General features: G+C 62.7%; 47 protein-coding genes and 1 pseudogene (1 of these 48 cut by a window edge). 21 read left to right on the top strand and 27 right to left on the bottom strand.

Going from position 1 to position 57,232, the window contains the following annotated elements; genetic code table 11:
* Both ACIPO9_RS01010 and ACIPO9_RS01005 read right to left on the bottom strand, forming a co-directional pair.
* Window positions 1-112, bottom strand: partial view of a M20/M25/M40 family metallo-hydrolase gene (locus ACIPO9_RS01010; RefSeq protein WP_400778298.1) — the beginning only. The gene continues 1,136 nt to the left of window position 1, outside the view; the window shows 112 of its 1,248 coding nt (coding positions 1-112); its start codon is at window positions 110-112; the stop codon falls past the left edge of the window.
* Window positions 113-344: 232 nt separating this feature from the next.
* Window positions 345-1,571, bottom strand: coding sequence for a YbfB/YjiJ family MFS transporter (locus ACIPO9_RS01005; RefSeq protein ID WP_400778776.1), 1,227 nt, complete (start codon window positions 1,569-1,571; stop codon window positions 345-347).
* A gap of 192 nt (window positions 1,572-1,763) precedes the next feature.
* Between ACIPO9_RS01005 and ACIPO9_RS01000 the strand changes: the two genes are divergently transcribed.
* Both ACIPO9_RS01000 and ACIPO9_RS00995 read left to right on the top strand, forming a co-directional pair.
* Window positions 1,764-2,342 carry a TetR/AcrR family transcriptional regulator gene (locus tag ACIPO9_RS01000; RefSeq protein WP_400778296.1) on the top strand — a complete coding sequence of 193 codons (579 nt, stop codon included), beginning with the start codon at window positions 1,764-1,766 and terminating at the stop codon, window positions 2,340-2,342.
* Window positions 2,343-2,441: 99 nt separating this feature from the next.
* The gene (locus tag ACIPO9_RS00995) at window positions 2,442-2,675 is read left to right on the top strand and encodes a DUF465 domain-containing protein (protein ID WP_274131872.1); all 234 of its coding nucleotides are present in this window, start codon (window positions 2,442-2,444) and stop codon (window positions 2,673-2,675) included.
* A gap of 330 nt (window positions 2,676-3,005) precedes the next feature.
* Here ACIPO9_RS00995 and csrA read toward each other — a convergent pair whose 3' ends face one another.
* From csrA to ACIPO9_RS00980, 3 genes are all read right to left on the bottom strand, one after another.
* On the bottom strand, window positions 3,006-3,194 hold the full coding sequence (gene csrA / locus ACIPO9_RS00990; protein WP_274131873.1) for a carbon storage regulator CsrA: 189 nt from the start codon (window positions 3,192-3,194) through the stop codon (window positions 3,006-3,008).
* Between the two features lie 513 nt (window positions 3,195-3,707).
* Window positions 3,708-5,060: a GntP family permease gene (locus ACIPO9_RS00985; protein WP_274131874.1), complete on the bottom strand. Its 1,353-nt coding sequence runs from the start codon at window positions 5,058-5,060 to the stop codon at window positions 3,708-3,710.
* Between the two features lie 115 nt (window positions 5,061-5,175).
* The gene (locus ACIPO9_RS00980; protein WP_274131994.1) at window positions 5,176-5,691 is read right to left on the bottom strand and encodes a gluconokinase; all 516 of its coding nucleotides are present in this window, start codon (window positions 5,689-5,691) and stop codon (window positions 5,176-5,178) included.
* Between the two features lie 271 nt (window positions 5,692-5,962).
* Here ACIPO9_RS00980 and ACIPO9_RS00975 point away from each other — a divergent pair, with 271 nt between their 5' ends.
* Window positions 5,963-6,979 carry a LacI family DNA-binding transcriptional regulator gene (locus ACIPO9_RS00975; RefSeq protein ID WP_274131875.1) on the top strand — a complete coding sequence of 339 codons (1,017 nt, stop codon included), beginning with the start codon at window positions 5,963-5,965 and terminating at the stop codon, window positions 6,977-6,979.
* Window positions 6,980-7,168: 189 nt separating this feature from the next.
* On the opposite strand, the gene ACIPO9_RS00970 is transcribed toward ACIPO9_RS00975, so the two are convergent.
* From ACIPO9_RS00970 to glcD, 5 genes are all read right to left on the bottom strand, one after another.
* On the bottom strand, window positions 7,169-9,346 hold the full coding sequence (locus tag ACIPO9_RS00970) for a malate synthase G (protein ID WP_400778293.1): 2,178 nt from the start codon (window positions 9,344-9,346) through the stop codon (window positions 7,169-7,171).
* Window positions 9,347-9,475: 129 nt separating this feature from the next.
* Window positions 9,476-9,883 (bottom strand): heme-binding protein, encoded by a 408-nt coding sequence (locus ACIPO9_RS00965; protein ID WP_400778291.1) that lies wholly within the window; start codon window positions 9,881-9,883, stop codon window positions 9,476-9,478.
* Window positions 9,884-9,935: 52 nt separating this feature from the next.
* Window positions 9,936-11,159 carry a glycolate oxidase subunit GlcF gene (gene glcF / locus ACIPO9_RS00960; protein WP_400778288.1) on the bottom strand — a complete coding sequence of 408 codons (1,224 nt, stop codon included), beginning with the start codon at window positions 11,157-11,159 and terminating at the stop codon, window positions 9,936-9,938.
* A 3-nt stretch (window positions 11,160-11,162) separates the two neighbouring features.
* Window positions 11,163-12,260, bottom strand: coding sequence for a glycolate oxidase subunit GlcE (gene glcE / locus ACIPO9_RS00955; protein WP_400778286.1), 1,098 nt, complete (start codon window positions 12,258-12,260; stop codon window positions 11,163-11,165).
* Entirely contained in the window at window positions 12,260-13,759 is a 1,500-nt protein-coding gene (gene glcD / locus ACIPO9_RS00950) for a glycolate oxidase subunit GlcD (RefSeq protein ID WP_400778284.1), read from the bottom strand. The genes glcE and glcD overlap by 1 nt, the downstream gene beginning before the upstream one ends.
* 376 nt (window positions 13,760-14,135) lie before the next feature.
* On the opposite strand from glcD, the gene glcC reads away from it, so the two are divergent.
* The 3 genes from glcC (at window position 14,136) to hppD (ending at window position 16,859) form a co-directional block, all read left to right on the top strand.
* Window positions 14,136-14,909 (top strand): transcriptional regulator GlcC, encoded by a 774-nt coding sequence (glcC, locus tag ACIPO9_RS00945; protein ID WP_400778281.1) that lies wholly within the window; start codon window positions 14,136-14,138, stop codon window positions 14,907-14,909.
* Between the two features lie 98 nt (window positions 14,910-15,007).
* Window positions 15,008-15,640 carry a maleylacetoacetate isomerase gene (gene maiA, locus ACIPO9_RS00940; protein WP_400778775.1) on the top strand — a complete coding sequence of 211 codons (633 nt, stop codon included), beginning with the start codon at window positions 15,008-15,010 and terminating at the stop codon, window positions 15,638-15,640.
* Between the two features lie 142 nt (window positions 15,641-15,782).
* Entirely contained in the window at window positions 15,783-16,859 is a 1,077-nt protein-coding gene (gene hppD / locus ACIPO9_RS00935; protein ID WP_400603659.1) for a 4-hydroxyphenylpyruvate dioxygenase, read from the top strand.
* A 112-nt stretch (window positions 16,860-16,971) separates the two neighbouring features.
* Here hppD and ACIPO9_RS00930 read toward each other — a convergent pair whose 3' ends face one another.
* Window positions 16,972-17,763: an IclR family transcriptional regulator gene (locus tag ACIPO9_RS00930; RefSeq protein ID WP_400778279.1), complete on the bottom strand. Its 792-nt coding sequence runs from the start codon at window positions 17,761-17,763 to the stop codon at window positions 16,972-16,974.
* A gap of 226 nt (window positions 17,764-17,989) precedes the next feature.
* Here ACIPO9_RS00930 and hmgA point away from each other — a divergent pair, with 226 nt between their 5' ends.
* The gene (hmgA, locus tag ACIPO9_RS00925) at window positions 17,990-19,306 is read left to right on the top strand and encodes a homogentisate 1,2-dioxygenase (RefSeq protein WP_400778276.1); all 1,317 of its coding nucleotides are present in this window, start codon (window positions 17,990-17,992) and stop codon (window positions 19,304-19,306) included.
* A complete protein-coding gene (fahA, locus tag ACIPO9_RS00920) occupies window positions 19,303-20,580 on the top strand; it encodes a fumarylacetoacetase (RefSeq protein ID WP_400778273.1) in 1,278 nt (425 codons plus the stop codon). The genes hmgA and fahA overlap by 4 nt, the downstream gene beginning before the upstream one ends.
* A 150-nt stretch (window positions 20,581-20,730) precedes the next feature.
* On the opposite strand, the gene ACIPO9_RS00915 is transcribed toward fahA, so the two are convergent.
* The 4 genes from ACIPO9_RS00915 to ACIPO9_RS00900 all read right to left on the bottom strand — a co-directional run bounded on the left by ACIPO9_RS00915 (window position 20,731) and on the right by ACIPO9_RS00900 (window position 26,016).
* Window positions 20,731-22,194, bottom strand: a complete 1,464-nt coding sequence (locus ACIPO9_RS00915) for an amidohydrolase family protein (protein ID WP_400778270.1) — start codon at window positions 22,192-22,194, stop codon at window positions 20,731-20,733.
* 1 nt (window position 22,195) lies between these two features.
* Window positions 22,196-23,056, bottom strand: coding sequence for a MurR/RpiR family transcriptional regulator (locus ACIPO9_RS00910; protein ID WP_274131889.1), 861 nt, complete (start codon window positions 23,054-23,056; stop codon window positions 22,196-22,198).
* A complete protein-coding gene (locus ACIPO9_RS00905) occupies window positions 23,057-24,406 on the bottom strand; it encodes a gluconate:H+ symporter (RefSeq protein WP_400778269.1) in 1,350 nt (449 codons plus the stop codon). It abuts the gene before it with no gap.
* A gap of 629 nt (window positions 24,407-25,035) precedes the next feature.
* Window positions 25,036-26,016: a GlxA family transcriptional regulator gene (locus tag ACIPO9_RS00900; protein ID WP_400778266.1), complete on the bottom strand. Its 981-nt coding sequence runs from the start codon at window positions 26,014-26,016 to the stop codon at window positions 25,036-25,038.
* 115 nt (window positions 26,017-26,131) lie between these two features.
* Here ACIPO9_RS00900 and ACIPO9_RS00895 point away from each other — a divergent pair, with 115 nt between their 5' ends.
* Complete coding sequence (locus ACIPO9_RS00895; RefSeq protein WP_400778264.1) at window positions 26,132-26,812, top strand: DJ-1/PfpI family protein; 681 nt, start codon at window positions 26,132-26,134, stop codon at window positions 26,810-26,812.
* Here the strand turns inward: ACIPO9_RS00895 and ACIPO9_RS00890 are convergent.
* On the bottom strand, window positions 26,809-27,438 hold the full coding sequence (locus ACIPO9_RS00890; RefSeq protein ID WP_400778261.1) for a TetR/AcrR family transcriptional regulator: 630 nt from the start codon (window positions 27,436-27,438) through the stop codon (window positions 26,809-26,811). The two genes, ACIPO9_RS00895 and ACIPO9_RS00890, sit on opposite strands and share 4 nt — an antisense overlap.
* Window positions 27,439-27,658: 220 nt before the next feature.
* Here ACIPO9_RS00890 and ACIPO9_RS00885 point away from each other — a divergent pair, with 220 nt between their 5' ends.
* Window positions 27,659-28,756, top strand: coding sequence for an MBL fold metallo-hydrolase (locus tag ACIPO9_RS00885; RefSeq protein WP_400778258.1), 1,098 nt, complete (start codon window positions 27,659-27,661; stop codon window positions 28,754-28,756).
* On the opposite strand, the gene ACIPO9_RS00880 is transcribed toward ACIPO9_RS00885, so the two are convergent.
* Window positions 28,753-30,300, bottom strand: coding sequence for an FAD-dependent oxidoreductase (locus ACIPO9_RS00880; protein WP_400778256.1), 1,548 nt, complete (start codon window positions 30,298-30,300; stop codon window positions 28,753-28,755). The genes ACIPO9_RS00885 and ACIPO9_RS00880 overlap by 4 nt on opposite strands.
* A gap of 60 nt (window positions 30,301-30,360) precedes the next feature.
* Window positions 30,361-30,849: a GFA family protein gene (locus ACIPO9_RS00875; protein ID WP_274131896.1), complete on the bottom strand. Its 489-nt coding sequence runs from the start codon at window positions 30,847-30,849 to the stop codon at window positions 30,361-30,363.
* 197 nt (window positions 30,850-31,046) lie between these two features.
* Here ACIPO9_RS00875 and ACIPO9_RS00870 point away from each other — a divergent pair.
* From ACIPO9_RS00870 to ACIPO9_RS00860, 3 genes and pseudogenes are all read left to right on the top strand, one after another.
* Window positions 31,047-31,814, top strand: a pseudogene (locus ACIPO9_RS00870) (MCP four helix bundle domain-containing protein); the annotation flags it as partial.
* A complete protein-coding gene (locus tag ACIPO9_RS00865) occupies window positions 31,809-32,672 on the top strand; it encodes a methyl-accepting chemotaxis protein (protein WP_400605140.1) in 864 nt (287 codons plus the stop codon). The pseudogene ACIPO9_RS00870 and the gene ACIPO9_RS00865, both read left to right, overlap by 6 nt.
* 218 nt (window positions 32,673-32,890) lie before the next feature.
* The gene (locus ACIPO9_RS00860) at window positions 32,891-34,135 is read left to right on the top strand and encodes an AGE family epimerase/isomerase (RefSeq protein ID WP_400778253.1); all 1,245 of its coding nucleotides are present in this window, start codon (window positions 32,891-32,893) and stop codon (window positions 34,133-34,135) included.
* A 110-nt stretch (window positions 34,136-34,245) separates the two neighbouring features.
* Here the strand turns inward: ACIPO9_RS00860 and ACIPO9_RS00855 are convergent, their stop codons facing one another.
* Window positions 34,246-35,343, bottom strand: a complete 1,098-nt coding sequence (locus ACIPO9_RS00855; RefSeq protein ID WP_400778251.1) for an AbrB family transcriptional regulator — start codon at window positions 35,341-35,343, stop codon at window positions 34,246-34,248.
* Between the two features lie 102 nt (window positions 35,344-35,445).
* Here ACIPO9_RS00855 and ACIPO9_RS00850 point away from each other — a divergent pair, with 102 nt between their 5' ends.
* The 3 genes from ACIPO9_RS00850 to ACIPO9_RS00840 all read left to right on the top strand — a co-directional run bounded on the left by ACIPO9_RS00850 (window position 35,446) and on the right by ACIPO9_RS00840 (window position 38,415).
* Window positions 35,446-36,348: a LysR family transcriptional regulator gene (locus ACIPO9_RS00850; RefSeq protein WP_274131899.1), complete on the top strand. Its 903-nt coding sequence runs from the start codon at window positions 35,446-35,448 to the stop codon at window positions 36,346-36,348.
* Between the two features lie 53 nt (window positions 36,349-36,401).
* Window positions 36,402-36,617, top strand: a complete 216-nt coding sequence (locus ACIPO9_RS00845) for a hypothetical protein (RefSeq protein ID WP_400778248.1) — start codon at window positions 36,402-36,404, stop codon at window positions 36,615-36,617.
* A 139-nt stretch (window positions 36,618-36,756) separates the two neighbouring features.
* Window positions 36,757-38,415, top strand: a complete 1,659-nt coding sequence (locus ACIPO9_RS00840) for a VRR-NUC domain-containing protein (protein WP_400778245.1) — start codon at window positions 36,757-36,759, stop codon at window positions 38,413-38,415.
* A 308-nt stretch (window positions 38,416-38,723) separates the two neighbouring features.
* Here ACIPO9_RS00840 and ACIPO9_RS00835 read toward each other — a convergent pair whose 3' ends face one another.
* The 3 genes from ACIPO9_RS00835 to mfd are packed head-to-tail and all read right to left on the bottom strand — an operon-like array spanning window position 38,724 to window position 45,453.
* On the bottom strand, window positions 38,724-41,429 hold the full coding sequence (locus ACIPO9_RS00835) for a DEAD/DEAH box helicase (protein WP_400778242.1): 2,706 nt from the start codon (window positions 41,427-41,429) through the stop codon (window positions 38,724-38,726).
* Between the two features lie 13 nt (window positions 41,430-41,442).
* Window positions 41,443-41,979, bottom strand: a complete 537-nt coding sequence (locus ACIPO9_RS00830) for a CsiV family protein (protein WP_274131904.1) — start codon at window positions 41,977-41,979, stop codon at window positions 41,443-41,445.
* A 9-nt stretch (window positions 41,980-41,988) separates the two neighbouring features.
* Window positions 41,989-45,453: a transcription-repair coupling factor gene (mfd, locus tag ACIPO9_RS00825; protein WP_400778239.1), complete on the bottom strand. Its 3,465-nt coding sequence runs from the start codon at window positions 45,451-45,453 to the stop codon at window positions 41,989-41,991.
* Window positions 45,454-45,634: 181 nt separating this feature from the next.
* On the opposite strand from mfd, the gene ACIPO9_RS00820 reads away from it, so the two are divergent.
* Complete coding sequence (locus ACIPO9_RS00820) at window positions 45,635-47,098, top strand: glyceraldehyde-3-phosphate dehydrogenase (protein ID WP_400778237.1); 1,464 nt, start codon at window positions 45,635-45,637, stop codon at window positions 47,096-47,098.
* A gap of 789 nt (window positions 47,099-47,887) precedes the next feature.
* On the opposite strand, the gene ACIPO9_RS00815 is transcribed toward ACIPO9_RS00820, so the two are convergent.
* Both ACIPO9_RS00815 and ACIPO9_RS00810 read right to left on the bottom strand, forming a co-directional pair.
* Window positions 47,888-49,177 carry an MFS transporter gene (locus ACIPO9_RS00815; protein WP_274131908.1) on the bottom strand — a complete coding sequence of 430 codons (1,290 nt, stop codon included), beginning with the start codon at window positions 49,175-49,177 and terminating at the stop codon, window positions 47,888-47,890.
* Between the two features lie 175 nt (window positions 49,178-49,352).
* Window positions 49,353-49,907 (bottom strand): chalcone isomerase family protein, encoded by a 555-nt coding sequence (locus ACIPO9_RS00810; RefSeq protein WP_400605138.1) that lies wholly within the window; start codon window positions 49,905-49,907, stop codon window positions 49,353-49,355.
* A 370-nt stretch (window positions 49,908-50,277) separates the two neighbouring features.
* Between ACIPO9_RS00810 and sthA the strand changes: the two genes are divergently transcribed.
* Entirely contained in the window at window positions 50,278-51,672 is a 1,395-nt protein-coding gene (sthA, locus tag ACIPO9_RS00805; RefSeq protein WP_274131912.1) for a Si-specific NAD(P)(+) transhydrogenase, read from the top strand.
* Window positions 51,673-51,714: 42 nt separating this feature from the next.
* On the opposite strand, the gene ACIPO9_RS00800 is transcribed toward sthA, so the two are convergent.
* Together ACIPO9_RS00800 and ACIPO9_RS00795 are read right to left on the bottom strand one after the other, a co-directional pair.
* Complete coding sequence (locus ACIPO9_RS00800; protein WP_274131914.1) at window positions 51,715-52,437, bottom strand: glycerophosphodiester phosphodiesterase family protein; 723 nt, start codon at window positions 52,435-52,437, stop codon at window positions 51,715-51,717.
* A gap of 36 nt (window positions 52,438-52,473) precedes the next feature.
* Window positions 52,474-53,061 (bottom strand): PilZ domain-containing protein, encoded by a 588-nt coding sequence (locus tag ACIPO9_RS00795; protein WP_274131916.1) that lies wholly within the window; start codon window positions 53,059-53,061, stop codon window positions 52,474-52,476.
* A 127-nt stretch (window positions 53,062-53,188) separates the two neighbouring features.
* Between ACIPO9_RS00795 and ACIPO9_RS00790 the strand changes: the two genes are divergently transcribed.
* Genes ACIPO9_RS00790 through ACIPO9_RS00780 form a run of 3 tightly spaced genes read left to right on the top strand, consistent with a single transcriptional unit; the run spans window position 53,189 to window position 56,424 of the window.
* Window positions 53,189-54,439, top strand: a complete 1,251-nt coding sequence (locus ACIPO9_RS00790; RefSeq protein WP_274131917.1) for a lipoprotein-releasing ABC transporter permease subunit — start codon at window positions 53,189-53,191, stop codon at window positions 54,437-54,439.
* Window positions 54,440-54,446: 7 nt separating this feature from the next.
* Entirely contained in the window at window positions 54,447-55,130 is a 684-nt protein-coding gene (gene lolD / locus ACIPO9_RS00785) for a lipoprotein-releasing ABC transporter ATP-binding protein LolD (protein WP_400603621.1), read from the top strand.
* A 49-nt stretch (window positions 55,131-55,179) separates the two neighbouring features.
* Window positions 55,180-56,424 carry a lipoprotein-releasing ABC transporter permease subunit gene (locus ACIPO9_RS00780; protein WP_274131919.1) on the top strand — a complete coding sequence of 415 codons (1,245 nt, stop codon included), beginning with the start codon at window positions 55,180-55,182 and terminating at the stop codon, window positions 56,422-56,424.
* A 9-nt stretch (window positions 56,425-56,433) separates the two neighbouring features.
* Here the strand turns inward: ACIPO9_RS00780 and ACIPO9_RS00775 are convergent, their stop codons facing one another.
* Window positions 56,434-57,117 carry a sulfite exporter TauE/SafE family protein gene (locus ACIPO9_RS00775; protein ID WP_400778233.1) on the bottom strand — a complete coding sequence of 228 codons (684 nt, stop codon included), beginning with the start codon at window positions 57,115-57,117 and terminating at the stop codon, window positions 56,434-56,436.
* Window positions 57,118-57,232: the final 115 nt, after the last annotated feature.

Here is a 57,232-nt window from a genome sequence, read left to right as displayed (position 1 = left end):
CATCGGCCTGAACCTGTTTGTTCGGCTCGGCGAAGGCCGGGCCGGTGGCGGCAAAGGTGAGGCCAAGGGCAAGGGCGCTGGCAAGCAGCGAGCGGGAAAACGATGACGGCATGGGTCTGTCCTTGATGTTGTTTTTTGAAAACGCCCCCTTACCCTAGCGTCTTGTACAGGTTTGTGCATGTTGGAATGCGACCTGTCCCCAATCGATCCCCCCATGAATACACCACACATCCCGTAGCAGCCGGGCTTGCCCGCGGGAGCGATCTTGAGGCCGCCCCCGCCTGTAGGAGCGCGCTTGCCCGCGATGGCGATCTTACGAACGCCCCCGCCGGCAAACCGTGCTGCTACGTGGACTGTGTTGCACGCACCGCCAAGCGAACCACTGCCTCGACCAGCAGCGCCAACCCCAACGCCCCGGCGCCAATCAGAAACAGCAGCCGATGATCCCCGCCGCTGGCATTGAACAGCATCGAATACCCATACCCGGACAGCGCCTGCATCAGCGCAAACACCGTGGTCGCGCGGCTCCACGCGGCCCCTTGGGCGCCGGCATCCTGGGGCAGGAGTTCATGAACCCGCGCCAGCACCAGCGGCACGATGCCGGGCGGAAAGCTGCCGATGACCAGCGTGAGCGCCGCGATCAGCAGGCTGCTGTGGGAGCTGTACAAAATGCCGACCACCAGCGCCTGCACCACCAGCACAAGGCGAATGCCCCGCACCGGCCCCAGCCGGTCGGCGATGTAGCCGTACAGCATGGGTCCTGCCAGCGCACCGACGCCATAGACGATCCAGTACAGCGCCCCGACGTGAGCACCCAGCCCCAGGTCCCGCGCGACGAAATCCACAAGGAACACCATCAACGGCACCAGCCCGATCGCCATCAGGCCGAACTGCAGGTAGGTCAGGTTCAGAAACAACACATGACGCGGCGGGCGAGGTGTCTGCACTGCCTGAACAGAGGCCGGTCCCGTTGTCGCCGTCGACGCCGCAACCTGTGGCCAGCCAGTCCAACTGATAGCCGTCAGCACCGCGCAGAACGCCGCCAGGCCCAGCCAGGTGATGCGCAAACCCATGTCCAGCAGCAGCGGCACCAGCGTACCGGACGCGGCGATCCCCAGGCCCAGCCCGAAAAAGATCGCGCCACTGGCCAGCCCCTTGCGCGTGCCGGGAATGTGCGGCAGCACGGTGGAGGCGACCAGCACCATGATCGCGCCACCGGCCAGCCCGGAAATGAAGCGCCAGGCGAAGAACCACAGGGGCGACAGCGGCACCGCACAGCCAGCGAACGACAGCGTCACCAGCACCATCATCAGGCGCAGGGTGGTGCGATTGGAAAACCTGCGAGCAACCGGGCGCCCCAGCAACGCGCCGATGAAATAGCCGGCAAGGTTGGCGGCGCTGAGGATGATGATGTCGGAGGTGGCGAACCAGTGGTTCTCGATCAGCGGCGGAATCAGTGGCGTGTAGGCAAAGCGCGCCAGGCCGATGCCGACCAGGGTGGCGCACAGCCCGGCAATGATGGCGTGCCAGGGAATGGCAGGGCGGACGGGCGCATTGTCCGGGGATGACATATCCAGAGAAACGGCTTCGGGCTGCATGTTGCTGACCTCGGAAAGAGATAGGAGTCTATGTTTGACAGTGATGTCATGTTTGTCACTCTAGTCAAAATTGACAGGCTTGACAAGAATGAGGTCAACTCATGGCTCGCAGGTGGATCGAGACGTCGATTCCACGGCTACTGAAAAACGCTGGAGAGCAGGGCAATGGCGGGTGTAAGACAGTTCGACGAAGACATGACACTGGATCTGGCGATGAACGTGTTCTGGCAAAAGGGCCTGAGCGCGACCTCGATGCAGGATCTGGCCGAAGCGACGGGGGTGTTACGCGGCTCGCTGTACAACGCCTATCAGGGCAAGGAGCGACTGTTTCTCAAGGTGTTCGATCGCTATCGCCAGCGCATGACCGCCAGCATGGCCCAGGCGCTGGCCGAGCCGTCGATCCGCGTGGCGCTGGAGAACTTCTTCGAGTTCATCATCAGCTCGATGATCGAGGGCACCCCGACCCGAGGCTGCCTGACCACCAAGACGGCGGTGGACGGTATCAGCGAGGTCGATACCATTCGCGTGGCGTTGCAGGGCATGCTCGATGACATCGAAGCCTTGTTGCACGCCCGGTTCGCCGCCGAGGCGCAGAACGACACGCTGAATCTTCCTGCCGACCAGGCCTCGCGCCTGGTGTCGACCTTCACCCGGGGCGTGGTGGTGATGGAGCGGATCTACCAGGACCCCGAGCGCCTGCGCAGCACCGCAGCCTCGATGGTCCAGGTGTTGGTAAAAGGCTAGACCCGGATCATCAATGCATCGCCCAGGACAGAAACGTAGAACCTTTGCCGTGAGCTACCCTCAATAATTCAACATCTGTTGTCAGAGGAGAGGCGCACCATGCCGGTCAAGCACGATTTGTACGCGGATTTGAGTATCACCAAAGACGAGCTGCTCAAGCGTCGCAGCAAGGATGCCAAGCTCGATCATCTGGTTGGTCAGTACGACGCAATCGACGCCGACATCGTCAAGGCAGAAGCCGGATCGTCGGGCGATGTCTCGGACGACCAGCTCAAGAAGCTCAAGGAAAAGCGCCTGCTGGCCAAGGACAAGATCGTCCAGCAACTGATGTAGGGTGTTTGCGTCATGTGACGCGCTGAACACGAGCGGCGAGCTGTCCACACGAAGCTCGCCGTTTTGTTTTCAGCACATATCGAGAACTGTTCGCATCACGTGCTATAACTAAGCGCAGGCCGCGAACTAGAGCGGTCGCGTGGCTGTGCAGGGTATTAATTAATGTATGAAGTTGTTACTTATACAGATGTTAGTTGGCCAGAGAGTGAACAGTGTCACGCTAATGGATCCAAAAGTTACGCAGAAAAAAACGGCGTCAGGTTGTACGCCGTTTAATGAGCCTGCCACCGGGTAGCGGCAGACTAGTGACTTAGAAGATGAACCGCAGGGTCATTGGGGATCTTGGTTAGGCGCGATCTCGGCTTGAATACGTTTGTAGATTTCTTCACGGTGAACTGAAACGTTCTTCGGGGCGTTGATGCCGAGCCTGACCTGAAGGCCCTGTACGCCCAGAATGGTGACGGTGATTTCGTCACCGATGTTTATGCTTTCGCCGACTTTGCGGGTGAGTATCAACATAATCTTTTCCTTGATGGCCTCTTGAAGCGCCTCTACCAGGAGGCTGGCGTTAGCCTTTTGGGTGGTGTGGTTGCCGAGTGCATCCCAATGTGTCCGTCACTATGACGTCACAGGTATGCAATTAATTCCCCAGGTTCATCTTCTTGTCATTGGAATGGTCGCTCCTGAGGCCAGACGGCATGCGAATTTTGCCTGCTTTTGGCAGTAAATCCCCGTAACAATTGGCTATGGGGCTGATAGCCGAATCCGGGGCGGCGCCTATTGCACACTTCTTTCGCATTTATTGCAAAGCGCTCGTGCAGGCAAGTGATGAAATTTTCATTAGATTGCCTGTGAGCGATCTCCTAAAGGAGTGTAGGAGAGTTCCGAATTGCGTGACGTCAAAGTGATGCGACTTTAAACGAAATGGCTACAGGCTGTCTCTGGGCGTGTATCGGCAGGCAGGGGAGATGTGCGCGCGGCACAAATGAAATGCCCACCGCGAGGGTGGGCATTGTCACGCTGGAGGGTAGGTCAGACGACCAGCGACAGCAGCATGATGAAGATGATGCCGACCACCGAGAGGATGGTTTCCATCACGGTCCAGGTCTTCAGGGTTTCAGTGACGGTCATGTTGAAGTACTGCTTGACCAGCCAGAAACCGGCGTCGTTCACGTGGGACAGGATCAGCGAGCCTGCACCAGTGGCCAGCACCAGCAGTTCGCGGTTCACGCCCGGGATCATGCCGACCACCGGAGCCACGATGCCAGCGCCGGTGATAGTCGCAACGGTCGCGGAGCCGGTGGCCACGCGAATCACTGCCGCCACCAGCCAAGCCAGCAGGATCGGCGAGATCTGCGCCTGCACAGCCATATGACCGATCAGGTTACCGACGCCGCTGTCCACCAGCATCTGCTTGAAGCCACCGCCGGCACCCACGATCAGCACGATCGCGGCAACCGGCGCCAGGCTCTGGTCCAGCAGCTTGATGATCTGTTCCTTGCTGAAACCGCGGGCGGCGCCGAAGGTGTAGAACGCCAGCAACAGGGCGAACAGCAGGGCGGCGATCGGGTGGCCGATGAAGTCCATCCAGATGCGGAAGATGTGGCCGGTCGGCAGCGCGACGTCGGCGAAGGTCTTGAGCAGCATCAGGAACACTGGCAGCAGGATCGTGATCAGGGTGATCGCGAAGCTGGGCAGGTTGTCGTTGGTCGATTCCTTGGCGATCTGGTCCATCAATTCCTTGGACGGGTTGCCCGGAATGTATTTGGCGATCCATTTGCCGTAGATCGGGCCCGCGATGATGGCGGTCGGGAAGGCGACGATCAGGCCGTAGAAAATCGTCTTGCCGATGTCAGCGTTGAAGATGCCGATGGCCAGCAGCGGACCCGGGTGCGGAGGCACCAGACCGTGCACCGCGGACAGGCCGGCCAGCAGCGGGATGCCGATTTTCACGATGGACACGCCGCTGCGACGGGCAACGATGAACACCAGCGGGATCAGCAGCACGAAGCCGATTTCGAAGAACAGCGGGATGCCCACCAGGAACGCCGAAAACATCATGGCCCAGTGCACGCGTTCCTTGCCGAAACGGCGAATCAGCGTCTGGGCGATCTGGTCGGCGCCGCCGGAGTCGGCCATCAGTTTGCCGAGCATTGTGCCAAGGCCCAGGATGATGCCGACGAAGCCCAGTACGCCGCCGAAGCCGTCCTGGAAGGATTTCATGACTTTGTCTACAGGCATGCCGGAGGTCAGCCCGAGAAAACCTGCTGCGATGGTCAGTGCTACAAAAGGGTGGACTTTGAACTTGGTGATCAGCAGCACAAGGCCGATGATGGTCACCAGCGCATCCACTAGCAGATACGTGTCTTGAGTCATACCAAACATGGGGTGTCTCTCCGTTGTATTTTGTTTTTTTGGAGCTACTGCAAAGCGCTATCGTTCACTGCCATGTGTACACAAAAAGACAGCGCTATCTTTGTCGCTCACGCCGGATCTGCGATCAGGAGCCGGTGAGGGCGTTGCCAGATGCGGTTTGCGATTCGTCCCACCAGCTTGCCGCCCTGGCACCGATGGTCTCGATCGTTTGGGTTGCGTCGACGACCAGGGTGCGGTCTTCGCCGTAGGGTGGTTCGAGGGTCGCGAACTGGCTGTCCACCAGGCTCGCCGGCATGAAATGCCCCGGCCGGTGCGAGCAGCGCTCGGTGGCAAGCTCCTTGGTCAACTCAAGAAACACAAAACCCAGGCCCGGCACGGATTCACGCAGGCGCTCACGGTAGATGAGCTTGAGGGCCGAGCAGGTCAGGACCGGTTTTTCACCGTTACGTACCGCCTGCGCGACTTCTTCGCCCAGGCGGGTGAGCCAGCCTGCGCGGTCTTCGTCATTGAGGGGGTGGCCGGCGCTCATCTTGTCGATGTTGGCCTGGGGGTGAAAGGCGTCGCCTTCGATCAGGCGTCCGCCACTGTTCTTGGCAATCTCGGCGCCGACGGCGCTTTTGCCACAGCCGGAAACACCCATTACCACGAGGGCAGAAATAGCAGTTGGAGCAGTCGTCATAAAAACCTCGCCCCAGAGACAGCGCTGTCTTTGCCAGATGGTGTGCAACACCGGCAAGGCTGTTTCCGGGTGTAGTCATTGTTATGGGTATTACGGTCGTTCATGAGTCACTCGACCTCGGCCGTGAACACGGTCGAAGAAGGTTGCGAGACTCCATGGGGTAGCGCTACCTTAGAGCCCATTCGACACAATCGCAACCCCTTCGCCTTTCCTTCCATTCAGTTGGCAACGCATGACTCGCATTGGTTCCCGCTCCACTGGTCGTCCCACCCTAAACGAGGTCGCGAAACTGGCGGCTGTTTCGCCCATCACTGCCTCACGCGCCCTGCGTGGCGTGGCGACCGTCGCGCCGGACCTGGTGGAAAAAGTACGCGCTGCTGCGCAGAGTCTAGGCTATGTCGCCAACCCTGCCGCCCGGGCGCTGGCTTCTTCGCAAAGCCAGTCGGTGGTGGTGCTGGTGCCGTCGCTGTCCAACCAGTTGTTCATCGAAACCCTGGAAGCGATTCAGAACGTGTTGCGCCCGCGCGGGCTCGAAGTGGTGATCGGTAACTACCACTACTCGCCGGTCGAGGAGGAGAACCTGTTGCGCAGCCACCTGGCCAACCGACCACGGGGCATTCTGCTGACCGGATTCGACCGCAGCCCGGCGGCCCAGCAACTGCTGGCAGCCAGTGGCGTGCCCTGTGTGCACATGATGGAACTCGATCCGGCCCGGGCCGAGCCGTGCGTGGGTTTTTCCCAGCAACAGGCCGGTGCGCAGGCGGCGCAGCATTTGTTGAGTCGTGGGCGGCGGCGCCTGGCCTATGTCTCGGCGCAGCTGGACCCGCGAGTGATCCAGCGTGGCAGCGGCTTTCGCGGCGTGCTGGAGAAGGAGGGGTTGTTCGACGAAGCGCTGCAGATGGCCTCGCCATTGCCGTCGTCCATAGGTCTTGGGGGCGAGTTGTTCGCGCGCCTGCTGGCTGAGCATCCGGATGTGGACGGGGTGTTTTTCTGCAACGACGACCTGGCCCAGGGCGCAACCCTGGAAGCATTGCGTCGCGGGATCAGGATTCCCGAGCAGGTGTCGCTGATCGGCTTTAACGATTTGCCGGGCTCGGCGCACATGGTGCCGCGCCTGACCTCGATCCGCACCCCACGCGAGCAGGTCGGCCAACGCGCCGCGCAATTGCTGCTGGGGCTGCTGGACGGCAATGTCCAGCAGGCTCAGGTGGATCTGGGGTTCGAGCTGGTGGTGCGCGAGAGTACCTGAGCGCCCGCAATCACAGGTCCACACAAGACCCGTAGCAGCACGGCTTGCCGGCGGGGGCGATCTCAAGGCCGCTGACGCCTGTAGGAGCGCGCTTGCCCGCGACCGCGGTGTGTATGTGCCGGATGTACAAACTGACACACCGCCATCGTCCGAATGCGGCCCAGACCAAGCGCGCTCCTACAGCGCGCCTCAAGCCTCTTTCTTGAACGCCAACCGGAACTGGTGCAACAAGGGTTCGGTGTACCCGCTCGGTTGCTCCCTTCCTTTGAACACCAGCGCACAAGCGGCCTGGAACGCGGTGGATTTCTCGAAGTTCTCCGCCATCGGCGTGTAGGCCGCATCCCCTGCGTTCTGCTTGTCTACCACCTTGGCCATGCGCTTGAGGGTTTCCATGGCGTCGTGCTCGTGGATCACCCCGTGACGCAACCAGTTGGCGATGTGCTGGCTGGAGATGCGCAGGGTGGCGCGGTCTTCCATCAGCCCGACGTTGTGAATATCCGGCACCTTGGAACAGCCCACGCCTTGCTCGACCCAGCGCACCACGTAGCCCAGCAGGCCCTGGGCGTTGTTCTCGATTTCCTCGCGGATCTGCTCCTCGGTCCACTCAGCCTTGGCCACCACCGGAATGCTCAGCAGGTCCAGCAGAATCTGCTCGCTCTCGGCGTTCAGGTCGACCTTCTCCAGTTCCTGTTGCACCGCTTTGACGTCCACCTTGTGGTAGTGCAGGGCGTGCAGTGTGGCGGCGGTCGGCGAGGGCACCCAGGCGGTGGTTGCGCCGGATTTCGGATGGCCGATCTTCTGTTCCAGCATGTCGGCCATCTGGTCCGGCATCGCCCACATGCCCTTGCCGATCTGCGCCCGGCCGCGCAGGCCACAGGCCAGGCCGACCAGCACGTTGCTGCGTTCGTACGCCTTGATCCACGGCGTGGCCTTCATGTCGCCCTTGCGCAACATCGGGCCGGCTTCCATCGAGGTGTGCATCTCATCGCCGGTACGATCGAGGAAACCGGTGTTGATGAATGCTACCCGCGCCGACGCTGCGTTAATGCAGGCCTTGAGGTTGACGCTGGTGCGCCGCTCTTCGTCCATGATCCCCATCTTCAGAGTGTTGCGCGGGATCTTCAGGGCGTCTTCGATACGGCCGAACAACTGGTCGGCAAACGCCACCTCGGCAGGGCCATGCATCTTCGGTTTGACGATGTACACGCTGCCGGCGCGGGAGTTGCCGCGGTTGTGCAGGTCATGCAGGGCGATCAGGCTGGTGATGACGCCATCGAGAATGCCCTCCGGAATTTCCTTGTTGCCGTCGTAGACAATCGCCGGGTTGGTCATCAGGTGGCCGACATTACGAATGAACAGCAGCGAGCGGCCATGCAGGGTGAGGCGGCTGCCATCGGCGGCGTTGTACTGGCGGTCGGCATTGAGCTTGCGGGTGATGGTCTTGCCACCCTTGACCAGTTCTTCGGTCAGGTCGCCTTTCATCAGGCCCAGCCAGTTGCGGTAGATCACCAGCTTGTCTTCGGCGTCCACGGCGGCGACCGAGTCTTCACAGTCGATGATGGTCGAGAGTGCAGCTTCCAGCAGCAGGTCCTTGATGCCTGCCGGGTCGCTGCTGCCGATGGGGCTGGTGGGGTCGATCTGGATTTCGATGTGCAGGCCGTGGTTCTTCAGCAAGATGGCGGTGGGCTGCGCGGCATCGCCCTGGTAGCCGACATATTTTTCCGGCTGCGCCAGGGGCGACTGACTGCCGTTGGCGAGGGTGACCACCAGCGCGCCGCTGTCCACGGCATAGGCGGTGGCATCGACGTGGGAGCCTGTTGCCAGGGGCGCTGCTTCATCGAGCAGGGCGCGGGCGAAGGCGATGACCTTGGCGCCGCGCAGCGGATTATAGCCAGCCTTGATTTCGGCGCCGTGCTCGTTGGAAATCGCGTCGGTGCCATACAGCGCGTCGTACAGCGAACCCCAGCGGGCGTTGGCGGCATTCAGGGCATAACGGGCGTTGGCGGCGGGCACCACCAACTGCGGGCCGGCCTGTTCGCTGATTTCGATGTCGACCTTGCTGGTCGTGGCCTGCACCTGATCCGGCACCGGTTGCAGGTAGCCGATGGAATCGAGGAAGGCGATGTAGGCGGGCATGTCGGTGACAGGGCCCGGGTTGGATTTGTGCCACTTGTCCAGTTGCGCCTGAATGCGCTCGCGCTCGGCCAGCAGTTCGCGGTTGAGCGGCGCCAGGTCGTGGACCAGCGAGTCGAAGTCCGCCCAGAAAACGTCCGGGTTAAGCCCGGTTCCGGGAAGCACGTCCTCGTCGACAAAACGCTTCAGGCTGGCTGCCACCTTGAGGTTGTGGCAGTTGACGAATTCGGTCATCTCGGGCTCTCCATCAAAATTGTCTATAACGCGCATTTGTAGGAGCGCGCTTGCCCGCGATGGCGGTGTGTCAGGTTGCATATCCGGCGCAGACACAGCGCAATCGCGGGCAAGCGCGCTCCTACAGGGTTATCCTGCGTTGACTGCAGCAACACCCGCCTTGGCCACCTGTGCATCCTGATCGGCCTTCACGCCCGACACACCCACCGCGCCAACGGTTTCGCCGTTCACGATCACCGGCACGCCGCCTTCGAGCGAGGTCAGCAGGGGCGCGGTGACGAATGCGGTACGCCCGCCGTTGACCATCTCTTCATAACCCTTGGATTCACGACGGCCCAGCGCCGAAGTGCGGGCCTTTTCGATGGCGATGTAGGCGCCAATCGGTGCGCAGCCGTCCAGGCGTTCGAAACCCAGCAGGTGGCCGCCATCGTCGGTCACGGCGATGGACACCGCCCAGCCGTTGGCTTGCGCCTCTTTACGGGCGGCGGCGAGGATCTGGGTGACTTCGGTCTGGCTCAGTACGGATTTGGTTTTCATGAAGCTCTCCTTTGCAAGTTGGGATTGATTCGGTGGTCCGGGCGCCTGCCTGTTACACAGGTTGCAGGGCGTCCTCGATGAGTTCGATCCAGTGCTTGACCGGCGTGCGGCCGGCACTGGCAAGGTGGGTCTGGCAGCCGATGTTGGCGGTGGCGATGACCTCGGGCCGGCCGCTCTCCAGGGCGTTCAGCTTGTTGTCACGCAGTTGTCTGGACAGCTCCGGCTGGGTGATCGAGTAGGTGCCAGCCGAGCCACAGCATAGGTGACCGTCCGGCACTGCGGTCAAGTTAAAGCCCAAGCGGGTCAGCACTGCTTCCACCGAGCCTCCCAGCTTCTGCGCGTGTTGCAACGTGCAAGGGCAATGGAACGCCAGCTTCTGGCTGGTGCAGGCGCCGAGTTTTTCCAGCGGTTCGACACGCAGCACTTCCACCAGGTCCTTGGTCAGCGCGCTGATTTTTGCGGCTTTCTCGGCATAGGCCGGGTCGCCACGCAGCATGTGACCGTAATCCTTGACGAACGCTCCACAGCCGCTGGCAGTCTGCACGATGGCTTCGGCACCGGCCTGCACGCTGGGCCACCAGGCATCGATATTGCGCCGGGCGCGCTGCAGGCCCTGTTCCTGGGCATTGAGGTGGTAATCCACGGCGCCGCAGCAACCGGCCTGGGCGATGGATTTGACCGTGATGCCCAGGCGATCCAGCACCCGCGCCGTCGCCGCATTGGTGTTGGGCGACAGGCCAGGCTGCACGCAGCCTTCGAGAATCAGCACCTGCCGCGCATGTTGCCGAGTGGGGCGTGGCTTGGCCGGGCGCACACTGCCGGGCAGTTTGTCTTTCAGGGTGGCGGGGAGCAGTGGGCGGAACGCATTGCCCACTTGGGTCAGCGCCTTGAACAGCGAGCTGTTGGGCACCACGTTGCGCAGGCCTTCGCGCACCACGCGCTGGCTCATCGGACGCGGCACGGCGGCATCCACCACGGCGCGGCCAATGTCCAGCAGGTTGTGGTAATTGACCCCCGAAGGGCAGGTGGTTTCGCAATTGCGGCACGACAGGCAACGGTCCAGGTGCAATTGGGTTTTCTCGGTGACTTCCTTGCCTTCGAGCACCTGCTTGATGAGGTAGATTCGCCCGCGCGGGCCGTCCAGTTCATCGCCCAGCAACTGATAGGTCGGGCAGGTGGCGTTGCAGAAACCGCAGTGCACACAGCTGCGCAGAATGCTTTCGGCTTCTTCGCCACGGGGCAGGCGCTTGGCCTGTTCGCTCAGGGTGGTCTGCATGGTTCAGATCTCTGCGTACATACGGCCCGGATTGAAAATCCCGTGGGGGTCCAGTTGTGCCTTGAGCTGGCGGTGGTAGCGCATCAGAGGCTCGGCCAGGGGCTGGAACGGGCTTTGATCCAGGCCATGGCTGTAGCAGGTCGCGTGACCGCCGACGGCGCTGACGATGGCGCGAATTTCCTCGCCCGACGCATCGGACTTCAGCCAGCGCTGGGCGCCTCCCCAGTCGATCAACTGCTCGCCGGGCAAGGCCAGCACGCCGGTGTTGGTCGGCAGCGACAGGCGCCACAGCGCTCGGCCATCGGTGAAAAAATCCAGCCGGTGTTCGTTCAGCGCCTGCCACCAGGCCGGGTCGATGGACTCGCCACCCAGGCGATCATGGGCCGCAGCCACCGACCCTTCACCGCCTTCCAGACGCAGACGCAAAACTTGGCCGTCGTGGCTTGCGGCGCTGATCGGCAAGGGTTGCTGGCCCCATTCGGCCAGGCGGGCGAGGGCGCGGACGCTGTCCATCTCCAGCGCGATGCTGGTGCACAGGCGCGGCTTGGGCAGCACCTTGAGCGACACTTCGGTGAGCAGGCCCAGGCAGCCGAAACTGCCGGCCATCAGCCGGGAGAGGTCATAGCCTGCGACGTTCTTCATCACCTCGCCGCCGAATTTCAGGTGCTTGCCAAGGCCGGTGATGACCCGGGTGCCGAGCACGTAGTCGCGCACGGAACCGGCCCACGGGCGACGCGGCCCGGACAGCCCGGCGGCGATCATCCCGCCCACGGTGGCATCGCCGACGCCTGCGTCGCTGTAGCTGGGCGGTTCGCAGGGCAGCATCTGCCCCGCCTGGTCCAGTGCAGCGTTCAGTTCGCTGAGCGGCGTGCCGGCGCGCGCGGTGATCACCAGTTCCGTCGGGTCATAGCTGACAATGCCGCGATGGATGCGCGTATCGAGCACTTCCCCGGCCACTTCACGGCCCAGGAACGCCTTGCTGTTGGCACCCTGAATGCGCAGCGGCAGGCCGCTCTGGATGGCCTGGTTGACCTGTTCGAGCAAGGTCTGGCTGGCGTCGCCGTCTTGCGCGGTGGGGTAGGACTGACGTTCGGCACCCATCAGAAACGCTCCAGTTCAGGGAAGGGCAGCTTGCCCATGTGCACGTGCATCGCGCCGAATTCGGCGCAGCGGTGCAGGGTCGGGATGTTCTTGCCCGGATTGAGCATGCCGCTGGGGTCGAAGGCCGCTTTCACGGCGTGGAACAGGGTCAGTTCGTCGCTGTTGAACTGCGCGCACATCTGGTTGATCTTCTCGCGGCCCACGCCGTGTTCGCCGGTGATGCTGCCGCCGACTTTCACGCACAGCTCCAGAATCTTGCCGCCCAGCGCCTCGGCGCGATCAAGTTCGCCCGGCTGGTTGGCATCGAACAGGATCAGCGGGTGCATGTTGCCGTCACCGGCATGGAACACGTTGGCCACACGCAGCCCGTATTCCTCGGACAGCGCAGAAATGCCCTGCAAGACGCCCGGCAATTCCCGACGCGGAATGGTGCCGTCCATGCAGTAGTAATCCGGCGACAGCCTGCCTACAGCAGGGAAGGCGTTCTTGCGTCCGGCCCAGAAACGCACGCGCTCGGCTTCGTCCCTGGCCTGGCGCACCTCGGTGGCGCCGGCTTTTTCCAGCACGGCGCGGACCCGGTCGCAGTCTTCGTGAACGTCGGCTTCAACGCCGTCCAGTTCACACAGCAGGATGGCTTCGGCGTCCACCGGGTAACCGGCGTGGATGAAGTCTTCGGCGGCGCGGATGGCCAGGTTGTCCATCATCTCCAGACCGCCCGGGATGATGCCTTCGGCAATGATGTCGCCCACGGCGCGGCCAGCCTTTTCCACCGAATCGAACGCCGCCAGCAGCACCCGCGCCACCTGGGGTTTGGGCAGCAGTTTGACGGTGACTTCGGTGATGATCCCGAGCATGCCTTCAGAGCCGGTGAACAGCGCCAGCAGGTCGAAACCGGGGGAGTCCAGCGCGTCGGAGCCCAGCACCATGCGCTCGCCTTCGACGGTGAGGATGTCGACCTTGAGCAGGTTGTGCACGGTCAGGCCATACTTAAGGCAATGCACGCCGCCCGCGTTCTCGGCGACGTTGCCACCGATGGAACAGGCAATCTGCGACGACGGATCGGGTGCGTAGTAAAGATCGTAGGGCGCGGCGGCCTGGGAAATCGCCAGGTTGCGCACCCCCGGTTGAACACGGGCGAAGCGTCCGGCGGGGTCGATGTGCAGGATCTTGTTGAAGCGCGCCATGACCAGCAGCACGCCTTTCTCCAACGGCAGGGCGCCACCGGAAAGCCCGGTGCCGGCGCCGCGTGCGACCACCGGAACGCCGCGCTCGTGGCACAGCTTGAGCAGCGTCTGGACTTGCTCGACCCGCTGCGGCAACACCACCAGCATCGGCGTGGTGCGGTACGCGGAGAGGCCGTCGCATTCGTAGGGGCGCAGTTCTTCCTCGCGGTGGAGGATCTCCAGGTCCGGCAGGCGCGACTGCATGGCTTGCAGCAACTGCGCCTTGTCGATGTCCGGAAGCGCGCCATCGACGCGTTCGTCATACAGGATATTCATGGTGGGTGTTTCACCCCGTCTTGTTCTTATATGGCTTCGTATATGGCCCCGTTCTAGCAGGGAACGTTCTACGGCTGACTTGCATCATTGGCCGGGTGGGGCTTACTGTCCATGGCAGAAAGCACTGGTCGAACCAGTTTTTTTTGGCATTTGCACAAAGGTTTTTTATTAATCTTCCTAATATCAATTAGTTAGACATGTATTCCGTTCTTACTTGTGTCGCATTTATAACTGGTCATACCAGATCGCTTCCCGTAGCAGCACGGCTTGCCGGCGGGGGCGGTGTGTTAGACAACTCATCTGTGACTGACACGCCGCCCCCGCCGGCAAGCCGTGCTGCTACGGGATGTGTGGACACCTTTTTGAAAGAGAGCTTATGGAAAACCTCGTCCAAGCTTCCACCCCTCAGGTTGCCGACGTCGTCAGCGAGCGCATCGAGCGGCTGATCGTCGATGGCGTGCTCAAGGTCGGGCAACTGCTGCCTTCGGAGCGGCGCCTGACCGAGAAGCTGGGCGTCTCGCGCACCGCGCTGCGTGAAGGGCTCAAGTTGCTGCGCGCCCGGGGCATCATCGAAACCCGGCACGGCAAGGGCTCTTTCGTTGCGCAGATGGGCGGCTTGGGCCTGTCCGCCGCATCGCCGCTGATGCACCTGTTCGCCTCGCAGCCGCGCACCCTCTATGACCTGTTCGAGGTGCGCAGCCTGCTGGAAGGGGAGTCAGCCCGCCTGGCGGCATTGCGCGGCACCGACGCGGATTTCGTGCTCATCACCCGCGCCTACGACGCGCTGGTGGCGGCCCACGATCACGCGCTTGAAGCCAGCGAACACGCGCGGCTCGATCATGCCTTTCACCTGGCGATCAGCGAGGCATCCCACAACCCGGTGCTGGTACAGACCCTGCGCTCGCTGACAGACCTGCTGCTCAACACCGTCTTCGCCTCGGTCAACAACCTCTATCACCGCGAAGCCCAGAAACGGCAGATCGACCGCCATCACGCCAGGCTCTACAACGCCGTCACCGGCCGCCTGCCGGATCAGGCGCGCAAGGCCGCCGTGGCGCACATCCAGAGCATCTGCGACAACCTGCGCGAGATCGAGAACGAAGAACAGCGACTGGTCAGGGCCACCTTGCGCCTGGAGGGCTGGGCCTGACCTTGACAGCCACCGGTGAATGTCGCACTTTACGCATTGCGTAAATCGTTTACGAAAACCTGTTGACCAAAAACAATAACCAGCGTGCAGGCCTTCCCGTGGATCTATTCACCTACTACCGCTCGACCTCCAGCTACCGCGTGCGCATCGCGCTGGCGTTGAAAGGCCTTGAGGTCAATGCCATTCCCGTGAACCTGATCCGCGACGGCGGCGAACACCGCAAGCCCGAGTATCTGGCGGTCAACCCGCAAGGTCGGGTGCCGGCGCTTCGCCTGGAGAGCGGCGAGGTGGTGATTCAATCCATGGCGATCATCGAATACTTGGAAGAACGCTTCGCCCAGCCTGCGCTGCTGCCCGACGATCTGCTCGCCCGTGCCCGGCATCGGCAGGTGGCCGCCCTGATCGGCTGCGATATCCATCCGCTGCACAACGTCGCCGTGCTCAACCGCCTGCGCGGCCTGGGCCATGACGAAGGTGACGTGACGGCCTGGATCGGCCACTGGATCAGCGAAGGCTTCGCGGCCGTGGAAGCCTTGATCGGTGACAAGCAGTTCTGTTTCGGCGCGGTGGGCCTGGCCGATGTCTATCTGTTGCCACAGCTGTATGCCGCGCGACGTTTCAATGTCGATCTGAGCGCATTTCCGCGCATCTGCCGGGTCGAGGCGCTGGCGCTGGCCCATCCGGCGTTCCAGAAAGCGCACCCGGATGCGCAATCGGACAAGCCGGAGTAGTCTTTCCCTTATGAAAATCTTCGGTCTGCAACTGATCTTCGGCGACTTTCTCGCCCGCAGCGTACGGGGCATTCCCTGTGCGCCACCTGCTCGACTGTGAACTTCGCCAACCAGCATTTCACTTTTTAGCAGGAGCAAGACCGTGACTGATCTCTATGAAAACCCCATGGGCCTGATGGGCTTCGAGTTCATCGAATTCGCCTCGCCGACGCCCGGCTCGCTCGAGCCTGTGTTCCAGATGATGGGCTTCACCAAGGTCGCCAACCACCGTTCCAAGAACGTGGCGCTGTACCGCCAGGGCGCGATCAACATCATCCTCAACAATGAGCCTCACAGCGAAGCGTCCTACTTTGCTGCCGAGCACGGTCCTTCCGTGTGCGGTATGGCGTTCCGGGTCAAGGATTCGCAACAGGCCTACAAACGCGCGCTGGAACTGGGCGCCCAGCCCATCGAAATCGCCACCGGCCCGATGGAGCTGCGCCTGCCCGCGATCAAGGGCATCGGCGGCGCGCCGCTGTACCTGATCGACCGTTTTGGCGAAGGCACGTCGATCTACGACATCGACTTCGTGTTCATCGAAGGCGTCGAGCGTCATCCTGAAGGTGCAGGCTTACAGTTCATCGACCATTTGACCCACAACGTCTATCGCGGGCGCATGGCGTACTGGGCGAATTTCTATGAAAAGCTGTTCAACTTCCGCGAAATTCGCTACTTCGACATCAAGGGCGAATACACCGGCCTGACCTCCAAGGCCATGACCGCACCCGACGGCATGATCCGCATCCCTCTGAACGAGGAGTCGTCCAAGGGCGCGGGGCAGATCGAAGAGTTCCTGATGCAGTTCAACGGTGAAGGCATCCAGCATGTGGCGTTTTTCACCGACGACCTGATCAAGACCTGGGATCGCCTGAAAGCTCTGGGCATGCGCTTCATGACCGCACCTCCCGGCACCTACTACGAGATGCTTCAGGGGCGCATTCCCGATCACGGCGAGCCCGAGGCCGAGTTGCAGTCCCGCGGCATCCTGCTGGACGGCACTTCAGAGGGCGGCAACAAACGCCTGCTGCTGCAGATCTTCTCGGAAACCCTGATGGGCCCGGTGTTCTTCGAATTCATCCAGCGCAAGGGCGATGACGGGTTCGGCGAGGGCAACTTCAAGGCGCTGTTCGAGTCGATCGAGCGCGATCAGGTGCGGCGTGGGGTGCTGACCACCGACTAATGCATCTGTAGGAGCGCGCTTGGTCTGGGCCGCATTCGGACGACGGCGGTGTGTCTGCGCCAAATGTGCAAACTGAAACACCGCGTCGCGGGCAAGCGCGCTCCTACAGGGCTCAGGCTTTTGGCATTTTCCCACCCATCCGCGCGCTGATCGCGCGGGCGGTGTGCAGCAGTTTCTGCGCAGCCTGGGCCTGATGCTCACCGGTAAACACCGACGCCGATCCCACCACCGTCACCACGCCCACCAGCTTGTTGCCCATGGCGAACACCGGGGACGACACCGCATTGACGCCGGCCATCAACAACCCGTGGATCTGGTGCACGCAGGTGGCGCGGATTTCCTCGACATGACGCTCCACTTCCTTGAGCTGTGCAGCCGACAGCAGAGCCGACTCCTGCTCGCGCAGGGCAGCGGTTTCGGCATTCGACAAGAAGGTGTCGAACACCTGCCCCGTGGAGGAGCCGAGCAACGGCAGCACCGAGCCGATCTGCGTGACCAGGGTCACCGCGCCCAGGGACTGCTCGACGTACACCACGGTCGGCCCTTTGTTGCCCCACACCGCCAGGAAGCAGGTTTCGTTGAGTTCGTCACGCAGGGCGATCAGCTCGGGGGCCGAGATCTTCAGCACATCCAGTTGGCTCAAGGCGGCAAGACCAACCTGCAAGGCCGAGCGCCCCAGCCGGTAATGGTTGGTGGTCGGATCCTGCTCGGCAAAGCCGCTGTCCACCAGTGCCTGAAGGTAGCGATGCACCTTGCTGGCCGGCATCGAGACGTGCTCGGCGAGCCTGGACAGCGAGGTGGCGGGCGCCAGTTCCGCCAGGGCCTTGAGGATGCCGACGCCGACTTCGGCGGACTGCACTTTCTGTTGGCGGGGAGCGGGGGCGGTTGCGGATGAATCGGTCATGAGCAGGGCGTGCGCCGGTCTGGAAAGGCTGCTTTATAGCTTGACCGTTGCTCAAACTCAAATTACGTTATGCGTAATGCATTTACGTATAATATTACGATCACTGTAGGAGCGCGCTTGCCCGCGACAGGGTCGTGACAGCCAGCACAGATGTCTCAGGTAAATCGCAATCGCGGGCAAGCGCGCTCCTACACGCCAGGGCCCCCAATAACAACAAGAGGTCAAGATGTTCACCAAACCCGCATCCGAGCCGCTGAAATACCAGACCGGCTTCGGCAACCAGTTCAGCAGCGAGGCGGTGCCGGGTGCGTTGCCGGCCGGGCAGAACTCGCCGCAGCGCCATCCCCTGGGCTTGTACGCCGAGCAGTTCTCCGGCACCGCGTTCACCGTGCCTCGCGCCGAAGCACGGCGCAGCTGGCTGTACCGCATCAAGCCTTCTGCGGCCCATCCGCAGTTCAAGCGCCTTGAGCGTCAGATCACAGGCCTTGAACAAGGCCCGGTGACGCCCAACCGCCTGCGCTGGAACGCCTTCGACATCCCCGCTGAACCCACCGATTTCATCGACGGCCTCATCGCCCTGGCCAGCACCAGCGCGGCGGATCAGGCCGAAGGCGTGAGCGTTTATGTCTACACCGCCAACCAGTCGATGCAGCGTGCATTCTTCAACGCCGATGGCGAATGGCTGCTGGTGCCGCAACAGGGCCGCTTGCGCCTGGTCACCGAGCTAGGCCTGCTGGACATCGAGCCGCAGCAAATCGCGGTGGTTCCCCGTGGCCTGAAATTCAGCGTGCAACTGCTCGACGGCACGGCCCGCGGTTACCTCTGCGAAAACCACGGCTGCACCTTGCGCCTTCCGGACCTTGGCCCCATCGGCAGCAACGGGCTGGCCAATCCTCGGGATTTCCAGGTGCCGGTCGCCTGTTTCGAAAACACTGAACAACCCACAGTGCTGGTGCAGAAATTCCTCGGCGAGCTATGGGCGGCGCAACTGGAGCATTCGCCATTCGATGTGGTGGCCTGGCATGGCAACAACGTGCCATACAAGTACGACCTGCGCCAGTTCAACACCATCGGCACGGTGAGCTATGACCACCCGGACCCGTCGATCTTCACGGTCCTGACCTCGCCGGGAGTTACCCACGGTCAGGCCAACATCGATTTCGTGATCTTCCCGCCGCGCTGGATGGTGGCGGAAAACACCTTCCGCCCGCCGTGGTTTCACCGCAACCTGATGAACGAGTTCATGGGCCTGATCGACGGCGCCTACGACGCCAAGGCCGAAGGCTTCATGCCCGGCGGGGTGTCGCTGCACAACTGCATGAGCGCCCATGGCCCGGACAACGCGACGGCGGAAAAGGCCATCGCCGCTGACCTTGCGCCACACAAGATCGAACAGACCATGGCTTTCATGTTCGAGACCGGCAAGGTCCTGCGCCCCAGCCGTCATGCCCTACACTGCCCGCAACTGCAAGGCGACTACGACGCCTGCTGGAACGGCATCGCCAGAACCTTCAAACCTCTGGACACGGATAACCAACGATGAGTACTTCCCTTCATGCCCGCAGCTGGGTGACCTCTGCCAACGATCACCCGGATTTTCCGCTGCAGAACCTGCCATTCGGGGTGTTCAGCGCCAGCAACCTCAGCCGGCGCGGCGGGGTGGCCATCGGCGACTGCATTCTTGACCTGCAAGCTGCGCTGGAAAGCGGCTGTTTCACTGGGCAGGCGCGGATTGCCGCCGAAGCCGCAGGGCGCGGGCAGCTCAACGACTTCTTCGCCCTGGGCGCATCGGCGCGTCAGGCGCTGCGCCTTGAACTGCTGCAACTGCTGGACGAAAGCACCCCGGCCCGCGAAGACCTGCTGCACTCCATGAACGCCTGCCAGATGCACCTGCCGGCGCAGGTCGGCGACTACACCGATTTCTACGTGGGCATCCATCACGCCACCAACGTCGGCAAGCTGTTCCGCCCTGACAATCCGCTGCTGCCCAACTACAAGTACGTGCCCATTGCCTACCACGGCCGGGCGTCGACGCTGTGCGTGTCCGGCACGCCGGTCAAGCGCCCGAGCGGTCAGACCCTGGCCCCAGGCGCTGAAGCGCCCACCTTCGGCCCGAGCAAGCGGCTGGATTACGAGCTGGAAGTCGGGGTGTGGATGGGGCCGGGCAACGAGACCGGCGAGCCTATCGGCATTGGCCAGGCGGGTGAGCACATCGCCGGCTTCTGCCTGCTCAACGACTGGTCGGCGCGGGATCTGCAAGCCTGGGAATACCAGCCGCTGGGTCCGTTTCTGTCCAAGAGTTTTGCCACCAGCATTTCACCCTGGGTGGTGACCAGCGAGGCGCTGGCGCGGTTTCGCAGCGAGCAACCGCAGCGGCCTGAAGGTGATCCGCGGCCGCTGGAGTACCTGTTCGATGAGCAGGACCAGGAGCAAGGCGCGCTGGACATCGAGCTGGAGGTGCTGCTGCTGACCGCGCTGATGAAAGAGCAGGGCATGGCCCCGCAACGGCTGGCGTTGAGCAACACCCTGAACATGTACTGGACGGTGGCGCAGATGGTCACCCATCACAGCGTCAACGGCTGCAAGTTGCAGCCAGGGGACCTGTTCGGCACCGGCACCCTGTCCGGTCCGCAGCAGGGGCAATTCGGCAGCCTGCTGGAAATCACCGAAGGCGGCCGGCACTCGGTAGAGTTGCCGAGCGGCGAGACGCGCAAGTTCCTGGAGGCGGGGGACGAGGTGATTCTCAAGGCACGCTGCCGTCGCGATGGTGAGGTCAGCATCGGCTTTGGCGAGTGCCGCGGGGTGATTCTGGGCTAGTGTCGATCTGGCGATTACCCCGCACTGTAGGAGCGCGCTTGCCCGCGACGGCGGTGTGTCAGCCGATTCATCCGGCACAGGCACACCGCCGTCGCGGGCAAGCGCGCTCCTACAAAAAGCAGTATGCGTTCGTGCCCGCAGCAGTGAGCGTTAACCTCGGATAAATCCTTCGACCAACGACCCTGTTCTCGGCAAAAACCGCCCCTGCCGCTCACCCTGCACCTTGCCCTGGGCATAACTCAAATGCCCGTTCACCCACACCCCGTCGATGCCTTCGGCGGCGCGTTTGGGTTCCTTGAAGTCCGCCACGTCGCGCACCGTTTCAGGGTCGAACAACACCAGGTCGGCCCAATAGCCTTCACGCACGAAGCCGCGCTCGTGCAGGCCAAAGCGGGTGGCCGTCAGCCCCGTCATCTTGTGAATGGCGGTGTGTAACGGAAACAGTCCCAAGTCCCGACTGAAATGCCCAAGCACCCGAGGGAACGCACCCCACAGGCGAGGGTGTGGGAAAGGATCTTCCGGCAGGCCATCGGAGCCGATCATCGACAGGGGATGTTTCATGATGTTCTGTACGTCGTTTTCATCCATCCCGTAATACACCGCCCCAGCCGGTTGCAGCTCTTTCGCAGCGTCAATCAGCGACAGGCCCCAGTCGGCGGCGATGTCTTTCAGATCGCGCCCGCCCTGATCCGGGTGCGGCGTGGACCAGGTAATGGTGATGCGAAACGCATCGGTGACCTGCTTCAAGTCCAGCGTCGAGGAACTGGCGGCATAGGGATAACAGTCGCAGCCTACCGGGTGGTTCTGCGCGGCTTTTTCCAGCGAGGCCAGCAGTTGCGGGCTGCGGCCCCAATTGCCGGCACCTGCGCATTTCATGTGGGAAATGACCACCGGCGAGCGCGCATGGCGACCGATGTCGAAAGCCTCGTTCATGGCCTCCAGCACCGGTTCGAATTCGCTGCGCAGGTGCGTGGTGTAGACCCCGCCAAATGCGGTCAACTCTTCGGCCAGTTGCTTGACCTCATCGGTTTCAGCCGAATACGCCGTGGCGTAGGCAAGCCCTGTTGAAAGCCCCAGCGCGCCGTCCTCCAGGCTCTCGCGCAGTTGCTCGCGCATCGCGCTGATCTCGTCAGGTCTTGCTGTGCGAAACAGATCGTCCAGATGATTGCTGCGCAGCGCCGTGTGGCCGATCAGCGCCGCGACGTTGACCGCCGGGCGGGCCTTGTCCACGGCCTGGCGATAATCACGAAAGCGCGGATAGGCAAAGGCCTTGGCCGGGCCGAGCAAGTTCATCGGGTCCGGCGGGTCGCCGGCCAGGGTCACGGGCGAGGCACTGATGCCGCAGTTGCCGACGATCACCGTGGTCACGCCCTGAGTGATCTTGGGCAGCATCTCGGGGTGGCGGATTACCACGGTGTCGTCATGGGTGTGAACGTCGATGAATCCCGGCGCGAGCACCCGGCCCGCCGCGTTGATTTCCTCGCTGGCGGACACCCCGTCAAGGTTGCCGATGCGCTGGATGCGCCCGTCGCGGATCGCGACGTCGGCGCGCACGGCGGGGGTGTCGCTGCCGTCGATCACCAGCGCGTCGCGAATGATAAGGTCGTAAAGCATGTCAGTCTCCAAGCGGCAGGCCGTCGTCACCGCCGCGATAGTCATCCAGGGCCAGTTTGATCCGGCGCAGGCGTTCCTGATTGTCGTCCGGGGCCAGCAGGGCGAGCTCGGTGGCCAGCACGTCGATGGTCAGCAACATGCCGTAGCGCGCCGCCGTGGGTTTGTAGATGAAGTTGGTTTCGGCGATCTGCAGCGGCAGCACCACGTCGGCAAGCTGCGCCAGCGGCGAGTCGGGCAGGGTGATGGCCAGGGTTTTCGCGCCGTAGCTGCGGGCCAGACTCACCACCTCCAGCAGCTCCGGCGTGCGGCCGCTCAGGGAGCAGACGATCAGGCTGTGATCGGGCCCCAGGGTCGCGGCGATCAGGCGCATCATCACCGGGTCCCGGCTGGCGGAAATGGGATAGCCCAGGCGCACCAGGCGGGTCTGCAATTCTTCGCTGCACAGGCTGGAGCAGCCGCCCATGCCGAAGCTGTGGAGCATGCGCGCCGGGGCAAGCAGGGCCACCGCCGCCTTGAATCGCGCGTCGTCGAAGCCTGCCAGGTGTTGGCGCAGGGTCGATTCGATATCGCCGACGATCTGGGTGAAGAACGCCGATTGCTCCGGCGCCTGTTCCGGGTTCAGAAAGCGGCTGCCAACACCACTGGCCTGAGCCAGTTGCAGGCGCAGGTCGCGCAGATCCTTGCAGCCGATGCTGCGGGCAAAGCGCGACAGCGTGGCGCTGCTGACTTCGGCGCGGCTGGCCAGCTCGTCGAGACTGGCGCTGGCGGCGAAGGCGACGTCGCTCAGGATCAGCCGGGCGATCCGGCCTTCGCCGGCGCTGAAGGAATCCTGGCGGGCGCGGATCTGGTAAAGAATGTCCACTCAGAGCACCTGTGCCAGACCGAGTGTCAGGACGAACGCGATCACCGAGATCAGCGTTTCCAGGACCGTCCAGGTCTTGAAGGTTTGCGCCACTGTCATGTTGAAGTACTCCTTGATAAGCCAGAATCCGCCGTCGTTGACGTGGGAAAAGATCACCGATCCGGCGCCGGTCGCCAACACCAGCAGCTCCGGATGCGGATAGCCCAGGCCCATGGCCACCGGCGCGACGATGCCCGAGGCAGTGGTCATGGCAACCGTCGCCGAGCCTGTCGCCACGCGCATCAAGGCGGCGAACAGCCAGCCCATCAGCAGCGGCGAGAGGTGGAAGTCCTGGGCCAGGCCGACGATCTCGTTGGTCACGCCGCTGTCCACCAGGATCCGGTTCAGCCCGCCACCGGCGCCGACCAGCAGGGTAATGCTGGCGGTTGGGGCCAGGCATTCCTGGGTGAATTTGAGAATTGAATCACGATTGAAGCCCTGCGCGATGCCCAGTGTCCAGAAACTCAGCAATGTCGCCAGCAGCAGGGCGATCACCGAGTTGCCGATGAACAGCAAGAAGCTGTTGAAACCGCTGCCCGGCGTGGAAATCAGGTTGGCCCAACCTCCCAGCAGCATCAGGAACACCGGCAGCAGAATGGTCGCCATGGTGATGGCAAAACCGGGCAGTTGCTTGCGTGGTTCGCGGTCCAGAAACTGCTTGGCCAGCGGGTTTTCATCGGGCAGGTGGATGTGCGGCACGATGAGTCTGGCGTACAGCGGGCCTGCGATGATCGCGGTGGGGATGCCGATCAGAATCGCATAGAACAGCGTTTGGCCGACGGATGCCTGATAGGCCTGCACCGCCAGCATGGCCGCAGGGTGCGGCGGAACCAGGGCGTGCACCACCGACAGGCCGGCGACCATTGGCAAGCCGACCATCAGGATCGAAACCCCGACGCGGCGGGCGACGGTGAAGGCAATCGGCACCAGCAGCACGAAGCCGACCTCGAAGAACAGCGGCAGGCCCACCAGAAACGCGATGCAGACCATGGCCCAGTGGGCGTTGCGCTCGCCAAAACGGTCGATCAGCGTGCGCGCCACCTGCTCGGCACCGCCGGACTCGGCCATCATCTTGCCGAGCATGGTCCCCAGCGCCACCACCAGCGCGATGTGGCCCAAGGTCTTGCCGACACCGCCTTCATAGGAGGCAACCACTGAGGTGGCAGGCATCCCGGCCACCAGCGCCAGGCCGACGGACACCAGGGTGATGACGACAAACGGATTGAGACGAAAACGCGCGATCAGGACGATCAGGGCAATGATCGCGATGGCGGCATAAACCAACAGGGACAGGCCGGTAGACGGAGGCATGCAACGGTTCCTTGCAGAGAAGTTGAGGTCAGCTGGCGGGCGGCGGGCAGTGTCAGTCCGGGCGCAAACCAGCGATGAAAACGGTCTCGGCAGTGGGTGTTGCAAAGGTGTTGCAGGGTGAAACGAGGGTCGATAGGCGACGATCACAGGCAGGCATTGTTTTTATCTCTGATTTCGTGATGAAAATTAAATTACACGAAAATCGATAAAAATAGAAATATATGAAAATAACTTTCTCTCAGGCGGGTCCGGCTTGCCGGCGTCGGCGATCTTGAGGGCGCCATCGCGGGCAAGCGCGCTCCTACAGGGCTGAGGTCAGCCACACCCGAAGCAGCATGGCTTGCCGGCGGGAGCGCTCTCAAGAACGGCATCGCGAGCAAGCTCACTCCTACAGGGTTGAGGTGAACACACCCGTAGCAGTCCGGCTTGCCGGCGTCGGCGATCTTGAGGACGCCATCGCGAGCAAGCGCGCCGCTCCTACAAGGCTGGCGCAAGACCTGTAGGAGTGAGCTTGCTCGCGATCGCGGCGGCCCTGAAGACATTTGTGGCGACTGACACACCGCCATCGCGGGCAAGCGCGCTCCTACGGCGGGCGGTGACCACACCCGTAGCAGTCCGGCTTGCCGGCGTCAGCGTCCGCTGAACCGCTCCCGGTACGCCTGTGGCGTTACGGCCACCGCTCGCAGGAAGCTGCGGCGCAGGGTCTCTTCGGTGCCGAAGCCGCAGCGGTCGGCGATGCGTTTTATGGGCAGGGCGCTGTCGCCGAGCAAGCGCCGCGCTGCCTCGACCCGCAGCTGCTCGATGGCCCGGGCCGGGGTGTTGCCGGTGTGGGCGCGGTAGTGGCGCACGAAGCTGCGTTCGCTCATGCCCACTTGCGCCGCCAGGCTTGCGACCGACAGGTCGGCGGCCAGGTTATCGAGGATCCAGGCGTGCAGGTCGCCGAAGCGGCTGTCCTGGCTGCGGGTGGCGTGTTGCATCGACAGCGCGGTGCTGAACTGCGACTGCCCGCCAGGGCGTTTCAAAAACACCACCAGTTGCCGCGCCACTGCCAGCGCGGCGTTGCGCCCAAGGTCGGCTTCGACCAAGGCCAGCGCAAGATCGATCCCCGCCGTGACGCCAGCCGAGGTCCACAGTTTGCCTTCATTGATGAAAATCGGCTCAGGGTCGACCGTCAGCGCGGGATAGCTGCGCGCCAGGTCTTCGCAACTGTCCCAGTGGGTGACTACCCGGTGGCCGTCCAGCAACCCGGCCTCGGCCAGCAGAAACGCGCCGGTACAGACCGACGCCAGGCGCCGGGCGCTCGACGCCTGATGCCGAACCCAGTGCAACAAATCCTGATCCTGCAAGGCGACGTGAACACCCCAGCCGCCTGCGACGATCAAGGTATCGGACGCACCTTCGGGCAATGGATGACTGTGCAAACCCAGCCCGGCCGAGGATTCCACCCTGCCATTCTCCCGCGCAATAACGCTGGGCGAGTAGGGCGCCGGCAAGCCCTGTTCAGTTGCATGCACGTTGGCCGAGGCGAACACCTGCAGGGGGCCTGTAACGTCGAGCAGTTGCACGTTGGGGAACGCCAGAATATGGATAGGCCGGGCGTTGGTGGACATGGCGGCGCCTCACAGGAATTGGCGGAAAGTGTGGGTGATATGGCGTATCCGCCAGAGCCTATCTGGCTACAGTGAATTCGTCCAACCCACGCAATGCGAACAAGGAGCGATTTCCATGACCCTGCACATCGGCCTGCTGGTATTCCCCAAGGTTCAACAACTGGACCTGACCGGCCCCTACGACGTTTTCGCGACCATGCCGGGTGTCACCGTGCACCTGTTGTGGAAAGACCTCGAACCCCTGCAATCGAGTACCGGCCTTGCATTGGTGCCGACCGCCACCTTTGACGACTGCCCGGATCTGGACGTGATTTGCGTGCCCGGCGGGATCGGCATCAACGCGTTGCTTGAAGACGCCCAGACCCTGGCCTTCATCCAGCGCCAGGCGGCCAATGCGCAGTACGTCACTTCGGTGTGCACCGGGGCGCTGGTGCTCGGCGCGGCGGGCCTGCTCAAGGGCAAGCGCGCAACCACACACTGGGTGTCCCATGGGTTGCTGGAAAAATTCGGGGCAATTCCGGTCAAGGAGCGGGTGGTGCGTGACGGCAACCTGATGACCGGTGGCGGTGTCACCGCGGGCATCGATTTCGCCCTGACGCTGATCGGCGAGATCTTCGATGCGCAGAAATCCCAGACCATTCAGTTGCAGCTGGAATACGCCCCGGCGCCCCCGTTCGATGCCGGTCGCCCGGAATCCGCGCCTGCCGATGTGCTGGCGATTGCCAGCGAGCGTGCAGCGGCAGGGCTTGAGGAACGGCGGCAGATCGTCGAGCGGGTGGTGGCGGCCAGTCGTTAAACGGGCTTGGGGTTGGCGGGGATTTCGTACCAGCACAGGAACAGGTCCAGCGCCGACTCCACCACCGATTGCTGTTTTTCCGCGCTCAGCAGGGGCTCGTTGAGGGGCACCTGCGGCCAGAACGCGAACGCCTTGAGCAAGGCGTGGATCTGCGAGGCGGCAAAGCCCGGCTCGACGTCTTTCAGGCGTCCGTCCTGCTGGGCGCCGCGCACCCAGATGGTGAAGGTTTCTTCGCGCTGGTTCAGGCGGCTGACCCAGGCCTGGGCGCGTTCGGGGGAGTGAATCGTCGCGCCGATGGCCACCCGCGCCAGGTCGATAAAATTACTGTCACCCAAAGTCTTCATCTTGGTGTTGAGCAGGTCGCGCAATTGTTCACGCAAGGGCACCCCGGGGCGGTAGATATCCTCGGACTGGGCCGTGGCCTTGGCCCACAGGCGCTGAAGCATCTCGGCGAACAGCTCTTCCTTGCTCGGAAAGTGGTTGTACACCGTGCGCTTGGAAACTTCGGCCCGCGCTGCGATGCGGTCCATGCTGGTGACCTCGAAACCGTTGTCGCGAAACTCGGCAATGGCTGCCTGCACAATGGATTCACGTTTTCGGTCGGTCAGTCGCTGGGGGGCAGTCATGGCATCGCTTCTAGAAAATGGCACAGGTCGGAACCTGGCCCGACAAGAAAATTACACCGAGTAGTTTACTTCTCTTTGAGGATCGTGCAAGCTTGAAACTACACTGTGTAGTGTAAAGCGCTGTAACAACTTCTCGCTTACTTCTTCCCGAAGAATGCAACATTCTGCGATGCGTCCGCCGTCGCAGAAATCTCCACCCGTTTCATGGAGTCAGCACATCATGGCCTCGATCGAAAAGAACCTCGAACAAGCTCCCTCGTTGCCGGTCCTGTCCCGCCGGGATGGCCGCTATTTCAATCACAAGCCGATGCAGCGCGCAGGCTTCCTGAAAACCATGCGCATCTTCTGGAACGCGATGGTCAACAAACCCCGTCACACCCGTCCGGTGGGGGAGATTCCGGTTCAGCCGCTGTCTCGCCAGCAATTGCTGGCCGCGCCGAACAACACCGTGTATCGCCTGGGCCATTCGACTGTGCTGCTCAAACTGCGCGACCAGTATTTCCTCACTGACCCGGTGTTCGCCGAGCGTGCCTCGCCGATCCAGTGGGCAGGGCCGCAGCGCTTTCACCAGCCGCCGATCAGTCTGCATGAGCTGCCGCCACTGAAAGCGGTGATCCTGTCGCACAACCATTACGACCATCTGGACCACATGACCATCGGCGTGCTCAAGGACAAGGCCGAGCATTTCATCGCGCCGCTGGGGGTGGGTGACACCCTGATCGAGTGGGGCGTGCCGGCCGAGAAGGTGCAGCAACTGGACTGGTGGCAATCCGCGGAAATCCACGGCATCCGCTTCGTCGCCACCCCGGCCCAGCACTTCTCCGGCCGTACGCTGCGTGACGGCAACCAGACGCTGTGGGCTTCCTGGGTGATGATCGATGGCGAGCAGCGGATCTTCTTCAGTGGCGACACCGGTTACCACGCAGGCTTCAAGCTGATCGGCGAGCAATACGGCCCGTTCGACCTGACGCTGATGGAAACCGGCGCCTACAACGTCGACTGGCCCGATGTGCACATGCAGCCTGAAGAAACGCTGCAGGCGCATATCGATGTGCGGGGCAAATGGCTGCTGCCGATTCACAACGGCACCTTCGATCTGGCCATGCATGCCTGGCACGAACCTTTCGACCGGATCCTGGCACTGGCCTGGGACCGCAGCATTTCCATCACCACTCCGGAAATGGGCCAGCCGTTCTACATCGACTACCCAAGCCGTGGCGAGGCCTGGTGGATGAAGGTCGAGAAAGCGGTCGAAGCCCCGGCGCCGCGTCGCTGTGGACGGCGCTGCAATCGCCAGCAGGTGGCAAGCCGCGGCTAGGCCCGCATTTGCCGGATCAGCATCAGGGCTTCCTCCTTGAACAGCGGTTGCTTCATACGCTCTGCAAGTAACGCGACTTCACGTTCGCGTTCGCAGCCGATCACCGCGGCCACCTTGCCCTGTTTGCACAGCAGGGCCAGGAAGTCGAAGGATTCCGGTTCGCCCAGATAGACCTCATCGTCCCAGTCGTCTGCGTGGCCGAGGTAGTCCAGGCGCTTGCCGAAGTGGAAGGTCCAGAAGTACGGCACGTCGGTGTAATGCTGATTGCCGCCGAGCATGTTGCTGGCGGCGATACGTGCCTGTTGCTGGGCCAGGCGCCAGTGTTCGATGCGTTGCGTAGCGCCGTTCATGGGGAAGGTCGCGATATCACCCGCCGCCCACACGTCCTTGCCTGCCAGCATGCCGCTGTTGACGGCCAGCGAGCCGTCTTCTTCCAGCTGCAGACCATCGATGAACTGCGTGGCGGGCCCGACCCCGATGCCGATCAAGGCCAGGTCCGCCGGCAACTTCTCGCCATTGTTCAGCACCGCTCTCTCCAGGCGCCGGCTGCCCTTGTGAATATTGCCCTCGAAGCGTGTGACTTCCACGTGGGTGCGGAACAGCACCCCGTTGGCTTCGTGCAGCGTACGAATGGCCTTGCCGATCCGTTCGCCGAGCTGGGCGGCGAACGGGATTTCATGGCGAGCGATCACCGTCACTTCAACCTTGTGCTTGCGCAGGGCCGAGGCCGCTTCCAGGCCAATGAAGCTGTCGCCGACGATCAGCGCGTGGCTGCCCGAGGGAGCGGCGGTCAGGATCTTCTTCGCGTCGCCGCGGCTGCGCAGGGTCAACACCTGCGGCAGGTCGGCGCCAATCAGCGGCAGCGTGCGCGGTTCGCCACCGCTGGTAATCAGCGCGGCGTCGTAGTCGAAACGACGGCCATCGGCCAGGATCAGCCGCTTGTTGACCACGTCCAGCTTCATGACTTCGCCATGGATGCGTTCGATACGGTTGTCCTGGTAATAGATTTCCTTGCGCAGCGGTGGGGTCTCCTCGGGCTGCATCTCGGCCGAGAGCACGAATTTGCTCAGCGCGGTGCGGTCGTAGGCGGGGTGGCGTTCGCGGTCGATCAACAAAAGCTGGCCGTTGAAGCCGTTGTCGCGCAGGGCACACACAGCAGCCGTGCCCGCAGCACCGGCGCCGATGACCACGAAGCAGCGGTTGTCGAACGGCAATTGGCGGTACGTCGAGTGCGCAGGGTGCTCCTCGACGTGGATCTGGTCTTCGATGATCTGCACCGGGTAGCGCACCAGCGCATCCAGCGCCGGCGGCTCGCACAGGCTGCCATCCTCGATGGCGAATTCGGCCTTGTGCCATGGACAGATCAGATGCCCGTTGCACACCGCGCCATCGGCCAGCGGCGCGCCGGCATGAGGACACTCGGCCTGGTAGGCGCGCACCTCGTCGGCATGGCGAACCAGCACGACCTTGATGGCGCCAACTGCAACCTGAATGCCGCGATCTTGACGAAGATCGGCCAGGCTGGCGACTCGATGCATAGCCATTTCACATTCTCCCAGGCTTTCTTTTGGGAGTCGGTGGGTCTGGCAGAGGTTCAGTAAATCTCAGCGCACCAATCCCAATCGTTCATGCCACTCGGCAATCGATTCCTCTGGATACTGCTCGAATTGCTGATCCTTGGGCCCGGCCTGTACCTCGACCCACGAGGCCTTGGAGTCCAGCAGCAGGTGCGTGTGCTCGGGCGGGGTGGGCAATGGCGTGTCGATGGCGCTGGCGAAGGGGTGAATCAGCTCCGGCCACTCGGGGCTGAACAGCCACAGGCCGCTGCCGCAGTGCTTGCAGAAATGTCGCTCGGCGCTGCTGGTGCCGACGTGGTGCTGCTCGTCGTCGCGCATCTTGGCGTGGTAGATCGCGATGCTGCTCTTGCCCTTGACCTTCAGGCTCTTGGCGTCGCCGCCCAGATTGATCGAGTAGCCGCCACCGCCCTGGGTCTTGCGGCAGATCGAGCAATAGCAACGTTGATAAGGGTAGGGGTGGGCGCTGGTCAGGCTGAATTCCACCGCGCCGCAATGGCAGGAACCTTCCAGGTGCATGGCGTTTTCTCCAATCGGGAATGACAGACTCTTAGGTCTAGACCTCAGCCCTCCTTCAGGTTCGAAGTTTTTTCTCGAACGGGTGTTCGCTTTATTCATTCGAGCAGCCCTAAAGAAGCGGCTGGCCGCGTCGATAGGTGTGGGTTGTACGATGACATCTGTCACCACTACCCTCTAAAAACAACGAGCCTACGGTCATGAACCTACGCAACCTGACCATCGCCCGCCGCGCGGGCCTTGGATTTACCCTGATTTCCCTGCTTGTCGCCGTGCTGGGCTGGTTCGCCCTGAGCCAGATGTCCACGATTCGCCAGAGTGAGGTGGCGGTAGAGAGCAACTGGGTGCCGAGCATGCGCCTGGTCAATGACATCCGCGAAGCCATGCTGCGCATTCGCACCATCTCCCTGCGCATGGCGCTGGACACCGACCCCAACAACGTCAGCGTGTACAGGGGCCAGATGGACGCCCGCTCCAAGGTGCTGAACGAGAAGCTGACCAGCCTCGACACTTACATCGACACCCCCGAAGAAAAGGTGTTGTACGACAAGTTTCGCAACACCCTGGGCGATTACCAGCGCGGCCTGAGCCAATCCTTCGTGCTGGCCCAGAGTGGCGATCTGAAGGCGCTCAATACCTTGCTGCTGGTGGACATGAAAACCGCCGTGGACAACTCCGGCTCGCAACTGGGTGATCTGGCGGACTTCTACACCCACAGGATCGAACTCGAAGGCACGGCGGCCCAGGCCCAATACAGCCAGTCGCGCACGGTGGTGCTGGTGTTCGTGTTGATCGCGGCGCTGTCCACCGTGGTCCTGGCGCTGTGGCTGACCCGCAGCATCATCCTGCCGCTGGAAGATGCGGTGACCGCCGCCGAGTTCGTGGCCAAGGGCGATCTGACCCATGACATTCGCGTCGAAGGCAAGGACGAAGTCACCCGCCTGCTGCGCGCCCTGCAACAAATGCAGAACAACCTGCGCAGCACCCTGAGCCTGATCGGCAGTTCGGCGAGCCAGTTGGCGTCGGCAGCCACCGAGCTGAATTCGGTGACCGAAGACAGCCATCGCGGCCTGCATCAGCAAAATGCTGAAATCGAGCAGGCCGCCACCGCCGTCAACGAGATGACTTCGGCAGTGGAGGAGGTGGCGCGCAACGCGGTGTCCACCTCCCAGGCGTCCAGCGAGTCCAACGACGCCGCGCAGGATGGCCAGGCGCGGGTGATCGAAACCGTGACCTCGATCCAGAACCTGTCCAGCAACGTGCAGCAGACCTCGGTGCTGGTGCAGAACCTGGCCGATCAGTCCCAGGACATCGGCAAGGTGCTGGACGTGATTCGCTCCATCGCCGAGCAGACCAACCTGCTGGCGCTCAACGCGGCCATCGAGGCGGCGCGGGCTGGTGAGTCGGGCCGTGGCTTTGCGGTGGTCGCCGATGAGGTCCGCGCCCTGGCCCATCGCACCCAGCAATCGACGCTGGAGATCGACAAGATGGTGTCGACCATGCGCAGCGGTTCCAGCGAGGCGCTGGAGTCGATGCTGGTCAGCCGCAATCAGGCGTCCACGACCCTGGAACTGGCGCAGGGCGCTGGCGAATCACTGAACCGGATCACCTCGTCGATCAACCAGATTTCCGAACGCAACCTGGTGATCGCCAGCGCAGCCGAGGAACAGGCGCAGGTGGCTCGGGAGGTGGATCGCAACATCGTCAATATTCGCGATCTGTCGCTGCAGTCTTCGTCCGGGGCCAACCAGATCAGTGCGTCGAGCAATGAGCTGTCGCGTCTGGCGGGGGAGTTGAATCAGGTGGTGACGCGCTTCCGCGTTTAACGGCTCTCCCATTGTAGGAGCGCGCTTGCCCGCGACGGCGGTGTGTTAGCCACATCGTTGTCACAGGCACACCGCCGTCGCGGGCAAGCGCGCTGCTACACGGGCCTGCATAAACGTTTCATCTCATTCACTTGCCTGCGCCTGTCTTCGCCTTGCATCATGCCCCCGACCAATAATTCCTGGCGGGCCGAACCCGCCGACACGGCTGGAGAAAGGCAATGGATGATGTGAATGGTGGTGCAGGCAGCTGGCTACGCTCCCCGCTGCACAAGGGCTGGCTGGCTCAGGAAGGCCTGCGGTTGCTGGGGTTTGCCAAGGCCTCGCGTTTGCCCGAAGGCTTCGGTGCGCTGGATGATTTCGGCCGGTTGCCTGCCGACGCAGTCGCCGAAACCCTGATCACCGCCCGCATGACCCACAGCTTTGCCATGGCCCACATCAGTGGCATTCCCGGCTTCGCCGAACTGGTCGATCACGGCATCGCCGCGCTGGCCGGGCCGCTGCGTGATGCCGAGCACGGCGGCTGGTTCGACCGGCCCCAGGCGCACACCAGCAATACCGGCAAAGCCGCCTACTTGCATGCGTTCGTCGCCCTGGCGGCCAGTTCCGCCGTGGTTGCGCGACGCCCCGGCGCCCAGGCGCTGCTGGAACAGGCGATCCAGATCATTACCCAGCATTTCTGGAGCGAAGAAGAGGGCACGGTGCGTGAATCTTTCGCCCGCGACTGGAGCGAGGAAGAAAGTTATCGCGGTGCCAACAGCAACATGCACAGTACCGAAACCTTCCTCGCCCTGGCCGATGTGACGGGCGACGGGCGCTGGCTGGACCGTGCGCTGCGCATCGTCGAGCGGGTCATTCATCAACATGCCGCGAGTAACGATCATCAGGTGATCGAGCATTTCACTGCCGACTGGCAGCCGGTGCTCGATTACAACGCCGACCGTCCGGGGGATGAATTCCGCCCCTACGGCACTACCCCCGGTCACGCCTTCGAATGGGCGCGGCTGGTGTTGCACCTTGAGGCCGCGCGACAGAAAGCGCAGATGCCCACGCCATCGTGGCTGCTCGAAGATGCCCGCGGGCTGTTTGAAAACGCCTGCCGCTATGGCTGGGACGTCGATGGCGCACCGGGGATCGTCTACACCCTGGACTGGGAAAACCGCCCGGTGGTTCGCCATCGTTTGCACTGGACCCACGCCGAAGCGGCGGCGGCCTCGGCGGCGCTGCTGCAACGCACAGGCGAGCAGCAATACGAGACATGGTATCGCACGTTCTGGGAATTCAACGAGACGTTGTTCATCGACCGTGAACACGGCAGCTGGCGCCACGAGCTGAACCCGCAGAACCAGCCCAGCGCCGACATCTGGCCGGGCAAGCCCGACCTGTACCATGCGTACCAGGCGACGTTGTTGCCGGTCTTGCCACTGGCCGAGAGCCTGGCGACAGGGCTTGCGCACTACGCCTGACCTCAAGACCGCCCCCGCCGGCAAGCCGTGCTGCTACGGGGATGGTGTTGGCTGCGCGATCCGCTTCTGGCCGCAGGCCGTAGCAGCCGGGCTTGCCCGCGGGAGCGGTTTCAAGCCAAACGCTGTGTCACGCGAATCACCTGGCGGGCGATGTAGGCGCCGGTGACGATCACGCCGAACAGGCGCAGGGTCTGCATGGCCAGCACGAAGCCGACGTCGGAATGGGTGTCGATGGCGATGATCGCCATGGCGTCCAGGCCGCCGGGGCTGGTGGCCAGGTACACCGAGAGAAAATCCTTGCCCATCATCTCGGCGATGATCCAGGCGGAAATCGCGCACAGCAGGATCAGCAACAACGACCCCATGATCATTGCCGGAAGCCGCCGCCACACGTACCTGATGGTCGCCCGGTCGAAGCGCAACCCGATGTAACTGCCGATCGCACCGTAGGCGATCGCCAGCAGCCACGTCGGCATGGTGATCTGCAGCAGCCCGCTCAATTGCAGCGCGCCGCCCACCAACAGCGGCACCAGCAAGGCACCTGCGGGAAGACGACCTCCGAGGGTCACGCCGACCACGATCACCAGCAGGCTCAGCCCCAGGTTCAGCAGATTGACACCCTGCATCAGCGCATCGGTGCTGTGGGCCGCAGTGCCACCGCCCTCGACCCCGATCACCCGGCTGACCAGCGCGCCGATCATCACCACGCACACCACCCGCACGTACTGCATGGTCGCGACCACCCGCGAATCCGCGCCGTAATCCTCGGACATAGCCACCATCGCCGACGCTGCACCCGGCGAGGTGCCCCAGGCGGCAGTGCTGCCCTGAATCCCGCCCCAGCGGGCCAGAGCCACGCCCACCACCGCGCTCAAGGCGATGGTCAGAACCGTGGCGAACACCATCACGTGCCAGGATTGCATGGCCGTGAGCAGCACGCCCATGGTCATCGAATGGGCCACCAGCACACCGACCGTGCCCTGACCCAGGCGAAACACCTGCTTGTTCAGGCGAATCGTCGCGCCCGACACACCGAAGCCGATGGCGACCAGCATCGGGCCGAGGAACAGCGCCGCCGGCACGTTGAAATACTTGAAGGCTTGACCGGCACTACCGGCCAGGAGGATGAGCAAGGACCATTGCAGCAATGGGTGCAGACTTTCGAGGGAAAACGAGGCGGGGCGCGACAACGAGGATCTCCAGTGCATGGGCTTTTCCTGATGGAGTTCGTCCAATGCTCAGAAGTATCGACAGTTCAATCGATCAAGTCTATTTTCTAATAATCATGAATTGATAACTCTGGTTTATATATGGACCTGCGGGACCTGACCTATTTCGAAACCATCGCCGAGCTTGGCCACCTGGGCCGTGCTGCGGAAAAACTCAATCGCAGCCAGCCGGCGCTGACCAAGAGCATCCAGCGCCTTGAAGAGTCCTTTGGCACCAAGCTGTTCCAGCGCGACGGGCGGCGCATCAAGCTGACGCCGGTGGGGGAGCTGTTGCAGGCGCGGGGCAAGATGTTGCAGCAGAGCATCGCCCAGACCCAGCGCGAAGTGCGTGATTTCGCCAGCGGCGCGGTGGGTGAGATTCGCCTGGGTTGTGCCTCGACCATGGCCGAATACCTGCTGCCGGAGCTGACCGACGCGTTGCTCAAGCGCGCCCCGGACATCACCCTCAAACTGGTGATCGGCCAGGATGACATGCTGCGCGAGCAGCTGCGGTCAGGGCATCTGGACATGATCATCTGCGCCCAGCGCAGCGTCGAAGACGAGTTCGCCGCGCACCCGATCCTCACCGATGAAGCGGTGGTGATCGCCAGCCGCAATCATCCGATCTTCAACACGCCGTATCAGATGAGCGATCTGTGCGGTTATCGCTGGGTGCTGCCGCCACCGGGGGTATCGTCGCGAATCTGGGTCGATGAAGCCTTCGCCCGCCACAACCTGCCGCTGCCGGTGGTGCAGATCGAGGCCAACTCCATTTCGCTGTTGCCCAGGCTCATCGCCCAGACCAACCTGCTGAGTTTCATCGCCAGGGAAACCCTGGAATATGGCAAGAACATGCAATATCTGCGGGAAGTGCCGCTGCAAGCTACCACCATGGCGCGGACCATTTGCGTGATCCTGCGCCGCGAGGGCTACCTGTCGCCAGCGGCCCATGCCATGGCCCAGATGCTGCGCGACAACGGCGGCGCCTTTTTCAGCTGGGTGTGATCCGGGCAGGTTCTGGACTAACCTTGGACTATCGACAAGAGGAGAAATCGAAGATGCAGGTACAGCCACACACTTTCGGCAAGCACACTCTGGTGCCCTATTTTCTGAACGATGAAGACCACCATTTTGGTGGCGACCAGTCCCCGCTCAATGATTCGGACGCCGACGAAGACACCGAATCCCTGGAGGAACTGGATCTGGGTGATCTGAGGCTGGACGAGTTCGCCGACGCCGACAAGCTGGATATCGGGTCGTCGACGCTGGGTTAATACGCCGTCCACTTTCAGGGGCTGGCAAGCTGGCCCCTGTGATGGCTGCCGTTAATCGGGGCAGGCACAAATGCCGCTGGAATCTGTACGGATAGACAGTATCCTTACCAGTTCCTGCCAGCCGTCACGTGATCCCATTGTGAGCCTTTCTCCCCTCGACAACCCTTTCTATTACCTGGAAAACTTCCGCCAGGTATTGAGCTGGATCGGCCAGCGCTACGGCGATCTGCTGATCGATGAGGAGCGCAGTTTCATCAAAACCTTCGCCCGCCTGCCGCAGTCGGCCCAGGCGCTGCTGGTGAGGATGGTGATGCGCAAGGGGACGCACTTTCGCGCCAGTAAGCTCGATTACGCCGAGATTGGCGATGCGCGCCTCGCGGTCGCGCCATTGATCGAATGCGGCTGGGTCGATGGCCAGCCACCTCTGGATCTCACGGCGCTGTTCGGCCTGTTGCGCAAGGACGAACTGGCCCAGTGCTTCAAGGTGCACCGCGTCAAAGGCGCGGAAAAGAAGGCCGACCTGCTGCAGCGCCTGTTGCCCGATTACAGAGGTGCGCAACCTTTGGCGCAGTGGTTTTCAGGCCTGGACGAGTCGATCTTCGCGCTGCAAGTCATGCCCTTGTGCGATCGTCTGCGGCTGTTGTACTTCGGCAACCTCTATCAGGAATGGTCGGAGTTCGTGCTGTCGGATCTGGGGATCTATCGTTACGAAAAAGTCGAGTTTTCTGTCGAGTCCCGGGGCATCAGCCAGCGGGCGGACATCGACACCTGCCTGCATCTTCACAGCTGTCGTCAGGCGCTCGACGAGGGGGGTGAACTGCAAGCTCTGGCTGACCAGGCGCTGGCGATTTCAACTGACAACCCGTGGCTGGCCATGCGTCGGGCCAAGCTGTTGTTCCAGATCGGCTATCAGGCTGAACGTGAGCAGGATTGGCCGCTGGCGCTGAGCGTTTATGTGCAGTCCAGTTATCCGGGGGCCCGGGTGCGCAGGATCCGGGTGCTTGAGCGCGCCGGGCAATTCGTCGAAGCCATGGCGCTGCTGAACATTGCCGAGGCGGCGCCGCAGAACGACGAAGAAACCCAGCACCTGATGCGCATCGCCCCACGCCTGCAGCGCAAGCTGGGGCAGGGCAGCACAAAGCGCAAGGCGGCGCGAGTCGTCACCCGGCTGGACTTGAGCGTGGTGCCGTTGCCTGATTGCAGTGTCGAGCAGTTGATTGGGCAGCATCTGGCTGAAGCGGGCAGCGAGGTGCATTACGTGGAGAATGCGCTCATCAATTCGTTGTTCGGATTGTTGTGCTGGCCGGCGATTTTCGCGCCGTTGCCGGGGGCGTTTTTTCACCCGTTTCACAGTGCGCCGAGTGATCTGTACAGCCCGGATTTCTATCAGCGTCGCGCCGGGGCGTTCGATGGGTGTCTGGCGGCGCTGGCGGACGGTCGTTATCAGGCGCTTATCCGGCAGAACTATGTGGACAAGTTCGGTTTGCAATCGCCGTTCGTGTTCTGGGGCGCGCTGACGCCAGAGCTGCTTGAAACAGCGCTGCATTGCCTGCCTGTGCAGCATTTGGAGCGCTGGTTCCGCCGCTTGCTGCAGGACATCAAAGCCAACCGCACAGGCATGCCCGACCTGATCCAGTTTTATCCCGAGCAACGCAGCTACCGCATGATCGAGGTCAAGGGCCCCGGCGACCGCTTGCAGGACAACCAGTTGCGCTGGCTGGATTTCTGCGCCGAACATGGGATGCCGGTGGTGGTGTGTTATGTGCAGTGGGCCGAAGAATCCGCCCTGGCCGGGTGATGCGGCGACCATGAGGACGCCCCCGCGGGCAAGCCCGGCTTCTACGGTTTCGTGGTGTGCCCCGGTTCCGCTTCTGGCCGAAGGCCGTAGCAGCACGGCTTGCCGGCGGGGTCGCCGCTGCTCCCTGTAGGAGCGCGCTTGCCCGCGACTGCGGTCTGGCTGCACCTGAATGTGCAACTGATCCACCGCCATCGCGGGCAAGCGCGCTCCTACGGATTCGTGTTGTAAGGGAATGGTCGATACACCGACACCCCCGTAGCAGTCCGGCTTGCCGGCGTGACGTTTTCAGGGGTGCCGCCGGGATCCGCCTACCGTTTGACCTTCTTCGGCGGCGACGGCAGTGGTGCGAACAAAGCTTCGATGTCTTCGTCCTGAAGTTTCCAGTCGCCGCTGACCCGGCCGTCGAGCACGCCTGCGGCCAGTGCCGATTTTTCCTTCTGCAGGTGCTGGATCTTCTCTTCCACCGTGCCCTTGGCGATCAGCTTGTAGACGAACACCGGTTTCTCCTGGCCGATGCGGTACGCCCGGTCGGTCGCCTGGTTCTCCGCCGCCGGGTTCCACCAGGGGTCGTAGTGAATCACCGTGTCGGCAGCGGTCAGGTTCAGCCCGGTCCCACCGGCCTTGAGGCTGATGAGGAAAATCGAACGCTTGCCGCTCTGGAAATCCTGCACCGGGGTGCGGCGGTCCTTGGTGCGGCCGGTCAGCAGGGCGTATTCGACGCCACGCTGTTGCAGCTCGGCCTCGATCAATTCCAGCATCGAAGTGAACTGCGAAAACAGCAGGATCTTGCGATTCTCCGCCAGTAACTCTTCGAGCATGTCCATCAGGCTTTGCAGCTTGGCCGAGCTTGAATGGCGGCTGTTCACCGGCACGCTGTTGACCAGACGCAAATCGCAACAGACCTGACGCAATTTGAGCAACGCCTCCAGGATGATGATCTGGCTGCGCGCCACGCCCTTGCGAATGATCTCTTCGCGGACCTTCTTGTCCATCGCCAGACGCATGGTTTCGTACACGTCGCGCTGGGCGTCGTTGAGTTCGACCCAATGCACGATCTCGGTCTTGGGCGGCAGTTCGGTCGCGACCTGCTCCTTGGTGCGGCGCAGCAGGAACGGCTTGATTCGCGCGTTCAGGTGCTCAAGGCGCGCCTCGTTGCCGGACTTCTCGATGGGCGTGCGGTAGTTGCTGTTGAACTGCTTGGCATCGCCCAGCCAACCCGGCATCAGGAAATGAAACAGCGACCACAGCTCGCCCAGGTGATTCTCCAGCGGCGTGCCTGACAGGCACAGGCGCTGCCGGGCGTTGAGCTGGCGCGCGGCCTGGGCGGCCTTGCTGTTGGGGTTTTTGATGTACTGGGCTTCATCGAGCACCAGCACATGCAGCAGCTGCTTGCTCAGAAGCTCTACATCACGCGGCAGCAGGGCATAGGTGGTGAGAATCAGGTCGTAGTCCTGCAGGCTCTCGTATTCCTGATGCCGATTGGCGCCGTACAGCGCCAGCACCTTGAGCTGCGGCGTGAAGTGCCTGGCCTCGTCCAGCCAGTTGGGGATCAGGCTGGTGGGCATCACTGCCAGCGCCGGTCGGTCCAGCCGCCCGGCCTGTTTCTCCACCAACAGATGCGCGAGGGTTTGCAGGGTCTTGCCCAGGCCCATGTCGTCGGCCAGCACGCCGCCGACTTCCAGCTCGCGCAGGGCCTGCATCCAGCTCAGGCCTTCGAGTTGGTAGGGCCGCAGCGTGGCGTTGAGGCCTTGCGGAATCTGGACCTTGGCGTCCTTGATGTTGACCAGCCGTTCGGAGAACTGCCGCAGGCGGTCGCCGCCTTGCCACACCAGCGGCAGGTCGTCGAGTTGCTTGAGACGCGTGGCGTCGGCGGTGTTCAGGCGGATGGCGTCGTTGCCTTCCTCGCGCCAGTAGAAATCGCCAAGGGTCGCCAGCACGTTTTTCAGCCGGCCATAGGGCAGGGCGACTTGGATCGGGCCGCCACCGCGCTGGGTGAAGTGATTCAACTGCACCAGCAGTTGTTCGTCATCGCGACGCTTGGCGATGCCGCTGGCGGTCATCAATTCGGGATGCGTGCGCAGCAGGTTGATCAGGATCGGCAGCAGGCTCAGGCGCTCGCCGTTGACGATGATACCCAGCTCCAGGTCGAACCAGTCGTGCTCGGGTTCTTCATCGACCACCGCGTACCAGTCGTCGACCGGCGTCACGTCAAAGCCGAACTCTTCGTTCATCTCCACGTGCCAGCCATCGGCGCGCAAGGTCGGCAGCTCATCGAGCATGAAACTCAACCAGGCCTTGTCGGTAGGCAGCTCGAACATTTCCCCGGCGCTGTCGGGCAACGCCTTGCTCTGGCGCGTGGCGATGCGAAAACCGATCTCCTGCAACTGCTTGCGGTACTGGTTTTCGCGGTCCAGATGGCGGCGCAGGCGCAGGGTTTCCTCGGGCAGGTGGCGCACGATATCGCTGGAGCGGCCCGGGGCTGGCACGCCCGAGGTGTAGAACTCCTCGTAGCGGAAAGCCAGGGCGGCGCGGTGCTGGATATGCCGCTGCATCTTGCCGTTGCGCGGCTCGTAGGCGCTGAACTCGAAACTGGCGAGGATCAGCCGTGGCACGGGCTGGATGTCGTCGATGATGCGTTCCGGCAGCGCGGGCTTTTCCTCGGCCTTGGGCGCACGCGATGCGCTGTCGCGCTCGACGGCGGCGAGGATGCCGGATTTGTTCTCCGGGTCCTGCAGGAAGAACAGCGCCGCCGCACAGTGCTTGCAGTTATTCCTGACAGGGCAGGTGCACTTGCCGATGACGAAATTGCGCGTGCGCTCGGGGTCCTTGAATTGCAGGGTCTGGGTGTAGATCTCAAGGCTCGAGCCACGGCACACGGTGCGGACCAGGTCGGCGCTCAGGTGCTGCAGCGCCACGCGTTTCTGCCGGGCATAGTCATGCCCGCGTTCCACGCTCTGAGCCTTGAATAGCGGTTCCCATGGCAGGGCCAGGGCTTTTTCCAATAGGGATGACACGTCTTGCCCTACGTCAACGCGGTGCTTGAAGGGGAGAAACCTTGATCAGCATGGCCAGGCTCCCGTTGTCCAGGTAGGTCAATTCGCCGTTCCTGACCCGGGTCGCCTGGCGCATGCGTTCGCTGGTCACCAGCACGCCATGATCGTCCAGCTGATTGACCCAGAAGTTGGCGTCGATATCCGTAAAGCGCGCCAGGCCCAGGCTCACCGTACCCTCGATGGGGAAGTGGCCGAACTGCTCGGTGCCGCTGCTGATCGCCACCTTGCTCGGGGTGGCGCTCAGTTGTTGTTGCCAGGCGCGGTGCAGCAGCACCTTGTAGCCTTCGCTGGCTTTCAATTTGTCGACCAGCGCGTCCAGTGCGGTGGTGGTCTGGTTATCGGCTCCCAGCTTCTGCGCGCCGGCGGCCCAGTCTTCGGGGGCCGCCTGATTGGTCGCGGCAGGCTCGCCGCTCTGGCGGAACAGGATCAGTTCGACCTGGTAGGCGCCATCGGCGAATGCCGCAGGGGCGATCAGCACCAGCAGCAGGGTGAACGTGTGAAGCAGACGCATGTACTTTCCTTAAGCCGATTTTTTAGGGGGCAGCGGGGTCAGCCGCTCGAACAGCGCTTCGAGCGTGTTGAAGCGCTCCTCGGGACGCTCCATCGGCACCATGAACTTGAACAGCGTGGCACCTTCGAACTTGTAGCGTTTGGGTTGCCCCTGAATCAGCTTGATCAACGTCAACGGGTCTACTGGAGTATCGGCGGCGAATTCGATTCGTCCACCTTGCGGGCCCGCATCGACCTTCTTGATGCCCAGTTGCTCGGCCTTGAGCTTGAGCGCGGTCATGCGCACCAGGTTCTTGGTCGGCTCCGGCAGCAGGCCGAAGCGGTCGATCATTTCCACTTGCAGGTCCTTGAGGCCTTCCTCGTCGGCGGCGTTGGCGATGCGTTTGTAGAGGATCAGCCGCGCGTGGACATCCGGCAGGTAGTCCTCGGGAATCAGCCCCGGCACCCGCAGGTTGATTTCCGGGCCACCGCCCAGCGGCTGCTCCAGGTTCGGCTGCTCGCCCTTGCGGATCGACTTCACCGCGCGCTCGAGCATTTCCATGTAGAGGGTGAAACCCACAGCCTGGATCTGCCCGCTCTGGCCTTCGCCCAGCAATTCGCCCGCGCCACGGATTTCCAGGTCGTTGGTGGCCAGCACGAAGCCCGCGCCCAGGTCCTGGGTATTGGCAATCGCCTCCAGGCGCTTTTCGGCATCCGGGGTGATCTGTTTGCGCGGCGGCGTCAGCAGGTAGGCATAGGCCTGGTGGTGACTGCGCCCGACCCGGCCGCGCAACTGGTGCAGCTGGGCCAGGCCGAACTTGTCGGCACGCTCGATGATGATGGTGTTGGCGCTCGGCACGTCGATGCCGGTCTCGATGATGGTCGAGGCGATCAGCACGTTGAAGCGCTTGTGGTAGAAGTCGCTCATGACCTGTTCCAGGTCACGCTCGTGCATCTGCCCGTGACCGATACCGATCCGCGCTTCGGGCACCAGTTCGGCGAGGTCGGCGGCGCATTTCTCGATGCTCTTCACATCGTTGTGCAGGTAGTACACCTGCCCGCCGCGCAACAGCTCGCGCAGCAGCGCCTCTTTCACCGTGGGCTTGTTCTGCTCCATGACGAAGGTGCGCACCGACAGGCGCCGGGCAGGCGGGGTGGCGATGATCGACAGGTCGCGCATGCCGGCCACGGCCATGTTCAGGGTGCGCGGAATCGGCGTGGCGGTCAGGGTCAGGATATCGACCTCGCTGCGCAGCGCCTTGAGCTGTTCCTTCTGACGCACACCGAAGCGGTGCTCTTCGTCGATGATGACCAGCCCCAGGTTCTTGACCTTGACGTCGTCCTGCAACAGCTTGTGGGTGCCGATGACGATGTCGATCTTGCCCTCGGCCAGGTCCGCCACGGCGGCGTTGATTTCCTTGGCCGATTTGAAGCGGCTCATCACCTCGACGCGCACTGGCCAGTCGGCGAAGCGGTCGCGGAAACTGTTGTAGTGCTGCTGGGCGAGCAGGGTGGTCGGCACCAGGATCGCGACCTGCTTGCCGCCATGCACGGCGATGAACGCCGCGCGCATGGCCACTTCGGTCTTGCCGAAGCCGACGTCGCCGCACACCAGGCGGTCCATCGGCTTGGGCGCGAGCATGTCGGCGCGCACCGCTTCGATGGTGGTCTGCTGGTCCGGGGTTTCTTCGAACGGGAAACCGGCGCTGAACGTTTCGTAGTCAAGCTTGGGATCGGCAAACGCATAGCCTTCGCGGGCGGCGCGGCGGGCGTAGATGTCCAGCAGTTCGGCGGCGACGTCGCGCACCTGCTCGGCGGCCTTGCGCTTGGCTTTCTGCCAGGCCTCGGAGCCCAGGCGATGCAGCGGCGCCAGTTCGTCATCGCTGCCGGTATAACGCGCGATCAGGTGCAGGTTGGCCACCGGCACGTACAGCTTGGCCTCTTCGGCGTAAGCGAGCATGAGGAATTCGGCGACCTGGTTTTCCACCTCCAGCGTCGCCAGGCCCAGGTAGCGGCCCACGCCGTGGTCGATGTGCACCACCGGCGCGCCTTCGCGCAGCTCGGCCAGGTTCTTGATGACCGCATCGCTTGAATGGCCGTCGGCGCGTTTCTCGCGGCGGCGACGCTGCATGACGCGCTGCCCGAACAGCGGGCTTTCGGCGACCAGGGCGAGCGCCGGCTGATCCAGCATCAGGCCTTCGTCCAGTGGCGCGATGGTGATCGCCAGGCGCTCTTTGCTGTCGACGAATTCCTGCCAGCTGTCGAGGGTTTTCGGGCGCAGCTTCAGGCGTTCGAGCAACTCCAGCAGCACTTCGCGACGCCCGGCCGATTCTGCGGTGAACAGCACGCGGCCGGGGAATTCGTCGAGGAAATTCGAAAGCGCCGCCAGCGGCTGGCTGGCCTTGGCCTCGATGGCCAGGTCCGGCAACGCACGGCCCGGGAAGCGCTCGCGGCCCACGCCGGTGTCGACGTCGTCCTGGCTTGCAACGATCCGCGGCCAGCTCTTGAGGCGCGCGAAGCAGTCCTCGACCGGCAGGAACAGTTCGGCGGGCGGCAGCAGCGGGCGGTCGGGGTCGACGCGGCGTTCTTCGTAACGGTTGCGCACATCCTTCCAGAAGGTTTCTGCCGCCTGCTCGATGCCCGGCAGTGAGAATACCTGGGTGTCTTGGGGCAGGTAGTCGAAGAGGGTCGAGGTTTCTTCGAAGAACAGCGGAATGTAGTACTCGATCCCCGCCGGGGTGATGCCGCTGTTCAAGTCCTGGAAGATCGGGCTGCGGCGGAAATCGACATCGAAGCGCTCGCGAAAGCGCGCCTTGAAACGGGTGACCGCTTCCTTCTGCAGCGGGAATTCCTTGGCCGGCAGCAGGCGGACCGAATCGACCTTGTCGATGGAACGCTGGGTTTCCGGCTCGAAGGTGCGCAGGGTTTCGATTTCGTCGTCGAACAGGTCGATCCGGTAGGGCAGTTTGCTGCCCATCGGAAAGAGGTCGATCAGCGCGCCGCGCACGGTGAATTCGCCGTGCTCGTACACCGTATCGACGTAGCGATAGCCGCTGGCTTCGAGCCGCGTGCGCATCAGCTCCACGTCCAGCTTCTGGCCGACGTCCAGCACCAGGCTGCTGCCGAGCAGGAATTTGGTCGGCGCCAGGCGGTGCAGGGCGGTGGTGATCGGCACCACCAGCACGCCGTGATCCAGCTCCGGCAGCCGGTAAAGGCTGGCGATGCGCTGGGAGATGATGTCCTGGTGGGGCGAGAACAGATCGTAGGGCAGGGTTTCCCAGTCAGGGAAATGCAGCACCGGCAGATCAGGGGCGAAGAACTTCAATTCCTGCTCCAGCCGCTCGGCGCTCTGGCTGTCGGCGGTCAAAAGCAGGGTGAAGCGTTTCGCGGCGCTGGCGGCCTCGGCAATGGCAAGGCTTTGAGCGGCACCGGGCAGGTTGCCCCAATGTTGTTTGCCAGTGGCGGCAGGAAGATTCGGCAGGCGCAGGACGGGCACGTTAGATAGAGCTCCAGGCGTTGCGGCAAAGCTTGTGATTGTAACTAAATCGGGAAACCGCTGTCAGTTTTGTGCTCGCCTTTATAGGTGCCAAATTATGTAGTGCCCGGCAACATGAAAACTCCGGATTGCTCATAAACAAAGGCTTGGGCATAATGTAGTCCCTTTTTTCAGCCCCTACATGTGGAAGGTTCCCGTGACTCAGAAGCCCGACCAGTGTCTTGGTGAATGGATCGATCGTGAAGCGCTCGCCGAAGCGATGATCCCTCTTATCGGTCAGCTCTACCGCAACAACAATGTGGTGAGTTCGATCTATGGCCGCACTCTGATCAACCGTTCAGTCATCGCAATTCTCAAGGCACACCGCTTTGCGCGTCATCGTCAGGCCGACGCGACCGAATTGTCCGTGCACGAGACTTTCCCGCTCATCAAAGCGATGAGCGAGCTCAAACTGGGTGCCGCTTCGGTGGACCTGGGAAAGCTGGCCGTCAAATACAAGGCCGAGGCCAACGGCCGCACCGCCGAGCAGTTCGTACGTGAAGAAATGGCCGAGATCGTGGGCCAGCAGAATTCCGGCGCGCGCAAGGGCACTGACGTCGTGCTGTACGGTTTCGGCCGTATCGGTCGTCTGCTGGCACGCATCCTGATCGAGAAGACCGGTGGTGGCGACGGCCTGCGCCTGCGCGCCATCGTCGTGCGCAAGGGCGCCGAGAACGACCTGCTCAAGCGCGCCAGCCTGCTGCGTCGTGACTCGGTGCACGGTCCGTTCGACGGCACCATCACCATCGACGAAGCCAACAGCACCATCACTGCCAACGGCAACCTGATCCAGGTGATCTACGCCAAGAACCCTACCGAGGTGGACTACACCCAGTACGGTATCAAGGATGCGCTGCTGGTCGACAACACCGGCGTATGGCGTGATGCCGATGGCCTGGGCCAGCACCTGCAGTGCCCGGGTATCGACCGCGTCGTGCTGACCGCGCCTGGCAAGGGCAAGCTGAAGAACATCGTTCACGGCATCAACCACCAGCAGATCACCGCTGACGACAAGATCATTTCCGCAGCCTCCTGCACCACCAACGCCATCGTGCCGGTGCTCAAGGCGGTCAACGACAAGTTCGGCATCGTCAACGGTCACGTTGAAACGGTTCACTCGTACACCAACGACCAGAACCTGATCGACAACTTCCACAAGGGCGACCGCCGTGGCCGTAGTGCCGCGCTGAACATGGTCATCACCGAAACCGGCGCCGCCACTGCCGCTGCCAAGGCACTGCCTGAACTGGCGGGCAAGCTGACCGGCAACGCGATCCGTGTACCGACGCCGAACGTGTCGATGGCGATCCTGAACCTGAACCTGGGCACAGCCACCACTCGCGAAGAAATCAACGAATACCTGCGCGAAACCGCGCTGTACTCGGACCTGCACAAGCAGATCGACTTCGTGAACTCCCAGGAAGTGGTCTCCACCGACTTCGTAGGCTCGCGCCACGCCGGTGTGGTCGACGCCGAAGCGACCATCTGCATGGATAACCGCGTTGTACTGTACGTCTGGTACGACAACGAATTCGGTTACAGCTGCCAGGTAGTGCGCGTGATGGAAGACATGGCCGGTGTAAACCCGCCTGCATTCCCGAAGTAACGCGAAAAGCAGCTGCAAGCGGCAAGTTTTAAGCTGCAAGCTGAAGCAAAAAAACGCCCCGACTGGTTCGGGGCGTTTTTTTGCTTGTGCCGGATTTTCAAGGGAGCGCCGGCGCGCACCAGTCCCGTAGGAGCGCGCTTGCCCGCGACTGCGATCTGTCTGCACCTCCATCTGCAACTGACCCACCGCCATCGCGGGCAAGCGCGCTCCTACGGATTTGGGTCGTGAGGTGATGGTGGGTACAACCCCAACCCCGTAGCAGCACGGCTTGCCGGCGGGGGCGTCCTCGAAATCGCCCCCGCCTGCTGGGTTGCCCTCGGGCCTGTAGGAGCGCGCTTGCCCGCGACGGCGATCTGTCTGCATCTACATCTGCAACTGACCCACCGCTATCGCGGGCAAGCGCGCTCCTACGGATGTGTGGTGTGAGGTGGTGGTGGGTACATCCCCAACCCCGTAGCAGCACGGCTTGCCGGCGTCGGCGTCCTCGAAGTCGCCCCCGCCTCCTGGGTTGCCCTCGGGCCTGTAGGAGCGCGCTTGCCCGCGACGGCGATCTGTCTGCACCTCCATCTGCAACTGACCCACCGCCATCGCGGGCAAGCGCGCTCCTACGGATCTGTGGTGTGAGGTGGTGGTGGGTACAACCCCAACTCCGTAGCAGTCCGGCTTGCCGGCGTCAGCGATCTTGAAGGCGCCTCGCCGGCAAGCCGGACTGCTACGGGACGGTGTAAGACAGGCACATACAAAAACGCCCCGAACATGTCGGGGCGTTTGCGTTGTTGCGTACAGCTGTCAGCCCGCGACGGCTTCCATGCGCGCCTGGCCGCCCTTGCGGAACAGCACCAAGGTGGCGATCAGGCCCAGGACGGCGGCGCCGCTCAGCCAGATGCCGGGGGCTGCCTTGTTGTCCAGGACGTGGATCAGGTAGGTACAGGCCGCCGGGGTGAAGCCGCCGAAGGTGGCGGTGGCCAGGCTGTAGGCCAGGGAGAAGCCAGTGGTGCGTACTTCGACCGGCATGATCTCGGTCAGCGAAACCACCATCGCACCGTTGTACGAACCGTACAGGAACGACAGCCACAGCTCGACCATCAGCAGGTTGGCGAAGCTCGGGTTGGCGGTCAGCCAGGACAGGGCAGGGTAGGCCGTGACGATGGCCAGGATGGTCGCGGCCAGCAGCAGCGGTTTACGACCGATCTTGTCCGACACCGCGCCCATCACCGGCAGCCAGATGAAGTTCGAGATACCCACACACACCGTCACCAGCAGGCTGTCCAGATCGGACAGGTGCAGCTCGTTCTTGCCGAAGGTCGGGGTGTAGGCGGTGATCAGGTAGAACGACACGGTAGTCATGACCACCAGCGCCATGCCGGCGATGACCACGCCGAAGTTGGAGCCGATGGACTTCATCACCTCGCCCATGGTCGGACGGTGTTTGCGCGCACGGGCTTCGAACTCAGGGGTTTCTTCCAGTGAGCGACGGATGATGAAGATCGCCGGAACGATCATGCAGCCCACCAGGAACGGCACGCGCCAGCCCCACTGGCCCATGTCTTCAGGCGTCAGCCAATGGTTCAGGCCAACACCCAGAAGGCCTGCGAATACCACGGCGGCTTGCTGGCTGGCAGACTGCCAGCTCACGAAGAAGCCTTTGCGGCCCGGGGTCGAGATCTCGGCCAGGTACACCGACACACCACCCAGTTCCACACCGGCGGAGAAGCCTTGCAGCAGGCGGCCGATCAGCACCAGCAACGGCGCCGCGACGCCCAGGGTCGCGTAACCCGGTACGAAGGCGATCAGCAGGGTGCCCATGGCCATCAGGGCCAGGGTGATGATCAGGCCTTTCTTGCGGCCGTGGTGGTCGATGTAGGCGCCGAGGAAAATCGCGCCCAGCGGACGCATCAGGAAGCCGGCACCGAAGGTGGCCAGCGAGAGCATCAGCGAGGCGAATTCGCTGTCGGCAGGGAAGAAAGCCTTGGCAATGGCGGTGGCGTAGAAGCCGTACACCATAAAGTCAAACATTTCAAGGAAGTTGCCGCTGACAACGCGAAATATCGCCTTGCCTTTGCCTGTGTTCGAGGCCATTTGGAAATACTCACTCAATGCGTCTAGCTAGGGGGATCCGTTGTATTTATGCGTCCTCTCATGCGGGGTCGGAGCTTGGCCTCCCACGCCGCATATTTGTAACGATATGTGTAAAAGTGGCGGATAGCAATCAGAAGACACTTATCATGCTGCGCCGTTCCGGGGTGGCATGGGCTTATTTGAGCAGCGCTTCACGCAGGTCGGCGGACAGGCCGTCCGGAGCCAGCCAGATCGCGAAATACACCTTGGCCAGCTCCGCATCGGCGCTGGCGAAGATCACTTTGCCGTTGCGGGTCAGGTTCAAACCGTCGCTGCGGTTCCAGCTCAGGTCGTAGCGATCGCCATCCTTGATGTCCTGAAAGCTGTTGTGCAGGCGATCGAGTTCGGGCTTGAGGCGTTTCAGGGTTTGCGCAGGCTGCTGTTTTTCAAGCGCAACGTTGGCGGCCTTGATGACGTCCTCGCGGTCGATGTCGCGAAAGTAATACAGCTCAAGCTTTTGCGGCGTCTGCGAAAAGGCGGCCTGCCGGGCAGAAACCGAGGGTTCGGCATAGAAAGCCGCGGCGTACACGTCCGTCCACAAGTACGTGAGGATTGCCTGATTCTTGCGCTCGAGCACCGGAGACTGTCCCTCGAGCCGGGCCGGAAAGTCGGCCTTTTTCAGCAGGTCCGCGTGAGAGGCCAGGGCGAGAGGGCTGGCGATGAGGCCCAGCACGAGTATCCAGTGAGTCAGGCGATGGCGCATGGTTAGGGCCTTGTGTGCGGTCGAGTGTGTAAGGGTATGTCAGATTGGCCGCCGCCGGGCGTCAGCGCAAAAATCCCCACAAAGCGTACGCAAACCCACAAAATCTCAGCTTTTATTGGGATTCCCACCGCGTAGGGATTTATCATCCGCACACTTTGGCGTCTGAACGGCTGTTGAGGCCGATCAAATGCCACGTCACTCAGCCAGAATTGGCATGTGACACGACCAAGGGTTAATGTTCCCCGCGACGCGAGACGTTTAGACTGCGCCGCGAGTTTCGATTCTTCATGCCGCCAGCCGCGGCATGATCCAGCCGGAGACGCCAGAGTGGCGTCTCGGCCTGTTCTGAGGAGTACGCATGGCTGTCTACAACTACGACGTAGTGGTGCTGGGTTCCGGCCCGGCTGGGGAAGGCGCGGCAATGAACGCCGCCAAGGCTGGGCGCAAGGTGGCGATGGTCGACAGCCGTCGCCAGGTCGGCGGCAACTGCACCCACCTGGGCACGATCCCGTCCAAGGCACTGCGTCACTCGGTCAAGCAGATCATCCAGTTCAACACCAACCCGATGTTCCGAGCCATTGGCGAACCGCGCTGGTTCTCCTTCCCGGACGTGCTGAAAAGCGCCGAAAAGGTCATCAACAAGCAGGTGGCCTCGCGCACCGGTTATTACGCACGCAACCGTGTCGACGTGTTCTTCGGCACCGGCAGCTTTGCTGACGAACGCAGCGTCGATGTGGTCTGCAACACCGGCGTGGTAGAAAAGCTGGTCGCCAACCAGATCATCATCGCCACCGGTTCGCGCCCTTATCGCCCGGCCGATATCGACTTTTCCCACAAGCGTATTTACGACAGCGACACCATCCTCAGCCTGAACCACACCCCGCGTAAGCTGATTATCTACGGCGCAGGCGTGATCGGCTGCGAATATGCGTCGATCTTCAGCGGTCTGGGGGTGGACGTCGAGCTGATCGATAACCGCGACCAGTTGCTGAGCTTCCTCGACGCGGAAATTTCCCAGGGCCTGAGCTACCACTTCAGCAACAACAACGTGATGGTTCGCCACAACGAAGAATACGAGCGGGTCGAGGGCCTGGAAAACGGCGTGATCCTGCACCTCAAGTCCGGCAAGAAGGTCAAGGCCGACGCCCTGCTGTGGTGTAACGGTCGGACCGGCAACACCGACAAGCTGGGTCTGGAAAACGTCGGCATCAAGGCCAACGGCCGTGGCCAGATCGAGGTCGATGAGGAATACCGCACCAGCAAGCCGAACATCTATGGCGCCGGTGACGTGATCGGCTGGCCGAGCCTGGCCAGTGCGGCCTACGACCAGGGCCGTTCGGCCTCGGGCAAGGCGGTGGACAACGGCACCTGGCGGTTCGTCAACGACGTGCCGACCGGCATCTACACCATTCCGGAAATCAGCTCGATCGGCCAGAACGAACACGATCTGACCCAGGCAAAAATCCCGTACGAAGTGGGCAAGGCGTTCTTCAAGAGCATGGCTCGCGCGCAGATCTCCAACGAGCCGGTGGGCATGTTGAAGATCCTGTTCCACCGCGAAACCCTGGAAATCCTCGGCGTGCATTGCTTCGGCGACCAGGCGTCGGAGATCGTGCACATCGGCCAGGCGATCATGAACCAGCCGGGTGAGGCGAACTCGATCAAGTACTTCGTCAACACCACCTTCAACTACCCGACCATGGCCGAAGCCTATCGGGTAGCGGCGTACGACGGCCTCAACCGGCTTTTTTGAGCGGCTCCGGCCGGTGGCCTGAGCCGGCCGGGGAGACCGATTTCAGTAATTCCCGAGGGTGGCGCTGGCCAAACCGGGAAAGTCTGTAATCAGGCTGTCAACGCCGAAGTCGGCGAGTCTGCGCATCAGCGCAGGCTCGTTGACTGTCCACACCGACACATGCAGGCCCTGATTCTGGGCTCGCTTCAGGCGCTCGGGCGTGCACAGCGTCCAGTTCAGCGCAAGAATCTCACAGCCGTAGCTCTGCGCGACCTTCAGCGGATCCAGCCAGGCATACTCCGCCACCAGTCCTCGCGACACATCCGGTGTCAATTCCAGTGCAGCCCCCAACACTTCCCGCGAACTCGAGGTGATGGTGATCTTGTCCAGCAAGCCATGACGCTGGGCCATTTCGCGAATCGCCAGCACCGTGGTCGCCGAGCGGGTGCGTGACGCGCTTTTAACCTCCAGTTGCCAGTGATCGAAGTCGCACTGCTCGAACAGCTCCTCAAGACGCGGAATCGGGCACGGCTGCACCCAGCCCGGGCCACCCTTGCGGGCGTCGTAGGTCACGAGGTCGGCGGCGTCATGCTCGACCACCTTGCCGCGCCGGTCGGTGGTGCGTTTGAGGGTCGGGTCGTGGATGACCATCAGCTCGCCGTCGCGGGACAGGTGCAGGTCCAGTTCGCAACGCTTGACCCCATGCTTGAGGCATTCCTTGAAGCTGGTCAGGGTGTTTTCCGGTGCTTCGCCCTTGGCGCCGCGGTGGCCGTAGATTAGGGTCACAAATGCTCCTTCGATAACGCGCCTTGAGGCTGAAAATCAGGTGGGATCGGGATTGCTCTGCTCTCGGGCAAGCCTGCGCTGGGCGGCTTGTCGTTGCAGGATGTGTCTGGCCAGCAACTGGCGCTGGGCGTCGGAGAGGTCGACCCATTCGGTGCCCACCTCGAAGTCGCCGATCTTCAGCGAATGGCACTGGGTCACCCGGGCGCGCAGCATCATGCCGGAGGCCTGGGGCATCAGCACCATCTTGACCGACAGCAGGGTGTCGACCGGGAAGGGGCGGTGGGATTCGAACTGCAGCCCGCCCTCGGACATGATGACCTTTTGCGGCGCACCCAGCTTGCCCAGCACGGTCTGCGCGACCACCTGGCCGAGCAGGTCGATGCGCTTGCTCATGGCCCGCAGGAAGCTGTTGGTGGTGCGGTCGCGGTCATCGAGCTGGCGCAGCAGATGCTGGGATTCGAACTCGGCCACGTGCAGTTCGCTCAGCAGATCGAACAGCGTGGAGCTGTCGTTGTGCGCGTGTTCGTCCAGGGTACCGGAGGCTGGAATGCGTTGAATTTCCAGTGCGACGCTGTCCTCGATACGGTAGTATTCGCGGCGTTCTTCTTCATCTAGTGTCGGCATGGCGAACCCATGGTAGCGGCGGTTGTCAGAGTGATTGCGCTTGAATCGCGGCTCATTGATTCGAGTGTAAAGCCGCAGGCCCAGGCCCGCCACAAGGACGTTCCCATTCCTTTGAACAAGCCCTTACATGTTCAGACCTCTTTTTGTTTTCATCGGCACGCGTTACACCCGTGCAAAACGCCGTAACCATTTTGTCTCCTTCATTTCCCTGACGTCGATGATCGGACTCGCCCTGGGCGTCGTGGTGATGATAGTCGTGTTATCGGTCATGAACGGCTTCGATCACGAGATGCGTACCCGGGTTCTCGGCATGGTTCCACACGCGACCATCGAATCCGGCGAGCCGATCAACGACTGGCAGAACCTCGCTGCGCGGGTCAAACAGAACCCGCAGGTCGAGGCCGTCGCGCCGTTCACCCAGATGCAGGGCCTGCTGACCAACAATGGCAACGTGCAGAAGATCCTGCTCAATGCCATCGACCCGGTTCAGGAACGCAAAGTTTCGATTATCGACGGCTTCATGAAACAGGGTCATCTTGACGATCTGGTGTCAGGCGGCTTCGGTGTGGTCATCGGCGACAAGGCTGCGGCCAAGCTCGGCGTGGGCATCGGCGACAAGGTGACGTTCGTGTCGCCCGAAGTCACGGTCACGCCTGCCGGGATGTTCCCGCGCATGAAGCGCTTCACCGTGGTCGGTATCTTCCACGTCGGCGCCGGCGAGCTGGACGGCTATCTGGGGGTGACCAACCTTCAGGACCTGGCGCGCCTGCATCGCTGGAAGCCCGATCAGGTGCAGGGCCTGCGCCTGAAGTTCACCGACCTGTTCAAGGCGCCGCGCACGGCCTACGAAATTGCCCAGAACCTGGGCGACCACCAGTACTACTCCCGTGACTGGACCCGCACCCACGGCAACCTGTACCAGGCCATCGGCATGGAGAAATCCATCATCGGCCTGCTGCTGTTGCTGATCGTGGCGGTGGCGGCGTTCAACATCATTTCGACCCTGGTGATGGTGGTCAACGACAAGCGCGGCGACATCGCGATCCTGCGCACCCTGGGTGCGACGCCGGGCCAGATCATGCGCATTTTCATGGTCCAGGGCACGGTGATCGGCGTGGTCGGCACGCTGGTCGGCGCCGGTGTCGGCATTCTTGCGGCGCTGAACGTCAGTTCCGCGATTTCGGCGCTCGAAGGCCTGATCGGCCACAAGTTTCTCAACGCGGATGTCTATTTCATCGACTATCTGCCCTCGCAATTGATGACCGAAGACGTGCTGCTGGTGTGCGGCGCGGCGCTGGTCCTGAGTTTCCTCGCCACCCTGTATCCAGCCTGGCGTGCGGCGCGCACCCAGCCGGCAGAGGCGTTACGTTATGAGTGAGTCGGGCATGAGTGATAAAGCTGTTCTGAGTTGCCGCAACCTGGGCAAGTCCTACGAGGAAGGCCCTGAATCGGTAGTGGTGCTGTCCGGTCTGCAACTGGAACTGCATCCGGGCGAGCGCGTGGCGATCGTCGGCAGTTCGGGTTCGGGCAAAAGTACCTTGCTCAACCTGCTCGGCGGCCTGGACACGCCCACCGAGGGCAGCGTCTGGCTGGCCGGTGAAGAGTTGTCGGCGCTGAACGAAAAGGCCCGGGGCCTGCTGCGTAACCGGGCGCTGGGTTTCGTCTACCAGTTCCACCACCTGCTGCCCGAGTTCACGGCGCTGGAAAACGTCTGCATGCCGCTGCTGATCGGCAAGACCTCGATCCCCGAAGCCCGCCAGCGCGCCACGGCGCTGCTGGAGCGTGTAGGGCTTGCGCACCGTCTGGCGCACAAGCCTTCGGAGCTGTCCGGTGGTGAACGCCAGCGTGTGGCGATTGCCCGCGCGCTGGTCAACCAGCCGGGCCTGGTGATGCTCGACGAGCCGACCGGCAACCTCGACTCCCACACCGCCCAGGGTATCCAGGACCTGATGCTGGAACTCAGCACCTCGTCGCGCACCGCGTTCCTGGTGGTGACCCACGACATGAATCTGGCGCGCCAGATGGACCGCGTGTGGCGTCTGGAAGAAGGCCGTCTGGTCGAGGCGTGATGTTTTCAGCCCCTTCGGGGGCTTCATTTTCAGCTACGGTGCTTCACCCATGTTCAGACCGTTATCCATCTTTATCGGCGCGCGCTACACCCGGGCCAAGCGGCGCAACCACTTCATCTCGTTCATTTCGATGACCTCGATGATCGGCCTTGCGCTGGGCGTCCTGGCCATGATCGTGGTGCTGTCCGTGATGAACGGTTTCCAGAAGGAAATGAGTTCACGCATCCTGGGCATGGTGCCCCACGCGGTGATCGATGGCGTCAAGCCGCTCGACGACTGGAAACCTGCCGCCGACGCCGCGTTGAAGAACCCGCAGGTCACCGCCGCCGTGCCATTCACGCAAATGGACGGCATGCTTTCCTACAAGGGTTCGATGCAGCCTATCGAGATCAACGGCGTGGACCCTGCGCTGGAATCCCAGGTGTCCATCGTCACTCAGCACATCGTTCAGGGCCGCCTGCAGGATTTGAAAGCCGGCGAGTACGGCGTGGTGATCGGTGAAATCACCGCGCGGCGCTTTCGCTTGAACGTCGGCGACAAGATCACCCTGATCGTGCCGGAAATCAGCAGCGATCCGGGGGGCATCACCCCGCGTCTGCAACGCCTGACGGTGGTTGGCGTGTTCAAGGTCGGCGCCGAGCTGGACGGCTCCATGGCCTTGGTCAACGTGGCCGACGCCGCCACCATCAAGCGCTGGCAGCCCAATCAGGTGCAGGGTGTTCGCCTGGCCCTGACCGACCTGTACGCCGCGCCGCAAGTCTCGGCGGCCATCGCAGGTAACCTGGGCGCGGACTACAAGGCCGATGACTGGACCCACACCCAGGGCAGCCTGTTCAGCGCCATGAAAATGGAAAAGACCATGATTGGCCTGCTGTTGCTGATGATCGTCGCGGTGGCGGCCTTCAACATCATCGCCACGCTGATCATGGTGGTGAACGACAAGGGCGCCGACATCGCGATCCTGCGCACCATCGGCGCGACGCCGCGTCAGATCATGGCCATCTTCATGGTGCAGGGCACTGTGATTGGCGTGGTCGGCACGCTGATCGGCGGCGTGCTGGGCGTGATCGCCGCGATCAACGTCAGCCAGTTGGTGGGTTGGGTCGAACGTGTCACCGGGCAGCACATCTTCACCTCGGACGTGTACTTCATCAGCAACCTGCCATCGCAACTGGAAGGCAGTGATGTGGTGATGATCTGCGCCGCGGGGCTGATTCTCAGCTTCCTGGCGACCATCTACCCGGCCTACCGCGCCTCGCAGATCCAGCCGGCCCACGCGCTGCGCTACGAGTAAGCCTGCCGGTCAATGCCCCATCAGCCAGTGTTGATGGGGCCCCGGCAGCGTCCACAGCCCGAACAGGATCACCAGCAGCCCGCCGGCCACCCGCACCCCACGCTTGCGCAGCAACGCAGTGGTGCGCTCGGCGGCAAGGCCGGTGGCCAGCAGCACCGGCCAGGTGCCAATCCCGAACGCCAGCATCAGCAGTGCACTGTGCAGCGCATTGCCTTGGCTTGCCGCCCACAGCAGCGTGCTGTAGACCAGCCCGCACGGCAGCCAGCCCCAAAGGGTACCGAGCAAAAGGGCGCGGGGCATGTTCGACACCGGCAGCAAGCGGCTGGCGACGGGCTGGATGTAGCGCCACAGCCAGCGTCCCAGGCCTTCGATGCGCGTCAGGCCGCTCCACCATCCCGCCAGGTACAGGCCCATGCAGATCAACAGCAGGGCAGCGATGACTCGCAGCAGCATCGCGCCAGGGCTGTTGGCCACGGCCCAGCCGGCGAGGCCGATGAGCAGGCCCGCGCAGGCGTAGCTGAAAACCCGCCCCAGGTTGTAGGCCACCAGCAGGCGCAAGCGACGGCTGCGTTGTTCGGCCGGGATCGCCATGGTCAGGGCACCCATCAGCCCGCCGCACATCCCCAGGCAATGCCCGCCACCCAGCAGGCCGAGGATCAGCGCGGAGAGGAGTTGGGGGAGGAGGTCAGGCATTGGGGTAGCCGTCGCGGGGCAGCCCCCCCCAACAACCGGCCCCGGTGAGGTGGGCGCGGGCCCCCCCCCCGGCCGGCGGAGGGCACGCCCAACCCCAAGAAAACAAAACACGGTT

The sequence above is a fragment of the Pseudomonas sp. NPDC090203 genome (genome assembly GCF_044746765.1).
GTDB classification, from domain to species: domain Bacteria; phylum Pseudomonadota; class Gammaproteobacteria; order Pseudomonadales; family Pseudomonadaceae; genus Aquipseudomonas; species Aquipseudomonas putida_AD.
Note: the sequence above shows the minus strand (reverse complement) of the source record. Positions and strands in the feature narration are given on the sequence as shown.

Excerpts from the sequence above, each read along its gene's own strand:
- glcC (WP_400778281.1), top strand. The coding sequence starts at position 14,136 with ATGGAAAACCTCGTCCAAGCTTCCACCCCTCAGGTTGCCGACGTCGTC.
- ACIPO9_RS01000 (WP_400778296.1), top strand. The coding sequence starts at position 1,764 with ATGGCGGGTGTAAGACAGTTCGACGAAGACATGACACTGGATCTGGCG.
- ACIPO9_RS00930 (WP_400778279.1), bottom strand. The coding sequence starts at position 17,763 with ATGACCGATTCATCCGCAACCGCCCCCGCTCCCCGCCAACAGAAAGTG.
- ACIPO9_RS00780 (WP_274131919.1), top strand. The coding sequence starts at position 55,180 with ATGTTCAGACCGTTATCCATCTTTATCGGCGCGCGCTACACCCGGGCC.
- ACIPO9_RS00845 (WP_400778248.1), top strand. The coding sequence starts at position 36,402 with ATGCAGGTACAGCCACACACTTTCGGCAAGCACACTCTGGTGCCCTAT.
- ACIPO9_RS00860 (WP_400778253.1), top strand. The coding sequence starts at position 32,891 with ATGGATGATGTGAATGGTGGTGCAGGCAGCTGGCTACGCTCCCCGCTG.
- ACIPO9_RS01005 (WP_400778776.1), bottom strand. The coding sequence starts at position 1,571 with ATGTCATCCCCGGACAATGCGCCCGTCCGCCCTGCCATTCCCTGGCAC.
- hmgA (WP_400778276.1), top strand. The coding sequence starts at position 17,990 with ATGTTCACCAAACCCGCATCCGAGCCGCTGAAATACCAGACCGGCTTC.
- ACIPO9_RS00855 (WP_400778251.1), bottom strand. The coding sequence starts at position 35,343 with ATGCACTGGAGATCCTCGTTGTCGCGCCCCGCCTCGTTTTCCCTCGAA.
- csrA (WP_274131873.1), bottom strand. The coding sequence starts at position 3,194 with ATGTTGATACTCACCCGCAAAGTCGGCGAAAGCATAAACATCGGTGAC.
- ACIPO9_RS00790 (WP_274131917.1), top strand. The coding sequence starts at position 53,189 with ATGTTCAGACCTCTTTTTGTTTTCATCGGCACGCGTTACACCCGTGCA.
- ACIPO9_RS00980 (WP_274131994.1), bottom strand. The coding sequence starts at position 5,691 with ATGGGTGTTTCCGGCTGTGGCAAAAGCGCCGTCGGCGCCGAGATTGCC.
- ACIPO9_RS00975 (WP_274131875.1), top strand. The coding sequence starts at position 5,963 with ATGACTCGCATTGGTTCCCGCTCCACTGGTCGTCCCACCCTAAACGAG.
- fahA (WP_400778273.1), top strand. The coding sequence starts at position 19,303 with ATGAGTACTTCCCTTCATGCCCGCAGCTGGGTGACCTCTGCCAACGAT.
- ACIPO9_RS00905 (WP_400778269.1), bottom strand. The coding sequence starts at position 24,406 with ATGCCTCCGTCTACCGGCCTGTCCCTGTTGGTTTATGCCGCCATCGCG.
- ACIPO9_RS00965 (WP_400778291.1), bottom strand. The coding sequence starts at position 9,883 with ATGAAAACCAAATCCGTACTGAGCCAGACCGAAGTCACCCAGATCCTC.
- ACIPO9_RS00830 (WP_274131904.1), bottom strand. The coding sequence starts at position 41,979 with ATGCGTCTGCTTCACACGTTCACCCTGCTGCTGGTGCTGATCGCCCCT.
- ACIPO9_RS00865 (WP_400605140.1), top strand. The coding sequence starts at position 31,809 with ATGCAGAACAACCTGCGCAGCACCCTGAGCCTGATCGGCAGTTCGGCG.
- ACIPO9_RS00900 (WP_400778266.1), bottom strand. The coding sequence starts at position 26,016 with ATGTCCACCAACGCCCGGCCTATCCATATTCTGGCGTTCCCCAACGTG.
- ACIPO9_RS00915 (WP_400778270.1), bottom strand. The coding sequence starts at position 22,194 with ATGCTTTACGACCTTATCATTCGCGACGCGCTGGTGATCGACGGCAGC.
- ACIPO9_RS00880 (WP_400778256.1), bottom strand. The coding sequence starts at position 30,300 with ATGGCTATGCATCGAGTCGCCAGCCTGGCCGATCTTCGTCAAGATCGC.
- ACIPO9_RS00985 (WP_274131874.1), bottom strand. The coding sequence starts at position 5,060 with ATGTTTGGTATGACTCAAGACACGTATCTGCTAGTGGATGCGCTGGTG.
- ACIPO9_RS00890 (WP_400778261.1), bottom strand. The coding sequence starts at position 27,438 with ATGACTGCCCCCCAGCGACTGACCGACCGAAAACGTGAATCCATTGTG.
- glcD (WP_400778284.1), bottom strand. The coding sequence starts at position 13,759 with ATGAATATCCTGTATGACGAACGCGTCGATGGCGCGCTTCCGGACATC.
- sthA (WP_274131912.1), top strand. The coding sequence starts at position 50,278 with ATGGCTGTCTACAACTACGACGTAGTGGTGCTGGGTTCCGGCCCGGCT.
- ACIPO9_RS00820 (WP_400778237.1), top strand. The coding sequence starts at position 45,635 with ATGTGGAAGGTTCCCGTGACTCAGAAGCCCGACCAGTGTCTTGGTGAA.
- ACIPO9_RS00995 (WP_274131872.1), top strand. The coding sequence starts at position 2,442 with ATGCCGGTCAAGCACGATTTGTACGCGGATTTGAGTATCACCAAAGAC.
- lolD (WP_400603621.1), top strand. The coding sequence starts at position 54,447 with ATGAGTGATAAAGCTGTTCTGAGTTGCCGCAACCTGGGCAAGTCCTAC.
- glcE (WP_400778286.1), bottom strand. The coding sequence starts at position 12,260 with ATGGGTGCCGAACGTCAGTCCTACCCCACCGCGCAAGACGGCGACGCC.
- ACIPO9_RS00895 (WP_400778264.1), top strand. The coding sequence starts at position 26,132 with ATGACCCTGCACATCGGCCTGCTGGTATTCCCCAAGGTTCAACAACTG.
- ACIPO9_RS00850 (WP_274131899.1), top strand. The coding sequence starts at position 35,446 with ATGGACCTGCGGGACCTGACCTATTTCGAAACCATCGCCGAGCTTGGC.
- glcF (WP_400778288.1), bottom strand. The coding sequence starts at position 11,159 with ATGCAGACCACCCTGAGCGAACAGGCCAAGCGCCTGCCCCGTGGCGAA.
- ACIPO9_RS00815 (WP_274131908.1), bottom strand. The coding sequence starts at position 49,177 with ATGGCCTCGAACACAGGCAAAGGCAAGGCGATATTTCGCGTTGTCAGC.
- ACIPO9_RS00775 (WP_400778233.1), bottom strand. The coding sequence starts at position 57,117 with ATGCCTGACCTCCTCCCCCAACTCCTCTCCGCGCTGATCCTCGGCCTG.
- ACIPO9_RS00885 (WP_400778258.1), top strand. The coding sequence starts at position 27,659 with ATGGCCTCGATCGAAAAGAACCTCGAACAAGCTCCCTCGTTGCCGGTC.
- ACIPO9_RS00795 (WP_274131916.1), bottom strand. The coding sequence starts at position 53,061 with ATGCCGACACTAGATGAAGAAGAACGCCGCGAATACTACCGTATCGAG.
- ACIPO9_RS00875 (WP_274131896.1), bottom strand. The coding sequence starts at position 30,849 with ATGCACCTGGAAGGTTCCTGCCATTGCGGCGCGGTGGAATTCAGCCTG.
- ACIPO9_RS00970 (WP_400778293.1), bottom strand. The coding sequence starts at position 9,346 with ATGACCGAATTCGTCAACTGCCACAACCTCAAGGTGGCAGCCAGCCTG.